A 46,105-nucleotide genomic window follows, 5' to 3' on the forward strand; every position below is an offset into this window, starting at 1 on the left:
CTATTGCGCACGCTAGTTGATAGTGATTGGAAACGGGTTGGACTGAGCCTCCCTGCGCGTCAATTTACAGACACTGTTACCGGCTCTCATTTCGAACAGAGTGCAGACGATATATTTGAAAACCTCGATCGTCTCGCAGGCTATGAAAAAGCCAGTCTTCTATTTGACTTAATGTGGCACGCACACACCAAAGAATGGTCGGAGTTGCAGCGGAGATTGGAACTTATGGATGGAGGCTCCGCCGTGGTAGAGCCAGCCATTGCCGCCATAGCAATGTCGGCCATAGATAACAGTGAGTCATTTGTCACGTTCGACGATCGAGACCTGTTGAGCGAATTTCTCGCGAAAAATACACTGGCAGATTGGATGCTCTTCCTTCATCCTGAGCAAAAATCCGTCTCAGAGAGAGATTTCCGTGGGTCGGCGCGCCTCAGAGGGGTTTCTGGAAGCGGGAAAACTTGTGTTCTTATCCATCGCGCGCGAAATCTCGCCAAGAAATACAAAGAGCCTGTACTTTTAGTCACGCTAACTGAGAGTATGCGTAGGCTGCTGGACCGATTGGCCGATGATCTTTGCGGCGTAGAGCGGTCTCTTATTGAGACAAAAACCATGAGCATGCTTGCCAAAGATACCATAAACGACCTAAATGGACGCAAGACACCGATTCATTCAATTTCCGCCGAACGCTATGATGAATTCATCAACTCAACTGCTGCGTACGTTCAGGAGCATCCTGAAGTCGAACGCACATCCTTTCGATTAATGCATCATGCGGAATTGGTCGCTTTCTTGCGAGATGAAATCTCCTACGTGCGCGGTCGCCTCGCCGAAGATTCTTTAAATAGTTACATTGACGCCTTAATTTTTCAGCGCACGGGACGTGGCGCGCCCTTGAGCCAAGCCGAAAGACGTGTGATCTTAGAGGCAATCAAGATCTATATTCAAAAATTGMAAGAAGCTAGACTGCAAGATCACGAAGGCCTAGTCTCATCAGCCATCAAGAGACTGGAGGAAATGAAGGAAAGCAAAGGACATTACAGATGCATTCTTTGCGATGAAGTTCAAGATCTTTCGGAGCTTGACATTTCATTAATTGGCCGACTAAAGACTTCATCGGGCGAGTTAATTTCCAAAATAGAAAACGGCCTATTTTTGGCGGGAGACGGCGCACAGAGCATCTATAAGAGAGGGTTTTCTCTTCGACGCATTGGAATCGACATCATTGGCCGAAGCTTCAGTCTTAAAAAGAACTACCGCAACACGAACGAGATACTCAAAGCCGCATTTGGCCTTGTTTCTCAATATGAGTTTGCAGATGTCGACGAGGAAAACATCGCTCGTCCTTCGACACCAGATTTTGCCCAGCGACATGGTACGAAACCTTTGCTACTTCGCTGCAACAATCTGGGAGACGAAGCTGCAGCGGTCGCAAGCACGGTTCGATCATTGATTACAATGGGCCAGACACCAGGACAAATTTGCATCATCGGTCCTAGTGTTAGGACGCGTGAGGAGGTAATGCAGGCGTTAGATGCAGTTGGCATTCAATCGATTGAACTACGTCAAGACGTCGACTATGAGAGTGAAAGAGTGAAAATCAGCACCATCGAGTCTGCCAAAGGACATGAGTTCGGTTCGGTATTCATCATGGGATTGATCGAAGGCGTTCTACCTTATCCCGGTGTGAATGCGGAAGGTTTGCCTCGCGAGGCAGCAAGACTTTATGTGGCGATGACGCGGGCCAGAGAGAATCTAACAATTACCTACAGCCCGCGGGCCGGGCATCCTGCGTCTCGGTTTCTAACAGCAATCCAGCAAGATTGCGACGAGGCGCACATGCGCAATGGCGAAATTCGACGGCTTGTAGCTAATTGACTGCTAGCTCTGACAAGCACTTCGCTTTGACTTCAGTTCAACGCGCTGCGCACTGACTGAGTCGCATCCCGACAACCTCGATGCGTCGTTCCGCATCCGCCTTGATGACAGGCTCAACGATTTCAACTCCCCAGGTTCGATGTCGAGGATGAGGAGAAAGAAAACTCTGGCGCAGGCAAGGCAAGACTTTGGCAGTCATGCGGAGCCGCCCTCACGCGCGACTCCACCCACCTCACGACCGATCGCCCCCCTCACCCAATGCAGGCATTCGTACGCCCGGTACGAATCAGCCAGATTGAAGAATGCATCCTCGACCTCCGAGAAATGCGCGAGTGCCGACTCATTCGGCCCTGAAGGCTCTGGCGCCGTTGGCGCCGCTTTCTTGGCGATTGGCACGCGACGCCGCTTCGCAGCGACCGTTGCGGGCTTGCCGGACTTCGAGACTTTTGAGGAATGCGCGAGCGCGCGAGCAGACTTAGCCATTTTTTCGGCCTCCCAGTGAATGCAACTTGCCTCACCCGCCGCATCCGCGATGAAGCGGAGGCGGGGCTCGAACGGGTTGGACGACTTGATGCGGCCGAGGCGGCCGCAAGAAGCCCCCAAGCCCTCACCACACGTCAGTGCATCACCTTCCGTGCCGCGTGAATCGCCTTTTCCAACGTCTGGATGCGCCGTCCCATCTCGGTATTGATCAACTCCATCAAGGCCGTCAGCTCCCGGGGCTCGCCAAGATACTCCTCGACGTTCAGCATGTTGAGTGGCTTCAGGAAGTTATGTACGCAGCCGTAGGCGCGTTGCGCCCAGCGCAAGTTGTTGAACTCGTCCTCGACGAGCAACGCCGCCGAGCTGACGGCCTTCTTCCTTGCCTGTTTCTTGGTTTCGGCGCTTTTCGTCGGGTCTTCACCAGCGGCCTTGCGCTTGGTGGTTTTTGACTTGGCGGATGTCGTCTCCGCCGGGCGAACGGTCTTAGCCATTTTTTGGTCTCCCTACTTGCGGTTGATGCAACCGCCGCCCGCTCGAAGGAGGGGCGGCGGCTCGAACGGGTTGGAAGACCGGGGAAGTTCTCACGAAAAAACCGGCAGGACTCGCGCCCTCCCGCCCGAGCCGCCAAAAACTGGGGCACGAGCGGCGAGAAGCCGCAGGCCCAAAAGGCAACTGCGGCTTCCGCCGTGATAACTTCATTTGCGGGCTTCCAAACCCGATCGCGCCCTTTGTCGACGCGACTTGCGCAGTATGCCAGCGCTATTTCATCTGGCGCACGCTATAGAGCGCTTCCTCGTTCCGATCCATCGCCCGGAATCTTCAGCGCCCGCTCATCAAGCCAGCTTGAAAGGCAACTCCCGCACCGGCTTTCCAGCAATCGCCGCCACCGCATTCGCAAACGCCGGAAGGTGCGCCTGACCAGCGCCGCCGTCTGGTGAGGATGTGGGCTTAGATAGACAACTTTCGTTAACAATTTCACGAAATCCGAAGTCGTGACGCCGGCTCCCCCAAGCGCCTGTATCGGAATGTAATCAGAATGGTCTACATGAAAACCGATCGAGACGACTTCCACGATTGGCAAATGAGCGAACGTGCCAGCATCAGCAGCACGCTCACTCCTCTTGAACGCCAGCGCACCCGCACGCCACCGCTACCACCCCAGATGCCCTGGGGGCGGATCGCGTTGATCGCCGTGGTCGGCCTCGTCTTCCTCCTCCTCGCCCTGAGACTGCATTTCCGCTGATTGACGCTGCGTCCTGTGGTCGCTTGGCGATACAGCCGAGCAGGCCCTCACGCCTTCCGCACGAACTCCGACTTCAGCTTCATCGCCCCGATCCCAGGCGGGTCAGCTCGTCCAGCGCGGCGGCGTTCCAGCCCGCGGCGGCGACGGGCTCGGCGCGGGCCGGCTCGGCGCGTGGCGCGCCGGCCGGCGTGGCGATGGCGCACAGCATGACCAGTGCCACCGCCGAATGGGTGGCCAGGGATCTGCGCACCGGCCCGTGCGTCAAGCCAGCTTGAAAGGCAACTCCCGCACCGGCTTCCCCGTGATCGCCGCCACCGCATTCGCAAACGCAGGCGCCAGCGGCGGCAGCCCCGGCTCGCCCATGCCGGTCGGCGCATCCGCGCTAGGCACCGTGAACACCGCAATCTGCGGCATGTCCGTAATGCGCGGCACCACGAAGTCCCCAAAGTTGCTCTGCTGCACCACCCCGTCCTTCAGCGTGATCGCGGCACCCGGCAGGCACATCGACAACCCCATCACCGCCGCCCCCTGCACCTGCGCCTCCACGCTTTGCGGGTTGACCACCAGGTTGCAGTGCACGCCCGCGGTCACTTGGTGCAATGTGGGCGTGCCATCCTTCACCGAGGCTTCCACCACATAGGCCACCACCGAGTCGAAGGATTCGTGCACCGCCACGCCCCAGGCGCGGCCCGCTTCGAGCTTCTTCTTGCCGTAGCCGGACTTGTCCACAGCGAGCTGCAGCGCCGCCTTGTGGCGCGGGTGCTGGTCGCCGATGAGCTTCATGCGGTAGGCGACCGGGTCTTGCTTCGTCGTGCGGGCGATTTCGTCGAGCAGCGTCTCCATGACGAAGGCGGTGTGGGTCGAGCCCACGCTGCGCCACCAGAGCACCGGCACGTTGAGCTTGGGGTGATGCACCGTGAGCCGCATCGGGATGTCGTACGGCTCCTTCATGCCCTCGACGGCGGTGGCGTCGATGCCGTCCTTGACCATCATCTGCTCGAACAGGGTGCCCATCAGCAGCGACTGGCCGACGATGACGTGGTCCCAGGCCGTGATCTTGCCCTGCGCGTCGAAGCCGATCTTCGCGGTGTGCAGGTGCATCGGGCGGTAGTAGCCGCCCTTGATGTCGTCCTCGCGGCTCCACAGCGTGCGGATCGGCGCCTTGATGCCCGCCGCCTGCGCGACCTTGACGACGCTGCAGGCCTCGGCCACGAAGTCGCTGGTCAGCAGGCCGCGACGGCCGAAGCCGCCGCCCGCCATCTGCACGTTGACCTTGACGTTCTGCGGCGGCACGCCCAGCACCTTGGCGGCGGCCATGCCGTCGATGCCGGGCATCTGCGTGCCTGTCCACACTTCCGCCTTGTTGCCGACCAGGTGGACGGTGCAGTTGAGCGGCTCCATCGGCGCGTGCGCCAGGTAGGGGAAGACGAATTCGGCGTTGATCTTGTGCGGCGCGCTGGCCAGCTTCGACACATCGTCGTTGTACTTGCGCGGGCCCGGCAGGGTCGCGAGCTCGCGGTACTGCGCCAGCTGCTTCTCGCTGTCGACCTTGTCGACGCCGCTGGTGTCCCAATCGATCTTGAGCGCATCGCGGCCCTGCTTGGCGGCCCAGTAGCCATCGGCGACCACGGCCACGCCTTCGGCGCCACGGTCGAGCGGCACGCGCAGCACGGCCTTGACGCCCTTGACCGCCTTCGCGGCGCTGTCGTCCACCGACCTGACCTTGGCAGCGAACACCGGCGGATGCACCACCACGGCGGTCAGCATGCCGGGCAGCTTCATGTCGATGCCGTAATTCTGGTGACCGCTGGACTTGGCCTGGGCGTCGAGCCGGCCGGTGGGCTTGCCGATGAGGTGGAAGTCCTTCGGGTCCTTGAGCTTGACCGTGTCGGGTACGCGCAGCTTCATCGCCGCTTCGGCCAGCTCGCCGTAGCCCAACTTCTTGCCACCGGGGCCGATGACGACGCCGTCGCGCGTCTGCAGCGTGGAGGCACTCACCTTCCACTGTGCCGCCGCCGCGCCGACCAGCATGGCGCGGGTGCGGGCGCCGAGCTCGCGGTACTGCGTGTACGAGTTCTTGATCGAGCCCGAGCCGCCCGTGATGTGCATGCCGAACATGGGATCGATGTACGCCGGGTCGTTGGTGCCGTGAACGCTCTTGACCTTCGACCAGTCGGCGTCGAGTTCTTCGGCCAGGATCATCGGCAGCCCGGTCTGCACGCCCTGCCCGAAGTCGAGCCGGTTGATGGTGATGGTGGTGGTGCCGTCGCGGTCGATGCGCACGAAGGCCGAGGGCTGCTGCAATGGCTTCAGGCCTGGCGGCCGGCCTGATCCCGTGGGGTCCGCTTCCTGTGCAAGTACACCCGCGGGGAAGACGCCGAGCGCGAAGCCGCTCACTGCCGTGAGCTTCAGGAAGCTGCGCCGCGGGAGGCCTTGGGGTTCGTCGGTGCTGTTTTCGTTGCGCGTCATCAGCGCGCGAAGGTTGGCGGGCAGCTCGAAGGTGGTGGGGTCGAAGTTCATGGTGCTCTCCTTCTTCTTCAAGCCAGGGTCTTGGCGGCGTCGGCGACCGCGGCGCGGATGCGCGCGTAGGTGCCGCAGCGGCAGATGTTGCCGGCCATGGCCGAATCGATCTCGGCCTCGCTGGGCAGCTTGCCGGGCTGAAGCGTCTTCAGGAAGGCGGTGGCCGACATGATCTGCCCGCTCTGGCAGTAGCCGCACTGCGCCACGTCATGCTTGACCCAGGCCGCGCTCACGGCCTTGCCGACCTTGTCGCTGCCGTCGGTGACGGCTTCGATGGTGGTGATCTTCTGGCCCGCCGCGGCGGAGATCGGCGTCACGCAGGAGCGGATCGGCTGGCCGTTGAGATGCACCGTGCAGGCGCCGCACAGCGCCGCGCCGCAGCCGAACTTGGTGCCGGTCATGCCGAGCGTGTCGCGCAGGGCCCAGAGGATCGGGGTGGACGGATCGGCATCGACCTGCCGATCCTTGCCGTTGATGTGGAGGGTGGTGGTCATGGTGGGGCTCTCTCTTCGATGAATAACGGTTCGGGCAAACAATAGACCTGTGCACGGCCGAGGTCAAGCGGCTCAGGCTTTGATGCCGTCCCAGCAGAGGCCGAAGGCCATCGCCAGGTTGGCGTCGGTGCGGGCCAGGGCGCCGGAGCGCAGCAGGTTGGCGGTCTCGCGCACCGAACCGGCGAAGCTGTTGATCAGCAGCACGGTGGGCACGTCCTTCAGGATCTGCTGCGCCTTGGCGGCCTCGATCAGGTCGATCCAGCCCTTGATGAGCCGGGCGGAGAGATTGCGGCTCTCTTCGCTGAACCAGGGCGAGTTGTAGTACTGCTCCAGGAACACGACCTGCGCATAGTGCGTGAGGCGGTGGTCGAGCCAGTTCATCCACATGTGGCGGAAGCGGCTGCGAAACGGCGCCTTCGGGTCGTCGCCGTGCAGGAGGCTGGCGGTGGTGTTCGTCTTGGCCTGCTCGTAGAGCGCGACCATCAACTCTTCCTTGGACTTGAAGTAGACGTAGAGCGTGCCCGTGGCCAGGCCCGCCTCGCGCGCGATGGCCGCCATGGTCAGGCCGCTCAGGCCGGTCTGCTCGACCAGCGTGAACGTGGCTTCGGCGATGGCGCGGAGTTTGTCTTCGTCCTTGGGTTTCACGGGGCGATCTTAGTGCTTTTCGGGCTTTTGGTGAACAATTATTCGCTCAAGAGTGCGCGCCAGGGGCAAGGGGTGGGGCATGCCATGGTCACCGATGCCATCGAGCGGCTCAAGGCCGACGGTGTCAGGCGCATCGAGCTGTTCGCCGAGAGCGACAACACGCAAGCCCTGCGCTTCTACGAGAAGCTGGGTTTCGTGCACGAAGGCACGCTGCGAGAGTTCTACAAGCGGGCCGACGAGCCGCACTACGTCGACGAGTACGTGCTGGGCCTGCTCCTCGCCTGATTCAGGAGACAGGCCCTTGGGTTCGGGCCCCGATCGGCACCGGCCCTACCAGCGCACCTTCACGCCGACGCTGGCGTTGAGCCCGCTGCTGGCGCGCGCGTCGCCGCCCGAGGCCCAGAGTTTGCCGAGTTCGCCATAAAGGCTGGTGGCGGCCGACAGCGCCAGCGTCGCGCCCGCGGCCAGCTCCGTGCTGGTGCCGCCGGTGCGGGTGGCGATGTCGGCGTAGCCGCCCGGGCCGATGAAACGCGAGACGTCGGTGCCCTGGCTGCTGCTGTAGACGTTCAGCCGGCCATAGGGCTGCAGCACGCCGGCGGCGGTCGTCACATCACCCTTCAGGCGCAGCCCCACGCGCGCGATCCAGCCGTTGTGGCTGTCCTGCTGGACGGTGGCGCCGGCGATGGCGACGTTGTCGAGATCGACGCGCTGGTGCATCAGCTGCAGCTGCGGCTCCAGCGACCAGCCGGGAGCGACCTGGAAGCCCTGCCCCACCTCGATCGAGGCCAGCAGGCTGTCGCCGTTACCGTGCGTCGCCAGCGCGAGCTGCGGCGAGACGTCGTAGCGGTGGCGCCCGCCCTGCAGCACCGCGTCGGCATAGAAGCCGCCCCCGTTGCGCCAGGTGGCGTAGATGCCGAGGTAGCGGCTGCGCAGGTCGTTGCTGCCCACCGCCAGGTTGGCGATGCCGCGCGCGAAGCCCGTGACGCGCATGTCGCCTTCGAGCTGGCCGACGTAGACGCCCGTGCGCCAGTTCGGGTCAGCCCACAGGTCGGTGCCGGCCTGGAAGCCGTTCAGGCGGCCTTCGCTGTCGGGGCTCGCCGCGCCGGTCTGGCTCACCGTGCGGTCGGTGCTGATGATGCGTCCCCAGGCCTGGCGCGGCGCACCGGCGCCCGACTCGTCGCCGACGCGCTGGTGCAGGTTGCTCAGCATCACGAAGTTGCCCTGGCGCAGCTGCTCGGGCAGCGCGGCGAACTGCGGGACTTCGAGGCGGTAGGTGGGCTGCCCGCCCACCACCGGGAGGCCCGGCGCCGCAGGAGGCGTCGCGGTGGTCGCCGAACGCAGGTACCAGTTCTCGCCGGTGCCGTCGACGTCGGCGGCGTACAGCCGGTACTCGAAGGCGCCGGCATCGATGTGGCCGCCCGCGAGGCTGAAGGCGTCGCGCGTCGTCTGGGCGGTGGTGGTCGCCCCATTGAGCGCGCTGACGACCTCGATGCCGTTGCCAGTGGTCATCGCGCCCAGCAGCCCCTGGTTGCCGACCTGCACCGTGGTGCGGCCGCTCGCCTTGGCCGTGGCGCCGTTGAGCACCAGCCGGTCCGAGACGATGCCGCCGCTGGCCGACGCGAGGGCCACATTCAGCGTCCCGCCTTGTCCGATCCAGGGACCGTTCATGGTCAGGGTGGTGCGGGCCGTGCCGCCCGGCAGCGACACGGTGCCGGCGTTGGTCATCGCCGCGATGGTCTGGTTGTGGCCGGCGAGGTCGAGCACCGCGCCTGCGGCCACCGTGTGCGCCGAGCCGGCGCTGAAGGTGCCGGCGGCCCCCGCGCGCACGGTGCCGGCCGCCACGTTCGTGGCGCCGGTGTAGGTGCTGGCAGCGCTGAGGGTCAGCGTGCCGCTGCCCTCCTTGGTCAGGAAGCCGGTGCCGCTGATGACGCCGGAGAGCGTTTCGTTGAACGCGCCGGTGTCGATCACCGGGTCCTGCGTGCCGGTGAGCCGGATGTTGTTGGCAATGGTCAGGCCATCGGCGACGAAGCCGAGCGTGGTGCCGTCGTCCATGGCCAGCTCGCCGGTGCCCAGGGCCTGGTTGTGGCCGAGGTTCAGGCGACCGCTCTTGAGTTGGGTGCCGCCGCTGTAGCTGCTCGCGCTGCGCAGCGTCAGCGTTCCGGTGCCTTTTTTGGTCAACACGCCGGTGCCGCTGAGGACCCCGGAGAGGGTTTCGCTGAAGGCGCCGGTGTCGATCACCGGCCCCTGCGTGCCCGTGAGCCGGATGTTGTTGGCGACGTTCAGGCCATCGGCGACGAAGCCCAGCGTGGTGCCGTCGTCCATGGCCAGCTCGCCGGTGCCCAGCGCGCTGTTGTGCCCGAGGTTCAGGCGCCCGCTCTTGAGCTGCGTGCCGCCGCTGTAGCTGCTCGCGCCACGCAGCGTGGCCTCGCCGCCTTCGACGACAAGCGCACCGGTGCCGCTGACGGTGCCGGCAAAGTCGCTCTGCCCGGCCCGGAGGTGCAGGTTGCGCGCCCCCAGCACGATCTGACCGGCGCCGGTCAGGTTGCGCAGGCTGCTGCCGCCGGGCGTGCCCGTGGTGTCGTAGAGCCCATTGGCCGTGCCCGAGATGTCGAGCGTGCCGTTGACGTTCACGCGGCTGGAGTTCACCAGGCTGGAGATGCCGGTGAGGGCAAAGGTGCCCTCGCGGATGTCCGTGTAGCCGGTGTATTGCAACCGCGAGGTGTCATAGCCGGCGTTGCCAGGTGCGCCGTTCCAGGTGAGCGTCCCCGCGCCGGTCTTGATGACGTTCCCGGTGCCGAAGATGCCGACGCCTTCGCGTGACTCCATGACATTGGCCGCGTGGACCGGATCAAGGGTCAGTGTGTGGTTCCCGAGCTGGATGCCATAGTTCGAATAACCGCTCTGGCCCGCGAAAGTGAAGCCTCCTCCCGCGGCATTGGTCGTCCGGAGGGCAATATCGCCTAGCAGATTGATGTGGGTGGGAAGAGAGATCTGTTTGGCGGAGTCCGACTGAATGCCGACGCCGTCGATACCGGCAAGCGAGAGCGACGACATGGCCTGGTTGAAGCGGATCACCGCCGCGCCGCTGGTGATCCAAAGGACACCGAGCGAGATGCCACCCGGGCTGATCGATAGCGCCGTGCCGGACACCACGCCGCGGTCGCCCAGCCCGGGGCGCACGCCCCCTACCCAGTTCGACGCGACGTTCATCGGCTGAATCACATTCAAGCCTTTGAAGACCATGTCGGCCGCATTCGCGGTTCCGCACATGAGGGCCGCGGCCGCCACAGCCGCCGCAACCAGCCCGCGCTGGCTGCTTTTCCCGCCTGTGCGCGCCACCTCCGACACCGCCACCCAGGCGCCCAGCGCGCCATTCCACATCGACCGATAAGACCTGTTCACTGCAATCGACTCCACCTGTTTTGAAACGCTCTCGGACGCATCAAGAAACACAAGTGACATCTGGATGCAGGAGCAGCGACTTTCAGCACTCAGGCGGATGGCGTCAACCTCAGTTCCTTTCAGAAAGTGTCAATAACTTTCAGCGATGGCGCTTTCGCGGCGCCAAGCCGATCGCCCGCTCGTTCGGTTTTTCCGAAAGCCAGCATCGAGGTTGGACGTCTAGTGCAAACGGTCCCTGGTCTCCACACTGAGTGCATCTCATCGCTTCACTCAGCAACCCAAGGAACCACCGTGAACCGTCTCCAAGGAAAAGTCGCCCTCATCACCGGCGCCAGCGCCGGCATCGGCCATGCAACCGCCAAACTCTTCGCGGCGGAAGGCGCCAGGCTGGTCGTCGGCGCGCGCCGGGCGGCCGAACTCGACCAGCTCGTCGCCGAGGTCCGCGCCGCCGGTGGCGAAGCCGTCGCACTCGCCGGCGATGTGCGCTCGGAAGACTATGCGCGCGCCCTCGTCGCGCTGGCCGTGTCGACCTACGGCCGCCTCGACGTCGCCTTCAACAACGCAGGCACCCTGGGCGAAGGCGGGGCCAGCACGGGCGTCACCGAAGCCGGCTGGGCCGACACGCTGGCGATCAACCTGACCGGCGCCTTCCTCGGCGCCAAGCACCAGATCGCGCAGATGCTCGAGAACGGCGGCGGCTCGGTGATCTTCACCTCCACCTTCGTCGGCCACACCTTCGCGTTTCCGGGCGTGGCCGCCTATGCGGCGAGCAAGTCGGGCCTGATCGGCCTGACTCAGGCGCTGGCCGCCGAATACGGCCCGCAAGGGGTGCGCGTCAACGCAATCTTGCCGGGCGCCGTCGACACCGACATGTACCGCGGCATGAACAACACCAAGGAGTCGCAGGCCTTCGTCACGAATCTCCATGCGCTCAAGCGCGTGGCGCGGCCGGAGGAGCTGGCTCGCTCCGTGCTCTACCTGGCCTCGGACGACTCGTCTTTCGTCACCGGTACCGCATCGCTGGTCGATGGCGGTGCATCCATCACCCGCACCTGATCGGAAAGCCCCCATGAAACCGTCCAGCCTCCTCGGCGCTCTGGCGCTCACCCTTGCGGCTCTTGCGATGCCGGCGCACGCGCAGGTCAAGCCCTATCCGGCCGGCTTCCGCACGCAGACCATCGACGCCGCGGAAGGCGCCCAACTGCACGTGCGCATCGGCGGCACTGGGCCGGCCGTGCTGCTGCTGCACGGCTTCGGAGACACCGGCGACATGTGGTCGCCGATGGCCGCCGCCCTGGCGCGCGACCACACGGTGGTGGTGCCCGACCTTCGCGGCATGGGCCTGTCGTCCAGGCCGCCAGGCGGCTACGACAAGCGCACGCAGGCGGCCGACATGCGGGCGGTGCTCGACACGCTGGGCATCGACAAGGCGGATGTGGTGGGCCACGACATCGGCACCATGGTGGCCTACGCCTACGCCGCCCGCTATCCGGACAAGACCACGCGCCTGGTCGTGATGGATGCACCCGTGCCCGGCATCGCGCCATGGGACGAGATCGTTCGCTCGCCCCCGCTGTGGCATTTCGACTTCGGCGGCGCCGACATGCTGCGGCTGGTGAAGGGGCGCGAGCGCATCTACCTCGACCGCTTCTGGAACGAGTTCGCCGGCGACCCGCGCAAGATCGACGAAGCCACGCGCGTGCACTACGCCAAGCTCTATGCACGCCCCGGGGCGATGCAGTCGGCCTTTGCGCAGTTCCTCTCGATCCGGCAGGACGCGAAGGACAACGCCGAGTCCGGAAAGACCAAGCTGGCGATGCCGGTGCTCGCCATCGGCGGCCAGAAGTCCTTCGGCGCGACGGAGGCGGTGGTGATGCGCAACGCCGCCACCGACGTGACCGAGCTGGTCGTCCCCGGCTCGGGCCACTGGCTGATGGAGGAAGCGCCTGAGAAGACCGTCAGCGCGGTGCAGGCCTTCCTCGCGCACTGAATCCGCATGCCCGTCCTTGACGCCCGGCAAACAAGACTAAAGTGCTTGCCGTGCGTGACAACAAGGACTCAGTGCATGTTGAAGCTGGATGGCATGGCCACCTTCGTGGCGGTCGCGGAGTCGGGCTCCCTCAGCGAGGCATCGCGACGACTGAATCTCTCCAAGTCGGTCGTCAGCGAGCGCCTCGCCGATCTTGAAAAGGAACTCGGCGTTCGGCTGCTGCACCGCTCGACGCGCAAGCTCACGCTCACCGAGGACGGCACCGCCTTCCTGGCGCGCGCCTCGGCCATCATGCGGGATGTCGAGGAGGCCGCCGCCGAGATGGCGCAGCGGCGCGGCACGCTGGTCGGGCCGCTGCGGATTTCCGCGCCGGTCACCTTCGGCCGCATGCACCTGGGTCCGGCGCTGTATCCGTTCATCGCGGCCCATCCCGGCGTCGAGCTGACGCTCGAGCTTGACGATCGGCGCGTCGATGCCGCATCGGACGGCTACGACGGCGTGGTTCGGCACGGGCCTCTCGTCGATTCGCGCCTGGTGGCGTGGACGCTGGCCCGCAGCCGTCGGGCGCTGGTCGCCTCGCCGGACTACATCGAGCAGCAAGGCCGGCCCTCCAGCGCCGAGGAGCTGCAGCGCCACCGAGGCGTCTTCTATACGAACCGTGGCGTGGCCGACTGGCAGTTCCGCCGCGATGGCGAGCTCGTGTCGGTGCGCGCGTCGCGCGCCCTGCGCGTGAACAACGGCGACATGATGCGCGACGCCTGCGAGGCGGGCCTGGGCATCGCGCTGCTGCCGACTTTCATCGTCGGAGAGTCCCTGCGTGCCGGCAGGCTGCTCGCGATCGACATCGGTCTTCCCTCGGAGGAAGAGTTCCTGTACGTGGCGCATCCGGAAGGCCGTTCGCCCTCGGCGAAGCTGCGGGCCATGACCGATGCGCTCAAGACCGCGTTCGGCGACCCGCCCTATTGGGATTCGGAGCGCTGAGGCATTGCAAGGCGGCGCCCTGCCCCTGCGACGCATCAGGGATGTCATGGGCAGGTCACCCACGGCGTCTAAACTAGGTCGTTTTCGGCGAAAGTCGAAAAGCGATTCGAAGTTAGAAACTGTTACCGAGTGAAGCGTATCAAGGGCGAAGTTGCCATCCCGTTCGTGCATCCGATCTATGTCCGATGCATCCTGGACTGCCTCAACAATCGGGGCGTGCGGCCCTCCGAGGTTCTTGCAAGTGCAGGCCTGGCCTGGCAGGACCTCTGCGACGGCAAGCCGTTGCTGGATTTCTCCGTGTTCCGGCGCTTCGTCGCGCACGCCATCAAGTGCAGCGGCGAGCCTGCGCTGGGCCTGATCGCAGGCTCCATGCTCCAGCCGTATCACAGCCCGGTGGGCATCGCGGCCGTGACGAGCGAAACGCTGGGGCAAAGCCTTCAGTTCGTGAGCGAAAACGCCAAGCTGATCTTCCGCAGCATGGACTTCCACATGGACAACGGACCTCGATGGAGCACCATCACGGTCAGCCCGTTGCGCCCATTGTGCGAGACGCATGTCTTCGTGATGCAGTCCATCGTCGGGGCGCACTGCCGGATGGTCGAGGCGATCCTGGGGCGCCCGGTCGACGAGCTCACGGTGGGGTTGCCGTACGCCCGTCCGGCGGGCACCGATGTGCCCTGTTTGCGCTTCGTCCGAAAGGTGGCGTTCGATCAGAAGTGCCTGACGCTTCAGCTGCCGACCCGGCTGCTTGCCGAGCGTTCGACCTCGGCCGACGAGAAGGCATTCCAGGCCGCGGCGCAGGACTGCCGAACCATGGAATCCGAACTCGGACACGTCGAGTTCATTCAGCGCGTCAAGCAGGCGCTGCTCGAACGCCTCACGACCAACCCCGAGCTGAGCGATCTGGCGCCGGACCTGGGTGTGTCCTCGCGGACCTTGGTGCGAAGGCTCGCGGATGCGGACCTCACCTACTCCGACATCAAGGATGGCCTGCGAAAGCAGCATGCCGCCTGGTATCTGGAACACACCGAGCTGTCGATCGAAGCCATCGCGTCGCAGCTGGGCTACAACGACCACACCAATTTCAGTCGCAAGTTCAAGGACTGGTATCGCGTCCCGCCGAGCAAGATGCGGCAGACCCTTCGAGGCAGCCAGCACTGAGAATCCGGACGCCCGAATCCGCCGTGTGCGGAGGACGGCAACTGGCTTGACCAGTCGCCGATGTCCTTGAAGCGCGGCCTATGTCGTCGCGCCGAAGCGGCCGACGACCTGTGGCCGGCCGCCGTGACCGGCGCCCAGCCGGACCTGGATGCGGCCCATCGAGAGAAGCGGCTTGCGCTCCGCGGCTCCCATGCTCTTCGGACCGGCCAGCGCGCCGGACCCGGCTCTGACCGAGAGGCTCCGGGGTGCGGTGTCGTCGTCGATGCCGCCCACGTACCCGATCGTTTCGTTGACGCGTGCGAGCATCTCGACGCAACTTTGTTTCAGATCGATGCCGCGCCGGGTCAGCAGGACCTTGCGGGTCGTGCGCTCGAGCAAAGGCTCTTCCAGCATGGCTTCGAGCCGCGCAATGCTCCTGCTCACGCTCGACTTGTGGATCTGCAATGCATCGGCAGCCGAGGAGAAGCTGCCGAGCGACGCGACATACGCAAAGATTCGGAGATCGTTGAGGTCGATCATCTTGTCTGCCATATGCCTGAATGGGGTACTGTTCTGCACTTGAGACTCTCCCTTGCCGATTCCTGAACCCGCCGCAGCGAGCCGATGAATGAAAGCAGGCTGCCCGACGTCTGTCGGGCAGCCTTCAGGGATCACCTGGTGATTCTGACTTGTGCGCTTGTCAGATCAGAACGAGTGACGGATGCCGAGGTCGTAGCCCGTCGAGCTCTTCGGGGTCAGCGTGCCGGTGAGGGTGTTGGTCGTCGTGTAGAACGACGGGCCGCCCACGGTCAGGTCGGCGCCGTTCTTGTTGTTGATGCGCGCCACCGTGGCGTACAGGGCCGTACGCTTCGAGAGGTTGTGCACATAGCCCAGGGCGAACTTGTCAGCCTTCGGGTCCGGACGGAAGCCGAACAGTTGGTTGATGTACGTGCCGGTGTCCTTGTAGTCCACTGCCGAGTACGAAACGCGGATCACGCCAGGACCGACGGGAACGGTTGCACCGAGCAGCCAGCCGTCAGCGCCGGGTTCACGGAAGCCGAACGGGTTGGTCGCGCCGGCAACGAAGTTGCTCGACGTGTCTTGCTTCTGCTTGGCGCTCGAATATTCACCGAACAGCTTGACCACGCCGAAGTCGTACGAAGCACCGAGGTTCCAGGTGTCGAGGTTGTTCGTGGTGCCGGCGTAGTAGTTCGACGCGAGGGTGCTTTGACCGTACGCGAGAGCCACGTCCAGGGGACCGTTGGCGTAACCGATGCGGCCGCCCCAGTAGCGACCAGCGCGCTCGTTGCCGGCCGTGTTCAGCAATGCCGGATTGTTCACGACGGCGGCGGCGCCCGGAGGGGTCAGGCCGGCCGGATCGTAGCTGGTCTTCTCGTTGAAGGCGTACATCACCTGGCCGTAGAAACCACCCAGGTTCGGCGGCAGGAAGAAGCCGACCGAGTTGCTGGCACGGGTGTAGGTCGTGTTCTGGGTGAAACCACCTTGCGAGATCACGCTGCCCGGATTGTTGTAGCCGTTGGCGGTCACGATCAGGTTGGTGCCCACGCCGTTGGCGCCGAACGGATCGAACACGGTGTCGTTCCAGTACGTCGGGGTGTAGTCACGACCGAGGCGAACTTCACCGAAAGCACCCGAGAGGCTCACGGTCGAACGACGCTGGAAGTTCAGGCCGCCGCCGCTTGCAGAACCGGTGCCGTCGTCATTGTTGATCGCGCCTTCGAGCCAGAAGCCGGCCGACAAGCCACCACCGAGGTCTTCCGTGCCACGGAAGCCCAGACGGCTGGAGTTGTAGCCAGAGTTGCGCAGAACCGTTTGGCTCTTCGTGACGTCCTGGCCCAGAGCGCCTTCAGACTTGTTCGAGAAGCCGCTGATGGTCGCGTCAACCACACCGAACAGCGTGACCGACGACTGAGCCGAGGCAATGCCGGCAACAGCCAGGGCAGCCAGGGCGACTAGAGATTTTTTCATTTCAAGTTTTCCAAGGATAAACATGGGGCTCCGGTGCGAAGGACTCACCGTGACTGGCACTTGTGTGCCCACCAGACCCCGGGCCAACCTCCTTTTGGGAAGTTGCCCCTATTGCATCCGAGCCGGTTCGCCGGGGCGGCCGGAGGTATGCAAAGTCAATCCAAAACTATGCAATGCCGACGCAGGAGTTCCCTGCGCCGTTGTGTGATTGCGACAAGGGGCTACTGCAGCTGCCGCACGATATCGAGCGCCTCTTCGATCCGCTCCACCGCATGGATCGTCAGCCCTTCGATCTCTTTCGCGCCCTTGCGTGGCGCATTCGCCTTGGGCACCACCGCCACGCTGAAGCCGAGCTTGGCCGCTTCGCGCAGGCGCTCCTGCCCGCGCGGCGCGGGCCGCACCTCGCCGGCCAGCCCCACTTCGCCGAAGGCGATGAAGCCCTTGGGCAGCGGCTTGCCGCGCAGGCTCGACGTGATCGCGAGCATCACCGCGAGGTCGGCCGCGGGCTCGCTGATGCGCACCCCGCCCACCGCGTTGACGAACACGTCCTGGTCCATGCAGGCCACGCCCGCATGCCGGTGCAGCACCGCCAGCAGCATCGCGAGGCGGTCGCGGTCCAGGCCCACCGACAGCCGGCGCGGGCTGGGCCCGCCGTCGTCGACCAGGGCCTGGATCTCGACCAGCATCGGCCGCGTGCCTTCCAGCGTGACCAGCACCACGCTGCCGGGCACCGGCTCGGCATGCTGGCTCAGGAAGATCGCGCTCGGGTTCGCCACGCCCTTCAGGCCGCGCTCGGTCATCGCGAAGACGCCGATCTCGTTGACCGCGCCGAAGCGGTTCTTGATGGCCCGCACCAGGCGGAAGCTCGAATGCGTGTCGCCCTCGAAGTACAGCACCGTGTCGACCATGTGCTCCAGCACGCGCGGGCCGGCCAGCGCGCCTTCCTTGGTGACGTGGCCCACCAGCACGATCGCGGTGCCGCTGGCCTTGGCAAAGCGCGTGAGGTGCGCGGCGCACTCGCGCACCTGGGCCACCGACCCCGGGGCCGAGGTGAGCTGGTCGGAGTACACGGTCTGGATCGAGTCGATGACCGCGATCGCCGGGCGGTGCGCGTCCAGCGTGGCGATGATCTTCTCCAGCTGGATCTCGGCCAGCACCTGCACCTGCGAATGCTCCAGGCCCAGCCGGCGCGAGCGCAAGGCCACCTGGGCGCCGCTCTCCTCGCCCGTGACGTAGAGCGCGTTGCGCCCGGCGTGCTGCAGCGCATCGACCGCCTGCAGCAGCAGGGTGGACTTGCCGATGCCCGGGTCGCCGCCGATCAGCGTCACGCCGCCGTCGACGATGCCGCCGCCCAGCACGCGGTCGAGTTCGTCGATGCCGGTGGGCGCGCGCGCGATGTCGGTGGCCTCGATTTCAGACAGGGTCGCGAGTTCGGCCGAGCCGGCCAGCGACGAGAACTGGGTGCCGAAGCGGTTGTTGGCAGTGCCGCCCGCGGGGCCGGCAACCTGCTCGATCAATGTGTTCCAGGCGCCGCAGCTCGGGCATTTGCCGAGCCACTTGGGGCTGGTGCCGCCGCATTCGCTGCAGACGTAGAGGGTTTTTTCCTTGGCCATGGGGGGTGAGTGTAGGAGGGGCGGTGTGGCGCCCGTCGCAGCCCACTCGACAAAGGAATCGGGAGAGACGGCTGAGGCACAGGCCGCATTCCATCGAGAAATCCTGTCATCCCAAAGCCGACAACGCCTGCGTTCCCATAAGACATGCCTGAACTTTTTCATTCGAGGCCAAAGCTGCGCTTCAGAAGCAGATCATCTGCGCCGACGGACTGTTCGGGCAGGTCGACTGCCATCGACGCATTAAAGCAAGGAGACAAAAAAAAATGATGAGAAAGATGATCGTGGTCGGCGACCCACCGGCGCCGGGCGGCGCCGTGCTGCCCTACAGCAGCCGCGAGTACACCCTTCATGGCCATCAGGTCGCCTTGATCGGGGGGCGAGCCTATTGCGAGGGCTGCAACAGCGTGGGCATCATCGCGAAGGCAGGCGGTCCCCGCCGCATCGAGTTCATTTCCGAAGTGGCCCTGGAGGGCGATGTGGTGCTCTGCCATTGCCCCATTCCCCCGCCGCTCATCGCGACGCTTGTGCACACCTCGTGGGTCGACGACATGGGTGGTGGTACTGGCGATCTGGAGCCACACATGCTTGTGCCGGGATGGCTGAGGGCGGACAGGTCCACATTGGCCGCAAGCAAGAAGTTGGTTGACTCGGAGGTGACGCATCCACCCGAGGCTGAGCAGACGGAGAACATCTGTCCCAATATGACCAACAGGGAGTTTTGCACTCTGGTTATGGAATTGCGCGACAAGGCCGTCCAGATGATTGAAGTGCGGCTGAAAGACTTGGAGAAATGGACCAAGCCCGAGCAGCAACGCGTTATCCAGTGGTTTGAATCGAACGACGAACAAATCCGACAGCATCTTCAAACAGGCTTAGCGGCATGCGCCCGTGTCTTGAAGGGCCTCACCTGCGACAACTTTGTACGCTATTCGGAACAACTCATGCGCAACGTTGGATGTACGCCGTCAGGAAATTCACATGGCCTTGTCGCGGAAGTCTGCAAACCAGACATCAAAACGCACACCATCGGCATTGCTGTCGAGTTCTGCACCATTCCCCACATCGCCTATACGACCGACTCCCAAGTGGGAACGCTCATTCACGAGGTGACGCGCTTCGACGACACCTTTTCCTCGAACGACACGGTCTATCGCATGCGCGAGAGTCTCGCCTTGGCCTCGCAACCTATCGAAGCACGCAACAATGCGGACAGCATCACAGGGTACGTTCTCTATGCGCACTAGGACGATTGCACTTGCGCTCGCACTGGTATTGGCCGGCAACCACGCTCAAGCGTGCAAACGCGTGATTCAGATCACCCTCGATTTCCCGAAGAACTCCTCACAGCTCGAAAGGGCGCAGATTGTGCGGCTAGCGAACTGGCTCGGCGAGGCTCGGGGCTGGTTCGAGTATGGAGATGCAGACGTTGAAGGCGCCGCCAACAGCGAGATTCAGGGCAGCAAGGAACTGGCAAGGCGCAGGGCCGAAGTGGCGACCCACGCATTGAGCAGTCTTTACGAGGGTTTGCCGATCCACTCCAGCTCGCACGTCTATTCGACGGTGGATCTTCGCTCAAATGGGGACTACGCCGTCGTCCAATTGAATCCGTCAAATGCGCCGGACTGCAACCCTGTGCCGATCCCTGGTTTCAACCGCTGAGCGCGGCGCTTGCTCACATCGAACTGGGGAGATGAGAACCAGGGCTGACCGGTTCTGCCAGGGCATGGGCCCGAATAGGAAGGTTGAAGCGTTCAGGGCACTACGCCACACGCACGCGCGCCCGCCTCATCTCTCCCGCCGTCGCCCGCCGCGATCTCCGTGTCGCGGAATCCAGTACCCCAGCGTTCCCGCCGCCGCCAGGGCGATCAGCCCGGTGACGGCGATGCCCGAGGCCAGGGACAGGCTGGCCGCCAGGAAAGAAAGCAGTGCCGGGCCACAGGAGGAGCCGATGTCGGACATCAGGCGCCACACGCCGAGGAAGTGCGCGCGCCCGTGGCGCGGCGAATGGTCGGCGCCGATGGTCATGATGATCCCCGAGCCGATGCCGTTGCCGAAGCCGATGGCCAGTGCCGCGAGCAACAGCGTGAAGGTCCCGGTCGTCAGGGGCATCAGCAGCATCGCCAGCCCCATGATCAGCATCGACGGCACCGCCACCCAGGCCCGGCCCTTCAGGTCCATCACCTTGCCGGCCGGGTAGAAGACCAGCATGTCGATACCGCCGGCCAAGCCGTAGATCAGGGAGGCCACCGAGGGCGCCAGCGCGAGGTGGTCGGCCCACAGCGGAATCACGGCCTGGCGCGAGGCCCGCACCGCGCTGATCAGCACCACGCCGATGCCCAGCGTCAGGAACACGTGCTTGTGGTCGCGCAGCGTCGAGATGATGGTCGGCGCGGCGGGCGCGACATGCCCGGGCGGCAGCGGCGGCGCCTCCAGGTCGGGAATGCGCGCGCCCACGATCGCCGCCCCCATGGCACCGACGAAGCCGACCACGTAGGCCGCGGACAGGCCGAAGGAATGCACCGCAGCGGCCGCGAGAAAGGGGCCCAGGAACATGCCGATGCGCATCACGCCACCCAGCGTCGACAGCGCGCGCGCACGGTAGGCGATGGGCACCGCCTCGGTCATGTAGCTCTGGCGTGCCAGGTTGTAGACGGCCTGCGACATGCCGACCATGAAGCAGCCCGCGGCGAACAGGCCCAGGTGCGACGTCCACACGCACAGCGCCATGCCGAGCGCGCTCCACACGCCCGCCGCGACGATGGCCCAGCGCTCGCCCCAGCGCATCGTGATGAACGACGCCGGGATGTTGTTGAGCAGCGATCCGATGCCGATCAGCGCGACCATCAGCGCCGCCATCGGCACCGAGGCCCCCAGATCGCGTGCCGTGAGCGGCACGATCGGCAGGATGGCGCCTTCGCCGATGCCGAACAGCAGCGAGGGGCCGAAGACCGGCACGGCGATGCGCCGCAGGGAAAACGACGAGGAGGACGTGGAGGTCGGGGTCGGAACGGCAGGCGGGGATGACATGCGCGGAAGGATTCGGGTGGGTCGCCCCGGGCCGGCCGGCGGACAAAGGCACGGCATTGTCTCGCCGATGCGGGATGTCTGCAGGACTGCGGGCGCGTGCCCCCGCCGCACGGTCTACGCCAGCACCCGCCTGTCGAGTGGGGGTTGGTGTAGGGAGGCTGGGCGCGCCGGCCGGCAGGCGATAGGTACAAACCCAGGCGAGACGCCAACGCCCAGGACGCCTATCGTTCTCCCACGCCGAATCTGCCAGGGGCAAGAGGATGACCGCTGTATCACAGCGACCGAACGCGGCTGGGTCAGCGCTGCCGCGACCGGTTCATTCCCGCTGACGCCACTCGTTTCGAGGAGCATCGTCATGAACGGTTTCATGCTGATCAGGCACAAGGTCAAGGACTTCACCGTCTGGAAGGCGGGCTATGACGCCCACGCGCCCAAGCGCGACGAGGCAGGGCTCACCGAGCAATACCTGCTGCGCGGCGTCGATGACGCCAACGAGGTCGTGATGCTGTTCGAGGCGCAGGACATCGCCCGAGCCAAGGCGTTCGCCGAATCCGCGGATCTGCGCGAGGCGATGCAGGCCGTCGGGGTGGTCGGCAAGCCGGACATCTGCTTCCTCAACCGCTGAGCCGATACGCCCGGAGCCACAAGGACCTCGACATGACCAGCACCCTCACGCTCGTGATCTACATGGCCATCCTGACCTGGCTCACCGTGCTCCTCGCGAGCCTCATCCGGGTCAAGGGCTGGACGCCGTCCGGCACCCTGATGGCGCTGGGCAACCGCGACAAGCTGCCCGAGGCCACGCCCTTCGCAGGGCGCGCCGAGCGCGCAGCCCGCAACACGCTCGAGAACTTCGTGCTGTTCGCCGCGATCGCGCTGGTGGCGCATGCAGCGGGCGCGACCAGCCCGAGGATCGCCACGGGCGCGCAGATCTTCTTCTGGGCCCGGGTGCTGTACGTCCCCGTCTACTGCGCCGGCATCACCTATCTGCGCACGGCGATCTGGGTGGTCAGCATCGTGGGGCTGGGGATGATGATTTCCGGCATCTTGTAGCTGGGATCCGCCACGCATCGTTGAAGCGATGCGCCCATCCGTGCGAAGGGGACCGCGATGAACACCACGTCTTCGACCTTCGTCGCCAGCGACGGCGATGCCTACGAAAAGCTGATGGGCCGCTGGAGCCGCCAGCTCGCCCTGCCCTTCCTGGACTTCGTCGGCACCGCGGATGGCGACCGGGTGCTCGATGTCGGCTGCGGCACGGGCCACCTGGCCTTTGCCGTGACCCGCCGCACCGGCGCCGGCGAAGTGCGCGGCGTGGACCTCGCCGAGCCCTACATCGCGCATGCCAGGCGCCACAACCAGGATCCGCGCATCGTCTTCGAGGTGGCCGACGCCTGCGCGCTGCCCTTCCCCGACCGCAGCTTCGACCGCGTGCTCTCGCTGCTGCTGCTGCACTTCGTGCCCGACGCGGACAAGGCGATTGCCGAGATGCGGCGGGTCGCCAAGCCCGGGAGCGTGGTCGGCGCGACCGTGTGGGACGTGCGTGGCGGCTTCGTTTCCAACCGCATGTTCTTCGACACCGCCGCCGCGCTCGACCCGGCAGCGCGGGAGCGGCGCGCCCGCAACTTCACGCGGCCGATGACGCGGCCCGGCGAACTGGCCCGGGCGTGGCGCGCCGCCGGCTTCAAGGGCGTCGACGAGACGACGCTCAGCATCCGGATGGAGTTCGCTTCATTCGCGGACTACTGGGCGCCCTTCGAGGGCAAGGACGGCCCCGGTGCGGAATACATCGCCACGCTGGGCGAGGAAGCGCACGCCCGGCTGCGCGAAGCCGTCGAGTCCGCCTATCTCGACGGCGACGCGGACGGCCCGCGCTCCTATGCGGCGCTGGCCTGGGCCGTCAAGGGCAAGGCGCCTGCCTAGGCTCTCATCGCTGAAAGGGTTTACCCGCAGGCTTGCCCACTTGACCCAATCATTTAATATATTAAATAATTCGGGCCGACATGAGCACTTCCTTCTCCCACCGCAATTTGCCGCGCCTGCTGCTGCAGGCCCGCGAGGCCGTCATGGGCCACACGCGGCCCAGCCTGCGCGAGCATTCGCTGTCCGACCAGCAATGGCGCGTGCTGCGCGTGCTCGGCGAACACGGCGCGGTCGAAACCGGCCGCGTGGCGCGCGAGGCCTTCATCCTCGGGCCGAGCCTGACCGGCGTGCTGGCGCGCATGGAGCGCGACGAGCTCATCACGCGCAGCCGCGACCCCGAGGACCAGCGTCGCACCGTGGTCGAGGCCACGGCGCACGGGCGCCGGCTGGTGAAGAAGCTCTCGACCAGCATCGAAGCCCACTACGCGTGGATGGAAGAGGCGATGGGCAAACAGAAGCTCGCCCAGATCTATGCCTTGCTCGACGAACTCATCGCACTGGAGCAACCACAACCATGAGCTACACCCCCACAGGCACCGTCTACGGCGTGCTGCTGAACTTCCGCGCGGAGTTCGACGCCCTGGCGCCGCAGATGAGCCAGCCGCCGTACCAGGCACCGCCGAAGGCGCCGGTGCTCTACGTCAAGACTGCCAACACCTGGAGCCCGCATGGCAGCACGATCACCGTGCCGGCGCAGGTGGCCGAGGTGGAGGTCGGCGCCACCATCGCGATGGTGATCGGCGTCGACAACGACGTCGAGGGCTTCGTGCTGATGAACGACCTGTCGATCCCGCATGCGAGCTTCTTCCGCCCGCCGGTCAAGTTCAAGTGCGTCGACGGCTTCCTGGGCATCGGCCCGGCGATGCGCGACGCGCAGGAGGTGGCCGACCCGGCGCAGTTCAAGCTCGAAGTGCGCATCAACGGCGAGCTGCGCCAGTCGGTCGACTTCTCGCAGACGGTGCGCAGCGCCGCGCAGCTGCTGGCCGAGGTCGGCGACTTCATGACGCTGGCGCACGGCGAGGTGCTGATGCTCGGCTGCGACGCCGGCCGCCCGCTGGCGCGTCCCGGCGACCGCATCGAGATCAGTGCGCCGGGCTTCGAGACCCTGGTCAACACGCTGGTGAAGGAGCAAGCATGAAGCGCGCACGCATCCTGTTCGAAGGCGCGGTGCACGAGGCCGTCGAGGCCGATGGCCAGCTGCGCCTGGCCGATGGGCGGCTGCTGCAGGCCGATGCCGTGTCGTGGCTGCCGCCGCTGGCGCCGGTGCCGCGCCCGCGCACCATCCTCGCGCTGGGCCTCAACTACGCCGACCATGCCAAGGAGCTGGCGTTCAAGGCCCCCGAGGAGCCGCTGGTGTTCGTCAAGGGCGAGAGCACGCTGACCGGCCATCGCCACCTGACCTACCGCCCGGCCGACGTGCAGTTCATGCACTACGAATGCGAGCTCGCGATCGTGATCGGCAAGACCGCGAAGAAGGTCAGGCGCGACGATGCCTACGACTTCATCGGCGGCTACACGGTGGCCAACGACTACGCGATCCGCGACTACCTCGAGAACTGGTACCGCCCCAACCTGCGCGTGAAGAACCGCGACACCTGCACGCCGATCGGCCCCTGGCTGGTCGACGCCAGGGATGTGGCCGATCCGATGGCGCTGGCGCTGCAGACCACGGTCAACGGCAAGCTCACGCAGTCGGGCAACACGAAGGACATGATCTTCGACGCACCCTTCCTGATCGAGTACTTCAGCAGCTTCATGACCTTGTCGCCCGGCGACCTGATCCTCACGGGCACGCCCGACGGCGTGGTCGACTGCCGCCCCGGCGACGTGGTCGTGACCGAGATCGCGCAGATCGGCGCGCTCATCAACACCATTGCCGCGGGCTGAGCGGCGAAGCAAACGGAGACCCTATGAAGAAGATGATCAAGCTCGCGGCCGCCATGGCCGCGCTGGCCGCGTCGGTGGTGGCGTTCGATGCGCCGGCACAGTCCTTCCCGACCAAGCCCGTGCGCTGGGTGGTCGGCTATCCGGCCGGCGGCGGCACCGACTTTCTCGCCCGCACGGCGGGGGCCCAGCTGTCGCAGCAGATCGGCCAGCCGGTGCTGGTCGACAACCGCCCCGGGGCCAGCGCCATCATCGCCTCCGAGAACGTGGCGCGTTCGCCGGGCGACGGCTACACGGTGTTCTCGGCCGACAACGGCGTGCTGGTCTACAACCCGGTGCTCTACAAGAAGCTGCCCTACGACGCCGAGAAGGATTTCGTCGCGCTCGGCATGATGGGCCGCTCGCCGCTGATCCTCACGGCCGCGCCGGGCGCGGGCTTCGCCGATGCCAAGGCGCTGATCGCCGCGCTCAAGGCGGCGCCGGGCAAGTACAGCGTGGCGACGCCGGGCGCCGGCAGCCCGCACCACCTGGCACTGGAGCTGTTCCAGCGCGAGGCCGGCGTGCAGCTGCTACACGTGCCCTACAAGGGCGGCGCCCCGGCGCTGCAGGACCTGATGGGCGGCCAGGTGCCGCTGATGATGCTCGACCTGCCCAGCGGCATCAGCGCCGTCAAGGCCGGCAAGGTGGTGCCGCTGCTCGCGATGTCCGGCGAGCGCGTGCCGCAACTGCCCCAGGTGCCGACGGCCAAGGAACTCGGCCTTGCCGGGGTCGAGGCCTACACCTGGCAAGGCCTGGTGGCGCCCGCCGCCACGCCGAAGGACATCCAGCAGAAGCTCGGCACCGACCTGCTGAAGGCCATGAACGACCCTGGCGTGCGCCAGAAGCTCTTCGACGCCGGCTGGGAAACGCGCCCCACCGACGCCGCCGAGATGAACCGCTATGTGCAGTCGGAGCGCAAGAAATGGCAGGCGCTGATCGCCTCGCGCGAGATCCGGCTCGACTGACCCCCGAAGGACACCCCATGCAGATCGACCACCTCATCAACGGCAAATCCGTCGCCGGCCGCGACTACTTCCAGACCGTCAACCCCGCCACCCAGGAAGTGCTGGCCGAGGTCGCCTCGGGCGGCGAGGCCGAGGTGAATGCGGCCGTGGCCGCTGCCAAGGAAGCCTTTCCGAAGTGGGCCGGCCTGCCCGCGCCCGAACGCGCCAGGCTGATCCGCAAGCTCGGCGACCTGATCGCCGCGCACGTGCCCGAGATCGCGCAGACCGAGACCAACGACTGCGGCCAGGTCATCGCGCAGACCGGCAAGCAGCTGGTGCCGCGCGCGGCCGACAACTTCTACTACTTCGCCGAGATGTGCACGCGCGTCGACGGCCACACCTACCCGACGCCCACGCACCTGAACTACACGCTGTTCCATCCGGTGGGCGTGTGCGCGCTGATCTCGCCGTGGAACGTGCCCTTCATGACCGCCACCTGGAAGGTCGCGCCCTGCCTGGCCTTCGGCAACACGGCGGTGCTCAAGATGAGCGAGCTGTCGCCGCTGACGGCCGCGCGCCTGGGCGAGCTGGCGCTCGAGGCCGGCATTCCGGCGGGCGTGCTGAACCTGGTGCACGGCTACGGCAAGGAAGCCGGCGAGCCGCTGGTGGCGCACCCGGATGTGCGCGCCATCTCGTTCACCGGATCGACCGCCACGGGCAACCGCATCGTGAAGAGCGCGGGCCTCAAGAAGTTCAGCATGGAGCTCGGCGGCAAGAGCCCGTTCGTGATCTTCGACGACGCCGACCTCGACCGCGCGCTCGATGCGGCGATCTTCATGATCTTCAGCAACAACGGCGAGCGCTGCACGGCGGGCTCGCGCATCCTGGTGCAGCAGTCGATCTATGCCGACTTCGCCGCGAAGTTCGCCGAGCGCGCGAAGCGCATCACGGTCGGCGATCCGCTCGACGAGAAGACCATCGTCGGGCCGATGATCTCGCAGGCCCACCTGGCCAAGGTGCGCAGCTACATCGAGCTGGGGCCGAAGGAAGGCGCCACGCTGCTGTGCGGCGGCCTCGGCGCGCCCGAGCTGCCGGAGCGCGTCCGGCGCGGCAACTACGTGCTGCCCACCGTGTTCGCCGACGTCGACAACCGCATGAAGATCGCGCAGGACGAGATCTTCGGCCCGGTCGCTTGCCTGATTCCGTTCAAGGACGAGGCCGATGCGATCCGCCTCGCCAACGACATCGCCTACGGACTGTCGAGCTACGTGTGGACCGAGAACATCGGCCGTGCGCACCGCGTCGCCGCGGCGGTGGAAGCCGGCATGTGCTTCGTCAACAGCCAGAACGTGCGCGACCTGCGCCAGCCCTTCGGCGGCACCAAGGCCTCGGGCACGGGGCGCGAAGGCGGCACCTGGAGCTACGAGGTCTTCTGCGAACCGAAGAACGTGGCGGTGTCGCTCGGCTCGCATCACATTCCGCATTGGGGGGTCTGACCATGGGAACGCTCGCCCTCGCCGCCAAGATCACGCACGTGCCCTCGCTCTACCTGAGCGAGCTGGACGGCCCGCGCAAGGGCAGCCGGCAGGCCGCCATCGACGGTCTCAAGGAGATCGGCCGCCGCTGCCGCGCACTGGGCGTCGACACCATCGTGGTCTTCGACACCCACTGGCTGGTGAACGCGAGCTACCACCTCAATTGCGCGCCGCATTTCAAGGGCGTCTACACCAGCAACGAGCTGCCGCACTTCATCAGCAACATGCCCTACGAGATGCCCGGCAATCCGGAACTCGGCAAGCTGCTCGCGAAGACATGCAACGAATGGGGCGTGGAGACGCTGGCGCACGACGCCACCACGCTCGGTCCGGAATACGGCACGCTGGTCCCGATGCGCTACATGAACGAGGACCTGCACTTCAAGGCGATCTGCGTCTCGGCCCTGTGCACCAGCCACTACCTGAACGACAGCGCCCGCCTGGGCTGGGCCATGCGCCGTGCGGTGGAGGACCACTACGACGGCACCGTGGCCTTCCTGGCCAGCGGATCGCTGTCGCATCGCTTTGCGCAGAACGGCCTGGCGCCGCAGTTCGCCGACCGCGTCTGGAGCCCGCTGCTGGAGCGCATGGACCACGAGGTGGTGCGGATGTGGGAACACGGCGAGTGGTCCGACTTCTGCGCGATGCTGCCGGAGTACGCAGCCAAGGGCCACGGCGAGGGGTTCATGCACGACACGGCCATGGTGCTCGGCGCCCTCGGCTGGTCGGCCTACGACGGCAAAGCGGAGGTGATCACGCCCTACTTCGGATCTTCCGCCACCGGCCAGATCAATGCGCTCTTCCCGGTCACGCCGCAGGATGGCCACGCGATCCCGAACGCGCAGGCGTCGAGCGCCGAGGGATTCCAGAGCGTGACGCGCCTTTGATCCGTTGACCCTGCCGCCCCGGAGAACCGCATGCCGCACCTCGTGATCCTCTACACGCCCAACATCGAGGGCGAGACCGACATGTCGGCGCTGTGCCGCTCGCTGGCCGACTGCATGCTCGCGCAGCGCGACGACGAGGGCAGGCAGGTCTACCCGACCGGCGGCACGCGCGTGCTGGCCTACCCGGCCGCCCACTACGCGGTGGCCGACGGCCGCGCCGACTACGCCTTCGTGTACCTCAATGTACGCATGGGCTCGGGGCGCTCGGCTTCCGTGCAGAAGCGCGTCGGCGATGCGCTGCTGGCCGTGACCCAGGCGCACTTCGCGCCGATCTTCGATGCGCGCCACATCGGCATCACGCTGCAGATCGACGAGAGCCCGGGCCAGGTCTACGACAGCAAGCACAGCAACCTGCATCCTCTCTTCAACAAGGCCTGAACCATGCTCGACACCCATCTCATCCGGCAACTGGCCGCCGAACTCAACGAGAGCGAGAAGTCGCGCGTGCAGGTCGAGCACTTCTCGAAGCGCTACCCCGAAATGACGATCGAGGACGGCTATGCGATCTCGCGCGAATGGGTCAGGACCAAGATCTCCGAGGGGCGCATCGTCAAGGGCCACAAGATCGGCCTGACCTCGCGCGCGATGCAGCAGGCCAGCCAGATCGACGAGCCCGACTACGGCACCCTGCTCGACGACATGTTCTTCGACCAGGGCGGTGACATCCCGTTCACGCGCTTCATCGCGCCGCGGGTCGAGGTCGAGCTGGCCTTCGTGCTCGGCAAGCGGCTGCAGGGGCCGAAGGTGACGATCTTCGACGTGCTCGCGGCCACCGACTACGTGGTGCCGGCGATCGAGATCATCGATTCGCGCATCGAGCAGTTCGACCGCCACACCAAGCAGATGCGCCGCGTGTTCGACACCATCTCCGACAACGCGGCCAATGCCGGCATCGTGACCGGCGGCCGCCCCGTGAAGCCCGACGCGGTCGACCTGCGCTGGGTCAGCGCCCTGCTGTACAAGAACGGCGTGATCGAGGAATCGGGCGTGGCCGCCGCGGTGCTCAACCATCCGGCCACCGGCGTGGCCTGGCTCGCCAACAAGCTGGCGCCATGGGACGAATGCCTGGAGGCCGGCGAGATCGTGCTCGGCGGCTCGTTCACGCGGCCGACCGCGGCATTGCCCGGCGACACCTTCCATGCGGACTACGGCCCGCTGGGCACCATTTCCTTCCGCTTCGCCTGAAAGAAATTCAATGACCACCACCCCCCCGAATCCGTTCAAGCAGGCCCTGATCGACAAGCGCGCCCAGATCGGCCTCTGGCTCGGCCTGGCCGATGCCTACAGCGCCGAGATCTGCGCCGGCGCCGGCTTCGACTGGCTGCTGATCGACGGCGAGCATTCGCCCAACGGCCTGCAGAGCATCCTGCAGCAGGCGCAGGCGATCGCCGCCTATCCGGGCGTGAACGCGATCGCGCGCGTGCCGCTGGGCCACGGCGACGCCGGCACGGCGCTGATCAAGCAGTACCTCGACCTCGGCCTGCAGACGCTGCTGGTCCCGATGGTCGACACGCCCGCGCAGGCCCAGGCCATCGTGCGCGCGATGCGCTATCCGCCCGAAGGCATGCGCGGCATGGGCGGGGCGCGCGCCTCGCGCTGGGGCCGCTACCCGGGCTATGCCAAGGACGCCAACGACCGCGTCTGCCTGCTGGTGCAGGCCGAGTCGCGCGAGGCGCTGGCCAACCTGGACGCGATCGCGGCGATCGACGGCGTCGACGGCATCTTCATCGGGCCGGCCGACCTGTCGGCCTCGATGGGCCACGTGGGCGACTCCGACCACCCCGAGGTGCAGGCGGCGATCGAGGACGCCATCGCGCGCATCCAGCGCGCCGGCAAGGCCGCGGGCATCCTGACGCCCAACGAGGCGCTGGCACGCAAGTACCTGGCGCTGGGCGCGAGCTTCGTCGCCGTCGGCCTCGACACCAACCTGCTGGTGCGCAGCACCAGCGCGCTGGCGGCCAGCTTCAAGGGCGCCGCCAAGCCCGCGGCGGCCGGGGGCACCTACTGACCGACGGACGATCGATGCGAGAACTTCCGGATTGAAAACGTGAGGTAAACGCGGGTGTCAGGCGGCACGGGTTGCGGGAAGAATACGCCCTCAGCGCGCGGCCTGGCCACCAGGGCGCCGCGGCCCTCTCCGGCGCCGCCATCCCGGTGGCGCGACGAGTTCCCAAGCAAGCAAGCAAGCATCCATCCATCCCGAGGAGACATCGAATGACCATCACCCGCCGCCATCTGCTGCAGACCACCAGCGCCTCGGCGCTGCTCGCGAGCCTGGGCCAGCACGCCTTCGCGCAGGCGCAAGCCTTTCCGTTCGAGACCGCGCGCCTGATCACCGGTTTCGCGGCCGGCGGCACCTCCGACACGACCTGCCGTCGCGTCGCGACCCGGCTGCAGCCCGACTACGGCCGGGCCGTGGTGGTCGAGAACCGCACCGGTGCCGGCGGCCAGATCGCAGTGACCTACGTCAAGAGCCAGCCGGCCGACGGCGCCACGATCCTGCAGACGCCGACCTCGATCCTCACGATCTATCCGCACATCTACAAGAAGCTGCCGTACGACCCGCTGGTCGACCTGACGCCGGTCACGCTGGCCTGCGTGTTCGACTTCGGCTTCGCGGTCGGCCCGGCCGTGCCGCTGTCGGTCAAGACGGTGCCCGAATTCCTGGCCTGGGCCAAGACCCATCCCGAAGGCGCCAACTTCGGCTCGCCGGCGGCCGGATCGACGCCGCACTTCATCGGCGCGCTGCTCGGCAAGAGCGCGGGCGTGGACCTGAAGCACGCGGCCTACCGCGGCACCCAGCCGGCGATGCTCGACCTGCTGGGCGGCAACATCGCGGCGGTGTCGGGCCCGATCGGCGACATCACGCAGCACCTGCCCACGGGCAAGATCCGCATCCTCGGCGTGTCCGGCGCCAAGCGCAGCCGCTTCGCCCCCGACGTGCCGACCTTCGAGGAGCAGGGCATCAAGGACATGACACACAGCGAATGGTTCGCCTTCCTGCTGCCGGCCAAGGCCTCGCCCGAAGTGGTGAACCGCGCCAACGCCGCCTTCAGGACCGCGCTGGCGCAAAAGGACGTGATCGACGGCCTGGCGGGCTTCGGCCTGGAGGCGATGTCCTCGACGCCCGCCGAGCTGACGGAACTGATCAAGAAAGACACCGCCAAGTGGGCGCCGATCGTCAAGCAGGTCGGCTTCACCGCGGAAAACTGATCACTGACTCACCCCCAGGTTGGCTCACTTCGTGTAGCCGCCCACCCCCTCGCCGGGGGCAATACCAGCGGCCCGGCAAAGCCGGTTCCGCGGTATTCCTGGAAGGGGACTGGGGCGTAATGAATTACTTGAAGGAAATGCCGTGAACACACTCGCCACCCCGACGCCCTCGGCGCTGGTGCATCCCGCGATCCACCCCGACGAGCGCGCCGCAAGGCTGGAGCTCGCCGCCTGCTACCGCGTGTTCGCGATGCTGGGCTGGACCGAGATGATCTACAACCACATCACGGTGCGGCTGCCCGACAGCGTGACCGGTGGCGAGAAGCAGTTCCTGATCAATCCCTTCGGCCTGCACTACAGCGAGGTCACGGCCAGCAACCTGGTCAAGATCGACCTGCAGGGCAAGGTGCTCGACGGCTCGACCTACCCGGTCAATCCGGCCGGCTTCACGGTGCATGCCGCCATCCACGACGGATTGCCCGGCGCACATTGCGTGATGCACACCCACACCACCGCCGGCGTGGCGGTGGCCTGCGTGCAGGGCGGCCTGCAGCAGACCAATTTCTATACCGCGCAGTTGCACGGCATGGTGGCCTACCATGAGTTCGAGGGCATCACCATTCACGCCGACGAGGGTCCGCGCCTGCTCAGGAGCATGGGCGACCGGCAGGCGGTGATCCTTCGCAACCACGGCCTGCTGGCCTGGGGCCAGACGCTGCCGCAGACCTTCGCGATCCTCTGGACGCTGCAGCGCGCCTGCGAGATCCAGCTGGCGACTCTCTCGATGGGGCCGGCGATCCCGGTCGCCGAAGAGATCGCGCAGCGCTGCACGCGCGATGCGCTGCAATTCAATCCGGCGCACGGCGCCGGCAAGGATGTGTTCGACGCCCTGGTGCGCCAGGTCGACCGCATCGACTCCACGTACACGCAATAACCCCCAGGTTGGCCCACTTCGTGTGGCCGCCCACCCCCTTGCAGGGGGCAATACCAGCGGCCCGGCAAAGCCGGTTCCGCGGTATTCCTGGAATGGGGCAAGGTGTGCCCCGACCGAAGATCAAAGGAGCATCCCTCAATGAAAGTGTGCATCTACGGCGCCGGCGCGATCGGCGGCTGGATCGGCTCGAAGCTCGCGCAGGCGGGCTCGACCATCGACGTGGTGGCGCGCGGCGCCACGCTGGAAGCCCTGAAGCGCGACGGGCTGGTGCTGGCGAGCGGCGACACGCGCGTGGCGGTGCCGGTCAACGCCAGCGAAGACCCGAAGACGCTCGGCGTGCAGGACCTCGTGATCGTGGCCGTGAAGGCGCCGGCGCTGCCCGCGGTGGCGCAGCAGATCGCGCCGCTGCTGGGCCCGGACACCATCGTGCTCACGGCCATGAACGGCGTGCCGTGGTGGTTCCTTCAGGGTGGCTTCGGCGGCCCGCTGGCCGGCGCGCAGCTCGAGGCCGTGGACCCGGGCGGCCGCATCGACGCCGCGATCCCCGCCAGGCACGTGATCGGCTGCGTGGTGCACGCGAGCTGCTCGCTCGACGCGCCCGGCGTGGTGCGGCATCACTTCGGCAACGGCCTGATCATCGGCGAGCCCTCGGGCGAGGCGACTCCGCGCGCGAAGGCGCTGCTCGACCTGCTGGCGGGCACGGGCATCGACACCCAGCTCTCGCCGCAGATCCAGAAGGACGTCTGGTACAAGCTCTGGGGCAACATGACGGTCAACCCGATCAGCGCGCTGACCGGCGCCACCACCGACCTCATCCTCAACGACGACCTGGTGCGCGGCTTCATCTCCACGATCATGCTGGAGGCCAAGGAGATCGGCGCGCGCATCGGCGTGCCGATCGCCGACAGCCCCGAGGACCGGCACGCCATCACCCGCAAGCTCGGCGCCTTCAAGACCTCGATGCTGCAGGACGTGGAGGCCCACCGCGCGGTCGAGCTCGACGCGCTGGTGACCGCGGTGCGCGAGCTGGGCCAGCGCGCCGGCGTGGCGACGCCGTTCACCGATGCGCTACTGGGGCTGGCGCGGCTGCGGACGCGGCAGTTGGGGTTGTACTGAGCGCCGGCCTCAGCGCCCCATCAGCGCCCGCACCGCCGCCGGCAGCGAATTCACCTGCGGCATGAAGCGGTCGATCGCCGCGCCGAGCAGCACCGCGCACAGCAGCGCCCCGAGCAGCGGCTTCCAGCTCAGGCGCAGCGCGACCGCCAGCCAGCCTTCGCGCGCGATGCGCACCACGGCGCGCGCCGACACGTACGAGAACGCGATCTCGATCGCCACCGCGAGCAGCGCGTCCCAGCCGAAATAGAGCAGCACCAGCGCGCCGGCGCCGCACACGATGGCGACGCCGATCAGGAAGATGGCCACGACCGGCACCACGAAGACCGCGCCCTCGTCGAGACCGCCCGCGAGGTCGAGCGCACCACCGCCCACGTCAGGCAGATCGAACTGGCCCCCTGAGCCGTGCGCCGACGGACCATCGAAGGTGCCGGGGTCCGGCAGATCGGGATCGAAGTTTGTGTTGCGCTGCACCAATCTTCCGGCCCACCAGCGCAGGAGCAGCAGGTAGACGGCGTAGCCGGCGCCCAGCGTCAGCGCGTAGCGCAGGGCCAGCGAGTCGACGCCCAGGCGCATCTGCAGGTGCGACACCAGCCACATCAGCAGCAGGATCGTGGTGCCGATCGCGAAGCCGTGCAGGCGCAGGTCGTGGCTGCGATGCAGCTCCTGCTCGAGCCGCGATTCCCAGAGCCGGACCGAGCGCCAGTCGGAAAGGATCCTCATGCATCGTTCAGGCCGGCGCCGGGCCGCCCCAAGGCGGCCTGCGGCCCCCTCGGGGGGCAGCGACCACACGCAGTGGGGAGCGTGGGGGCCATTCAGTCCGCCGTGATCGGCACGCGGGGAGCCACCGCGCACATCAGCTCGTAGCCCACGGTGCCACCGGCCTTCGCGACCTCGTCGATCGGCAGCAAGGCGCCCTTCGACGAACGGCCCCACAGCGTGACCTCGCTGCCGAATCCGGCGTCGGGCACCGGGGTCAGGTCGACCGTGATCATGTCCATGCTGACGCGCCCGACCATCCGCGTGCGCACCCCGTTCACCAGCACCGGCGTGCCGGTGCTGCAGTGGCGCGGATAGCCGTCGGCGTAGCCGACCGCGGCCACGCCGATGCGCAGCGGGCCCTCGGCGCGGAAGCTGGAGCCGTAGCCGATGGTGTCGCCGGCCTTCAGCGTCTGCACCCCGATCAGCCGCGTGGACAGCGTCATGGCCGGCTGCAGCTGCCAGTGCGCCGCGTCATGCTCGGGAAAATCGGGCGCGCTGCCGTACAGCACGATGCCCGGCCGCACCCAGTCGGCCCGGGTCTGGGTCGCGTGGCGCAGCGTGGCGGCGCTGTTGGCGACCGAGCGTTCGCCCGGCAGGTCCTGGGTGGCGTGGTCGAAGACCTCGAGCTGGTGCGTGATGCCGCGGTCGCCGTCGGCATCGCTGAAATGCGTCATCAGCGAGATCTCGTCGACCTGCGGCAGCGCATTCAGCCGCGTCCAGGCCGAGCGGAAGCGTTCGGGCGCGAAGCCCAGGCGGTTCATGCCGGAGTTCATCTTGAGGAAGACGCGCTGCGGCACCTGCGTCTTGTGGGCGGCCAGCATGTCGATCTGGGCGTCGCAGTGCACCGCGTGCCAGAGGTCGAGGCGGGAGCACAGTTCGAGGTCGCGGGTCTCGAACACGCCTTCGAGCAGCAGGATCGGGCCGCGCCAGCCCAGCGCGCGCACCCGTTCGGCCTCGGCCAGGTCGAGCAGCGCGAAGCCGTCGGCGGCCCGGAAGGCATCGAAAACCCGTTCGATGCCGTGCCCGTAGGCGTTGGCCTTGACGACCGCCCAGACCCGGGAATCGAGCGCGGCGCGGCGGACCCGGTCGAGGTTGTGGCGCAAGGCGGCGGCGTGAACGGTGGCTAGGATGGGACGTGGCACGGCAAAAACCTGGTGAAAAGCTGGAAACGCTCACACAAAAAGGCCCGGCGTGATGCGCGGAAAGCGCCATTCTGACATCGCGCACCCCATGCTATAACCGCGCACCCGCCTCTGAAGCGGGCCATTTTTCCACTATCGCCAGCGGTCCCACCCGCGGCCAGCCAGCTCATCGATGAAGCGCGGTTTCTACACCATCATGTCGGCCCAGTTCTTTTCGTCGCTGGCCGACAACGCGCTTTTCGTAGCCGCGGTGGAGCTCATGCGAACCAGCGGCGCGCCGGAGTGGCAGCGCGCCGCGCTGGTGCCGATCTTCACCGTCTTCTATGTGGCGCTGGCGCCGCTGGTGGGCGCCTTCGCCGACGCCTTGCCCAAAGGCAGGGTCATGTTCATCAGCAACGCGATCAAGGTGGTGGGATGCGTGATGATGCTGTTCGGCTCGCATCCGCTGCTGTCCTATGCCATCGTCGGGCTCGGCGCCGCGGCCTATTCGCCGGCCAAGTACGGGATCCTGACCGAGCTGCTGCCGGCCTCCCAGCTGGTCAAGGCCAACGGCTGGATCGAGGGCCTGACCATCGCGTCGATCATCCTGGGCATCGTGCTCGGCGGCCAGCTGGTGGGCCATACGCTGTCGAGCCACCTGCTGGCGCTCGACTTCCCCATCATCGACACCGGCATCAACACGGCGCCCGAGGCCGCGATCTCGGCGCTGATCCTGGTCTACATCGTGGCGGCCTGGTTCAACACGCGCATTCCGCACACCGGCGTCGAGATGCGGCCACTGCGCGCCAATCCGCACCACGGCATCGTGCGCAACGTGTTCGCCCTGCTGCCCGATTTCTGGCACTGCAATTCGCGCCTCTGGCGCGACAAGCTCGGGCAGATCTCGCTGGCCACCACCACGCTGTTCTGGGGCGCCGGCGGCAATCTCAAGTACATCGTCCTGGCCTGGGCCTCGCTGGCGCTGGGCTACAACACGGCGCAGGCCTCGTCGCTGACCGGGGTGGTGGCGATCGGCACCGCGGTGGGCGCCATCGTGGCCTCGATGCGGATGCGGCTGGACATGGCCACGCGCGTGATCCCGATGGGCATCGGCATGGGCCTGCTGGTGATCGGCATGAACTTCATCGGCAGCATCTGGATCGCCGTTCCCTTCCTGATCCTGCTCGGCGGCCTGGGCGGCTTCCTGGTGGTGCCGATGAACGCGCTGCTGCAGCACCGCGGCCACAACCTGATGGGCGCCGGCCGGTCGATCGCGGTGCAGAACTTCAACGAGCAATCCTGCATCCTCGTCCTGGGCGCGTTCTACAGCGCCTGCACCGGCATCGGCCTCTCGGCCTATTCGGCCATCACCGCCTTCGGCGTCGTGGTGGCCGGCTTCATGTGGCTCATCAGGCGCTGGCACCAGAACAACCTGAAACGCTACCCCGAAGAAGTCGAGCACCTGCTCGCCATCGCGCGCAGCGACAAGCACCACTGATCTCTTGCCTGCTCTCGCGCTGATCTTCAACGCCTTCGTCTGGGGCGTCTCCTGGTTTCCCTTCCGGCAGATCGAAGGCCATGGCCTGCACCCGGTGTGGGCCACCTGCCTGGTCTATGCCGCCATCGCGATCGCCATGGCGCTGCTGCGCCGCCACCTCTGGGCATTCTTCGCGCAACAGCCGGGGCTGGTGCTGCTGGGCCTGGCGGCGGGCTTCACCAATGTCGGCTTCAACTGGGCGGTGACGCAGGGGGACGTGGTGCGGGTGGTGCTGCTGTTCTACCTGATGCCGCTGTGGAGCGTGCTGCTGGCCTGGGCCTTTTTGGGCGAACGCCCGAGCCTGGCGGCACTGGCCCGCGTGGCGCTGGCGCTGACGGGCGTGATGGTGGTGCTCAAGACGCCCGAGACCGACTGGCCGGTGCCGTCCAGCCTGCCGGACTGGCTCGGGGTGGCGGCCGGCTTCGGCTTCGCGGTGACCAACATCCTGCTGCGCCGGCTGCGCAGCGCGCCCGGCGAGGCGCGCGCGCTGGCGATGTTCGGCGGCTGCGCGCTGGTGGCCGGCGTGACCGCGCTGGCCGGCACCGCGCTGGGGGCGATCGCGACGCCGCCGCTGGCGGCGCCGGCCTGGTGGGGCTGGGCCCTGGTGCTGGGCACCGGCTTCGTCTTCGCGAACGTCTGCCTGCAGTACGGGGCGGCCCGGCTCACGGCCGGCGCGATCTCGGTGATCATGCTGTCGGAGGTGCTGTTCGCGAGCACCTCGTCGGTCGCGCTCGGTGCGGCCTCGATGGAGGCGCGGATCTGGTTCGGCGGCGCGCTGATCGTGCTGGCCGCGGTGTGGTCGGCATTTGCAGGCGAGCCCACGGAAGGTGATGATCGACAACCTGTTCCCTGCAAGGACATGCCATGACCAGCATCTACGATTTCGAGGCCCGCCGCATCGACGGCCAGCCGACCCCGCTGTCGGACTACCGCGGCCGCGTGCTGCTGATCGTCAACACGGCCAGCAAGTGCGGCTTCACGCCCCAGTTCGAGGGGCTGGAGGCGCTGTACAAGACCTACGCGGCCCAGGGCCTGACGGTGCTGGGCTTCCCGTCCAACCAGTTCATGAGCCAGGACCCCGGCACCAACGAGGAAATCGGCGCCTTCTGCACCCGCAACTACGGCGTCAGCTTTCCGATGATGGAGAAGATCGACGTCAACGGCGCCGACGCCGCGCCGCTCTACAAGTGGCTGGTCAAGGAGGCTCCGGGCCTGCTGGGCAGCACCGCGATCAAGTGGAACTTCACCAAGTTCCTGGTCGGCAAGGACGGCCGGGTGCTCAAGCGCTACGCGCCGGTCGACAAGCCCGAGTCCATCGCCGGCGACATAGAAATGGCATTGGGCTCGCCCCCAGGTTGACTCACTTCGTGTAGTCGCCCACCCCCGACCGGGGGCGACACCGGCGGCCCGGCAAAGCCGGTTCCGCGGTGTCCCTGGACTGGGGCATTGGGCTCGCCCCCAGGTTGACTCACTTCGTGTAGTCGCCCACCCCCGACCGGGGGCGACACCGGCGGCCCGGCAAAGCCGGTTCCGCGGTGTCCCTGGACTGGCAATCAGAACCGGAAGTCGGCGGTCTTGGAGCCGCTGCCTAGGGTCACGGCCTGGCTCTTGGTGACGCCTTCGCTGGCGGCCTCGACCGTGTAGCGGCCGGCCGGCAGGTCGATCAGGCACACCGGCCCGCTGGCGCGCATCGCGAGCGCGGTACGGCCGTTCGCATCCTTCACCATGACGTCGACGTCGGCCAGGTATTCGCCGCCGGCGCGCGCGAACAGCAACGACAGCGGATGGTCCTTCATGGCCGCGCGCAGGGCGGTGGATTCTTCGGCACCGATGCCGCCGCAGACGTAGCGTCCCGCATCCTGGACTTTCATCGCCGGCATCGCGGTGATCTGGGCCTGGGCGACCCAGGGCGCGGCGGCACAGGCGCAGAGGGCCGCGCCGCGCAAGAGGGTTCGGAAAGAGACACGCATCAGGAATCTCCCGTTGGGAACACCCCGACATCCTCGCGCGGCGCCGGCGCGCCGGGGGTCGGACCAAACCCCTTGCGGCTGTCCGATCAGGCCGCCGCTTCGGGCGCCAGCGCGGCGTCGAGCAGCTCGACCCAGTGCCGCACGGGGGTCTCGGTGCCGCTTTGCAGGTGGGTGATGCAACCGATATTGGCCGACACGATGGCGGCAGGCCGCAACTGGTTCAGGTGGCCCAGCTTGCGGTCGCGCAAGGGGTAGGCCAGCTCGGGCTGCAGCACCGAGTAGGTGCCGGCCGAGCCGCAGCACAGGTGCGACTCGCTCTGCGCCACCCGGATGTCGAAGCCGAGCGCGCGCAGGTTCTGCTCGACGCCGCCGCGCAGCTTCTGCCCGTGCTGCAGCGTGCACGGCGGGTGGTAGGCGACGACGCCCTGGGGGGCGCGCACGCGCGCCTTCAGCAGCGGCACCAGCTCGGGCAGCAGCTCGCTCAGGTCGCGGGTCAGCGCGCTGATGCGCTCCGCCCGGGCCGCGTAGGCCGGGTCGTCCTTGAGGATGTGGCCGTACTCGCGCACCGTGACGCCGCAGCCCGAGGCGTTCATCACGATCGCCTCGACCGCGCCGCTGTCGACCTGCGGCCACCAGGCATCGATGTTGGCGCGCATCTGCGCCTTGGCGCCGTCCTGGTCGTCGAGGTGGAACTTCACGGCGCCGCAGCAGCCGGCCTTGTTCGCGATCACGGCCTCGATGCCGGCGGCGTCGAGCACGCGCGCGGTCGCGCTGTTGATGTTGGGCGCCATCGAAGGCTGCACGCAGCCGGCCAGCATCAGCACCTTGCGCGCGTGGCTGCGCCGGGGCCACGTGCCTGCGGGCTGCGGCACCGGCACCTTGGCCTGGAGCGGGGCCGGCAGCAGGCCGCGCACCGACTGGCCGAGCTTCATCGCCGGCGCGAAGAGGGGCGAGGGCAGCGCCTCCTTGAGAGTCCAGCGGACCGCCCTCTCGAGCGCCGGGCGGGGCACCTTGCGGTCGACGATCTTGCGGCCGATGTCGACCAGGTGGCCGTATTGCACGCCGCTCGGGCAGGTGCTCTCGCAGTTGCGGCAGGTCAGGCAGCGGTCCAGGTGCAGCTGGGTGCTGCGCGTCGGCTGCTTGCCTTCGAGCACCTGCTTGATCAGGTAGATGCGCCCGCGCGGGCCGTCGAGCTCGTCGCCGAGCAGCTGGTAGGTCGGACAGGTGGCGGTACAGAAGCCGCAGTGCACGCACTTGCGCAGGATCGCCTCGGCCTCGCGGCCGTCGGCGGTGCCCTGGAATTCGGGAGCGAGTTCGGTTTGCATGCGGGGCTTCAGTTCGCGGGGAGCGTGGAGGTCGAAGGGTAGAGCCGTGCGCGGTCGAAGACGGCGTGCGGGTCGAACTCGTTCATCAGCGCGCGGTGGATGCGCTCGACGGGCGCGCTCAGGGGGTCGAAGCGGTCGGCGGTCGACCCACCGTCCGCCGAGCCTCTGAACAGCGTCGCGTGGCCGCCGGCGGCACGGGCCGCCGCGCGCAAGCGCGCGCCCTGCCCGGGCGCCGCCCAGTACCAGCGCTGGCCGCCATGCCATTCGACCAGCGGCGCGCCTTCCACCGCGAGCACTGGCGCGGTCTGCGGCACCGAGAGCCGCCACAGTTCGCCCCCGCCTGCGGCGAACCACGGATGCTGCTGGTCGCGCAGCGACTGCCAGCCGGCCGCCGAGCGCGCCTTGTCCTGCCGCTCGCCGCCCAGTTGCGCGCAGGCCGCCTCGACCGCCGCCACCGCGCCGCGCAGGCGCAGCGACAGCACGCCCGCGCCGTCGCGCTCGCGCCAGACGCTGGCGTTGAGCGGCAGCGGCCGGCCGCCCCATTCATTGAGCAGGTCCAGCGCATCGGCCTGGCTGCAGGCGAATTCGAGCGTGGCCTCGGCCGGCGCCACCGGCAGCACCTTGAGGCTGGCTTCGGCGACCAGGCCGAGCGTCCCCATGGAACCGGCCAGCACGCGCGAGACGTCGTAGCCGGCGACGTTCTTCATCACCTGGCCGCCGAAGGTCAGCACCTCGCCGCGGCCGTTGACCAGCGTGACGCCCAGCAGGTAGTCGCGCACCGCGCCGACGCTGGCGCGCGCCGGGCCGCTCAGGCCGGCGGCGATCATGCCTCCTACGGTCGCTGCGCTCCCTGCGGCGGTGCCTCCGTCCAGGACGCGCTCGCCCAAGGGCTCGGCGCGGGTCCTTCCGGGCGCGAAGCGCGGCGGCTCGAAGGGCAGGCACTGGCCCTCTTGGGCCAGCAAGGCCTCGAGCTCGGCCAGCGGCGTGCCGGCGCCCACCGTGACAACCAGCTCGCTGGGCTCGTAGCTGGTGACGCCGGCGAGCGCAGCGGTTTCCAGCGGAACGCCGCGCGCGGCCTCGCCGTAGAAGGCCTTGGTGTTGCCGCCCCGGATGCTCAACGTCGTCCGGTCGGCGGCAGCGGCGCGGATGCGCTCGGCGATCGCGTTGAGGGCTTTGAAATCCATCGTGATGTCTTCTCGTTTTCTTTTCAGTGCGCCATTGCGCTGTGTCGTTCAGAACCGCGGCAGATCGGCAAACGGCAGCGTCTGCCCGGCGCGGAACACCTGCTTGCCGTACTCGGCGCAGCGCGACAGCGTCGGGATGACCTTGCCGGGGTTCAGCAGCCCCGCCGCGTCGAAGGCGCGCTTGACGCCGAACATCTGCTCGTTCTCGGTCGCGGTGAACTGCACGCACATGCTGTTGAGCTTCTCGACGCCGACGCCGTGCTCGCCCGACACCGTGCCGCCCATCGCGACGCTGGTCTCGAGGATGTCGGCGCCGAAGAGTTCGCAGCGGTGCAGCTCGTCGGGGTCGTTGGCGTCGAACAGCACCAGCGGATGCAGGTTGCCGTCGCCCGCGTGGAACACGTTGCAGCAGCGCAGCTTGTACTTCTTCTCCATCTGCTGGATGGCCAGCAGGATGTCGGCCAGGCGCTTGCGCGGGATGGTCGAGTCGAGGCACATGTAGTCGGGGCTGATGCGGCCCGAGGCCGGGAAGGCGTTCTTGCGGCCGCTCCAGAACCTGAGCCGCTCGTCCTCGCTGGTGCTGACCGCGATCGCGGTGGCGCCGCACTGGCGCAGCACCTCGGTCATGCGGCCGATCTCCTCTTCGACCTCCTCGGGCGTGCCGTCGGATTCACACAGCAGGATGGCGGCGGCTTCGAGGTCGTAGCCGGCGTGCACGAAGTCCTCGACCGCGGCGGTCATGGGCTTGTCCATCATCTCGAGGCCGGCCGGGATGATGCCGGCCGCGATCACCGCGGCGACCGCGTCGCCGGCCCTTCGCACGTCGTCGAAGCTGGCCATGATGCAGCGCGCCAGCTGGGGCTTGGGCACCAGCTTGACCGTGACCTCCAGGGTGACGGCCAGCATGCCCTCGCTGCCGATCACCAGCGCCAGCAGGTCGAGGCCGGCGCAGTCGAGGGCCTCGCTGCCGAACTCGATCGGCTCGCCTTCGGCCGTGAAGCCGCGCACCCGCAGCACGTTGTGCAGCGTGAGCCCGTACTTGAGGCAGTGCACGCCGCCCGAGTTCTCGGCGACGTTGCCGCCGATGGTGCAGGCGATCTGGCTCGACGGGTCGGGCGCGTAGTAGAGGTTGAAGGGCGCGGCGGCCTCGCTGATCGCGAGGTTGCGCACGCCGCACTGGACGGTCGCGGTACGGCTGACCGGATCCACCTCGATGATCCGGTTGAACTTGGCCAGCGACAGCGTCACGCCCGACGCGTGGGGCATTGCGCCGCCCGAGAGCCCGGTGCCGGCGCCGCGCGCGACCACCGGCACGCCGAGGCGGTGGCAGATCTGCAGGACCGCCGCCACCTGCGCCTCGGTTTCCGGCAAGGCCACGACCATCGGCCGCTGCCGATAGGCCGTGAGGCCGTCGCATTCGTAGGGCGTGGTGTCCTCGGCGTGCCAGATCAGCGCATGCGCGGGCAGGTGCGCCTGCAGCGCCTGGACCACCTGGGCCTGGCGGTCCGGCTTGGGCAGCGATTCGTGGGGGGCAGGAGCAGGCGGCGCGTTCATGCCTGCATTTTCGGCGCAGGCAGGCGCTGCCGGATCGAGGGTTTTTCTCTCGCGACTGGAAGAAAGTTTGTCGCCGCCGGGGCGGTGCGCACGATCAGTCCTCGAAGAAGGCGACGGGAAGCCCGGGCGTGTCGACGCGCATCCGGATCACGCAGCCCGAGGCCGGCCGCTCTTCGAGCTCGTCCGGGGGCCGGCCGCGGCGGGCGGTGGTGACGAACAGCGTCTTCAGGTCGTCGCCGCCGAAGCAGGGCATGGTCGGGCACTGGACCGGGGTCGCGAGCGCCGCCACCCGTTGGCCCGAAGGCGCGAAGCGCAGCAGCTGGCCGCCTTCGAACATCGCCACCCAGTAGTTCCCTTCGGCGTCGATCGTGGCGCCGTCGGGCCGGCCCTCGTAGCGCAGCGCCGACGCCGGCGTCCATCCCGCGGGCTTGTTCTTGAACTGCTGGAACACGCGTTCGCGCGACAAGATGTTCGCGCGTGCCGCCCAGTCCCAGGCCCGCACCCGGTGGGCCGCGGTGTCGGCCCAGTAGGCGGTGGCGTCGTCGGGCGCGAAAGCCAGCCCGTTGCCCGTGATGGCCTGGTTGGCCATCGGCACCAGCGTCGGGGCGCGGCCGCCGCGGGCGTCGAGGCAGTAGAGCGCCGCATTGGCGCGGTCCTTGGCCTCGTTGATGGTGCCGGCCCAGAAGCGGCCAAGCCCATCGCACTTGCCGTCGTTGAAGCGCATGGTGCGGATGTCGTGGTCGACGCGGGCCAGCGGCTTCAGCTCACCGCCCCAGACGGGCGCGCGGTAGACGCCGTCGCGCAGCGCGATCACCAGCCCGCCGCGCCGCGCCGGCGCCATGCAGCCGGGCTCGGTCGGGAGGCTCCAGCGCTCGACGGTCGGGCTGTCGTCGATGTCGCCCCGCGTGCGCAGCACCGCACGGCCGGGAATGTCGAGCCAGTAGAGCGAGCGCTCGCCCGGATGCCAGAACGGCGATTCGCCCAACTGGCTCAAGCTGTCGTTGAGAGTGGTCCACATAAGAAAATTATGCTCGCCCCCAGGTTGGGCTCACTTCGTGTAGCCCGCCCACCCCCTACCGGGGGCGCAGCCAGCGGCCCGGCGAAGCCGGTTCCGCAGCCGCCCACGAACAGGCGCGCTGCGCGCAGCCGAAACTGGCACGCAAGAAGAACTGGACAGGGGTGGGGATGGGGGCCAGGGACTGCGCCTGGCCGGCCGGCGAAGCCAGGCCCGTTGGTGAAACACCGCGGATCCGGCTCTGCCGGTCCGCTGGTGTTGCCCCCGGTAGGGGGTGGGCGCCCCGACACGAAGTGCGGGGCAACCTGGGGGCGAGCAACAGTTCAGCGGTTGTATGCGGTTTCGCCGTGCGAGGAGATGTCGAGGCCTTCGCGCTCTTCTTCTTCGGAGACCCGCAGACCGATGGTCAGGTCGGCGATCTTGAAGGCGATGAACGCCACCACGCCCGACCAGACGATGGTCAGCGCCACGGCCTTGAGCTGGATCCAGACCTGGGCGCCGATGCCGTTGGAGATGACGCCCGCCGTCACCCAGTCGCCGACCAGGCCGGGGCCGCCGAGCGCTTGGGTGTTGAACACGCCGGTCAGCAGCGCGCCGACGATGCCGCCGACGCCGTGGACGCCGAAGACGTCGAGCGAGTCGTCCGCGCCGAGCATCTTCTTGAGGCCGTTGACGCCCCAGAGGCAGGCGAAGCCGGCGACGAAGCCGACGATGAGCGCGCCCATCAGGCCGACGTTGCCGGCGGCCGGGGTGATGGCCACCAGGCCGGCGACGGCGCCGGACGCAGCACCCAGCATCGAGGCCTTGCCGCGCATCAGCGCTTCACCGATGCACCATGCGAGCACCGCGGCGGCGGTGGCCGAGAAGGTGTTCATGAAGGCCAGCACGGCGCTGGTGCTCGATTCGAGGGCGGAGCCGGCGTTGAAGCCGAACCAGCCGACCCACAGCAGCGAGGCGCCGACCATGGTGAGCGTCAGCGAATGCGGCGTGAAGGATTCCTTGCCGTAGCCGATGCGCTTGCCGATCAGGTAGGCACCCACGAGGCCGGCGACGGCGGCGTTGATGTGCACCACGGTGCCGCCCGCGAAGTCGAGCGCGCCCCATTGCCAGATCAGGCCGGCCTTGTCGTTCATGGCGTCGACCACTTCCTTGCTCGCGTAGGCGTCCGGGCCCATCCAGAACCAGACCATGTGCGCGATCGGCGCATAGCTGAAGGTGAACCAGATCACCATGAACAGCAGCACGGCCGAGAACTTGATGCGTTCGGCGAAGGCGCCGACGATCAGGCAGCAGGTGATGCCGGCGAAGGTGGCCTGGAAGGCGGCGAACAGCAGCTCGGGGATGTAGACGCCCTTGCTGAAGGTCGCGCCCGGGGCGAACACGCCGGTGGCCGGATCGAAGATGCCCCTCATGAAGAGCCGGTCGAAGCCGCCGATGAAGGCGTTGCCCTCGGTGAAGGCCAGGCTGTAGCCGTAGATCATCCACAGCACGACGATCATCGAGAACGTGACCATCACCTGCATCAGCACCGACAGCATGTTCTTGCTGCGCACCAGGCCGCCGTAGAACAGCGCCAGGCCGGGGATGGTCATCATGATCACGAGCAGCGTCGAGACCATCATCCAGGCGGTATCGCCCTTGTTGAACGAGGGTGCCGGCGCGGCAGCGACCGCCTCGGCGGCGGGGGCTGCGGCGGCGGGGGC

45 protein-coding genes are annotated in these 46,105 nt (G+C 67.1%); 27 read left to right on the plus strand and 18 right to left on the minus strand.

What is annotated here, in order from left to right; translation table 11 throughout:
- Positions 1 to 1,875: 3'-5' exonuclease (locus tag AC1D2O_RS33605; protein ID WP_478158614.1), on the plus strand; the 1,875-nt coding region annotated here is incomplete at its 5' end.
- Positions 1,876 to 2,492: 617 nt separating this feature from the next.
- On the opposite strand, the gene AC1D2O_RS33610 is transcribed toward AC1D2O_RS33605, so the two are convergent.
- Positions 2,493 to 2,849, minus strand: coding sequence for a hypothetical protein (locus AC1D2O_RS33610; RefSeq protein ID WP_477650709.1), 357 nt, complete (start codon positions 2,847 to 2,849; stop codon positions 2,493 to 2,495).
- A gap of 554 nt (positions 2,850 to 3,403) precedes the next feature.
- Here AC1D2O_RS33610 and AC1D2O_RS33615 point away from each other — a divergent pair.
- Positions 3,404 to 3,601 (plus strand): hypothetical protein, encoded by a 198-nt coding sequence (locus tag AC1D2O_RS33615; protein ID WP_477650710.1) that lies wholly within the window; start codon positions 3,404 to 3,406, stop codon positions 3,599 to 3,601.
- Between the two features lie 79 nt (positions 3,602 to 3,680).
- On the opposite strand, the gene AC1D2O_RS33620 is transcribed toward AC1D2O_RS33615, so the two are convergent.
- The 4 genes from AC1D2O_RS33620 to AC1D2O_RS33635 form a co-directional block, all read right to left on the minus strand.
- Positions 3,681 to 3,851, minus strand: a complete 171-nt coding sequence (locus AC1D2O_RS33620; protein WP_478158615.1) for a hypothetical protein — start codon at positions 3,849 to 3,851, stop codon at positions 3,681 to 3,683.
- An 11-nt stretch (positions 3,852 to 3,862) separates the two neighbouring features.
- Positions 3,863 to 6,070: a xanthine dehydrogenase family protein molybdopterin-binding subunit gene (locus AC1D2O_RS33625; RefSeq protein WP_478158625.1), complete on the minus strand. Its 2,208-nt coding sequence runs from the start codon at positions 6,068 to 6,070 to the stop codon at positions 3,863 to 3,865.
- Positions 6,071 to 6,138: 68 nt separating this feature from the next.
- Positions 6,139 to 6,615 carry a (2Fe-2S)-binding protein gene (locus tag AC1D2O_RS33630; RefSeq protein ID WP_478158616.1) on the minus strand — a complete coding sequence of 159 codons (477 nt, stop codon included), beginning with the start codon at positions 6,613 to 6,615 and terminating at the stop codon, positions 6,139 to 6,141.
- A gap of 72 nt (positions 6,616 to 6,687) precedes the next feature.
- Positions 6,688 to 7,260 carry a TetR/AcrR family transcriptional regulator gene (locus AC1D2O_RS33635; RefSeq protein WP_478091250.1) on the minus strand — a complete coding sequence of 191 codons (573 nt, stop codon included), beginning with the start codon at positions 7,258 to 7,260 and terminating at the stop codon, positions 6,688 to 6,690.
- A gap of 30 nt (positions 7,261 to 7,290) precedes the next feature.
- On the opposite strand from AC1D2O_RS33635, the gene AC1D2O_RS33640 reads away from it, so the two are divergent.
- Positions 7,291 to 7,545 carry an N-acetyltransferase family protein gene (locus AC1D2O_RS33640; protein WP_478091251.1) on the plus strand — a complete coding sequence of 85 codons (255 nt, stop codon included), beginning with the start codon at positions 7,291 to 7,293 and terminating at the stop codon, positions 7,543 to 7,545.
- Positions 7,546 to 7,590: 45 nt separating this feature from the next.
- Here AC1D2O_RS33640 and AC1D2O_RS33645 read toward each other — a convergent pair whose 3' ends face one another.
- Positions 7,591 to 10,662, minus strand: coding sequence for an autotransporter outer membrane beta-barrel domain-containing protein (locus tag AC1D2O_RS33645; RefSeq protein ID WP_478158617.1), 3,072 nt, complete (start codon positions 10,660 to 10,662; stop codon positions 7,591 to 7,593).
- Positions 10,663 to 10,953: 291 nt separating this feature from the next.
- On the opposite strand from AC1D2O_RS33645, the gene AC1D2O_RS33650 reads away from it, so the two are divergent.
- From AC1D2O_RS33650 to AC1D2O_RS33665, 4 genes are all read left to right on the plus strand, one after another.
- Positions 10,954 to 11,718 (plus strand): SDR family oxidoreductase, encoded by a 765-nt coding sequence (locus AC1D2O_RS33650; RefSeq protein WP_478091252.1) that lies wholly within the window; start codon positions 10,954 to 10,956, stop codon positions 11,716 to 11,718.
- A gap of 13 nt (positions 11,719 to 11,731) precedes the next feature.
- Positions 11,732 to 12,652 (plus strand): alpha/beta fold hydrolase, encoded by a 921-nt coding sequence (locus AC1D2O_RS33655; protein WP_478091254.1) that lies wholly within the window; start codon positions 11,732 to 11,734, stop codon positions 12,650 to 12,652.
- A gap of 75 nt (positions 12,653 to 12,727) precedes the next feature.
- Positions 12,728 to 13,633 carry a LysR family transcriptional regulator gene (locus AC1D2O_RS33660; RefSeq protein ID WP_478093572.1) on the plus strand — a complete coding sequence of 302 codons (906 nt, stop codon included), beginning with the start codon at positions 12,728 to 12,730 and terminating at the stop codon, positions 13,631 to 13,633.
- Between the two features lie 129 nt (positions 13,634 to 13,762).
- Complete coding sequence (locus AC1D2O_RS33665; RefSeq protein WP_478093570.1) at positions 13,763 to 14,794, plus strand: AraC family transcriptional regulator; 1,032 nt, start codon at positions 13,763 to 13,765, stop codon at positions 14,792 to 14,794.
- 78 nt (positions 14,795 to 14,872) lie between these two features.
- Here the strand turns inward: AC1D2O_RS33665 and AC1D2O_RS33670 are convergent, their stop codons facing one another.
- From AC1D2O_RS33670 to radA, 3 genes are all read right to left on the minus strand, one after another.
- Positions 14,873 to 15,313 carry a LysR family transcriptional regulator gene (locus AC1D2O_RS33670; RefSeq protein WP_478093568.1) on the minus strand — a complete coding sequence of 147 codons (441 nt, stop codon included), beginning with the start codon at positions 15,311 to 15,313 and terminating at the stop codon, positions 14,873 to 14,875.
- A gap of 165 nt (positions 15,314 to 15,478) precedes the next feature.
- Positions 15,479 to 16,762, minus strand: a complete 1,284-nt coding sequence (locus tag AC1D2O_RS33675) for a porin (protein ID WP_478093573.1) — start codon at positions 16,760 to 16,762, stop codon at positions 15,479 to 15,481.
- Between the two features lie 221 nt (positions 16,763 to 16,983).
- Entirely contained in the window at positions 16,984 to 18,375 is a 1,392-nt protein-coding gene (gene radA / locus AC1D2O_RS33680) for a DNA repair protein RadA (RefSeq protein WP_478158618.1), read from the minus strand.
- A 263-nt stretch (positions 18,376 to 18,638) separates the two neighbouring features.
- On the opposite strand from radA, the gene AC1D2O_RS33685 reads away from it, so the two are divergent.
- Both AC1D2O_RS33685 and AC1D2O_RS33690 read left to right on the plus strand, forming a co-directional pair.
- Positions 18,639 to 19,619, plus strand: a complete 981-nt coding sequence (locus AC1D2O_RS33685) for a M35 family metalloendopeptidase (protein ID WP_478158619.1) — start codon at positions 18,639 to 18,641, stop codon at positions 19,617 to 19,619.
- Between the two features lie 61 nt (positions 19,620 to 19,680).
- A complete protein-coding gene (locus AC1D2O_RS33690) occupies positions 19,681 to 20,034 on the plus strand; it encodes a hypothetical protein (protein ID WP_478089726.1) in 354 nt (117 codons plus the stop codon).
- Positions 20,035 to 20,160: 126 nt separating this feature from the next.
- On the opposite strand, the gene AC1D2O_RS33695 is transcribed toward AC1D2O_RS33690, so the two are convergent.
- On the minus strand, positions 20,161 to 21,402 hold the full coding sequence (locus AC1D2O_RS33695) for an MFS transporter (RefSeq protein WP_478089727.1): 1,242 nt from the start codon (positions 21,400 to 21,402) through the stop codon (positions 20,161 to 20,163).
- A gap of 355 nt (positions 21,403 to 21,757) precedes the next feature.
- On the opposite strand from AC1D2O_RS33695, the gene AC1D2O_RS33700 reads away from it, so the two are divergent.
- The 15 genes from AC1D2O_RS33700 to AC1D2O_RS33770 all read left to right on the plus strand — a co-directional run bounded on the left by AC1D2O_RS33700 (position 21,758) and on the right by AC1D2O_RS33770 (position 33,937).
- Positions 21,758 to 22,027 carry an antibiotic biosynthesis monooxygenase gene (locus AC1D2O_RS33700; RefSeq protein WP_478158620.1) on the plus strand — a complete coding sequence of 90 codons (270 nt, stop codon included), beginning with the start codon at positions 21,758 to 21,760 and terminating at the stop codon, positions 22,025 to 22,027.
- Positions 22,028 to 22,059: 32 nt separating this feature from the next.
- A complete protein-coding gene (locus AC1D2O_RS33705) occupies positions 22,060 to 22,455 on the plus strand; it encodes an MAPEG family protein (RefSeq protein WP_478089729.1) in 396 nt (131 codons plus the stop codon).
- Positions 22,456 to 22,512: 57 nt separating this feature from the next.
- Complete coding sequence (locus AC1D2O_RS33710) at positions 22,513 to 23,325, plus strand: class I SAM-dependent methyltransferase (protein WP_478089730.1); 813 nt, start codon at positions 22,513 to 22,515, stop codon at positions 23,323 to 23,325.
- An 80-nt stretch (positions 23,326 to 23,405) separates the two neighbouring features.
- Complete coding sequence (gene hpaR / locus AC1D2O_RS33715; protein ID WP_478089731.1) at positions 23,406 to 23,843, plus strand: homoprotocatechuate degradation operon regulator HpaR; 438 nt, start codon at positions 23,406 to 23,408, stop codon at positions 23,841 to 23,843.
- A complete protein-coding gene (locus AC1D2O_RS33720; protein ID WP_478089732.1) occupies positions 23,840 to 24,463 on the plus strand; it encodes a fumarylacetoacetate hydrolase family protein in 624 nt (207 codons plus the stop codon). Before hpaR ends, AC1D2O_RS33720 begins: the two co-directional genes overlap by 4 nt.
- Entirely contained in the window at positions 24,460 to 25,212 is a 753-nt protein-coding gene (locus AC1D2O_RS33725) for a fumarylacetoacetate hydrolase family protein (protein WP_478089733.1), read from the plus strand. The genes AC1D2O_RS33720 and AC1D2O_RS33725 overlap by 4 nt, the downstream gene beginning before the upstream one ends.
- A gap of 23 nt (positions 25,213 to 25,235) precedes the next feature.
- Complete coding sequence (locus AC1D2O_RS33730) at positions 25,236 to 26,213, plus strand: Bug family tripartite tricarboxylate transporter substrate binding protein (protein WP_478089734.1); 978 nt, start codon at positions 25,236 to 25,238, stop codon at positions 26,211 to 26,213.
- Positions 26,214 to 26,230: 17 nt separating this feature from the next.
- The gene (gene hpaE / locus AC1D2O_RS33735) at positions 26,231 to 27,688 is read left to right on the plus strand and encodes a 5-carboxymethyl-2-hydroxymuconate semialdehyde dehydrogenase (RefSeq protein ID WP_478089735.1); all 1,458 of its coding nucleotides are present in this window, start codon (positions 26,231 to 26,233) and stop codon (positions 27,686 to 27,688) included.
- Positions 27,689 to 27,690: 2 nt separating this feature from the next.
- Positions 27,691 to 28,614, plus strand: coding sequence for a 3,4-dihydroxyphenylacetate 2,3-dioxygenase (hpaD, locus tag AC1D2O_RS33740; RefSeq protein ID WP_478089736.1), 924 nt, complete (start codon positions 27,691 to 27,693; stop codon positions 28,612 to 28,614).
- 30 nt (positions 28,615 to 28,644) lie between these two features.
- Positions 28,645 to 29,052, plus strand: a complete 408-nt coding sequence (locus tag AC1D2O_RS33745) for a 5-carboxymethyl-2-hydroxymuconate isomerase (protein WP_478089737.1) — start codon at positions 28,645 to 28,647, stop codon at positions 29,050 to 29,052.
- 3 nt (positions 29,053 to 29,055) lie between these two features.
- Entirely contained in the window at positions 29,056 to 29,859 is an 804-nt protein-coding gene (gene hpaH, locus AC1D2O_RS33750) for a 2-oxo-hept-4-ene-1,7-dioate hydratase (RefSeq protein ID WP_478089738.1), read from the plus strand.
- 10 nt (positions 29,860 to 29,869) lie between these two features.
- Entirely contained in the window at positions 29,870 to 30,682 is an 813-nt protein-coding gene (locus tag AC1D2O_RS33755) for an aldolase/citrate lyase family protein (protein WP_478158621.1), read from the plus strand.
- 206 nt (positions 30,683 to 30,888) lie between these two features.
- Positions 30,889 to 31,887 (plus strand): Bug family tripartite tricarboxylate transporter substrate binding protein, encoded by a 999-nt coding sequence (locus tag AC1D2O_RS33760; protein ID WP_478158622.1) that lies wholly within the window; start codon positions 30,889 to 30,891, stop codon positions 31,885 to 31,887.
- Between the two features lie 142 nt (positions 31,888 to 32,029).
- Positions 32,030 to 32,821 carry a class II aldolase/adducin family protein gene (locus AC1D2O_RS33765; RefSeq protein WP_478092173.1) on the plus strand — a complete coding sequence of 264 codons (792 nt, stop codon included), beginning with the start codon at positions 32,030 to 32,032 and terminating at the stop codon, positions 32,819 to 32,821.
- A gap of 138 nt (positions 32,822 to 32,959) precedes the next feature.
- On the plus strand, positions 32,960 to 33,937 hold the full coding sequence (locus AC1D2O_RS33770; protein WP_478092172.1) for a 2-dehydropantoate 2-reductase: 978 nt from the start codon (positions 32,960 to 32,962) through the stop codon (positions 33,935 to 33,937).
- Positions 33,938 to 33,946: 9 nt separating this feature from the next.
- On the opposite strand, the gene AC1D2O_RS33775 is transcribed toward AC1D2O_RS33770, so the two are convergent.
- Both AC1D2O_RS33775 and alr read right to left on the minus strand, forming a co-directional pair.
- Positions 33,947 to 34,657 (minus strand): hypothetical protein, encoded by a 711-nt coding sequence (locus AC1D2O_RS33775; protein WP_478092170.1) that lies wholly within the window; start codon positions 34,655 to 34,657, stop codon positions 33,947 to 33,949.
- Between the two features lie 92 nt (positions 34,658 to 34,749).
- Positions 34,750 to 35,838, minus strand: a complete 1,089-nt coding sequence (alr, locus tag AC1D2O_RS33780) for an alanine racemase (RefSeq protein ID WP_478092168.1) — start codon at positions 35,836 to 35,838, stop codon at positions 34,750 to 34,752.
- Between the two features lie 172 nt (positions 35,839 to 36,010).
- On the opposite strand from alr, the gene lplT reads away from it, so the two are divergent.
- Genes lplT through AC1D2O_RS33795 form a run of 3 tightly spaced genes read left to right on the plus strand, consistent with a single transcriptional unit; the run spans position 36,011 to position 38,713 of the window.
- The gene (gene lplT / locus AC1D2O_RS33785; protein WP_478092167.1) at positions 36,011 to 37,315 is read left to right on the plus strand and encodes a lysophospholipid transporter LplT; all 1,305 of its coding nucleotides are present in this window, start codon (positions 36,011 to 36,013) and stop codon (positions 37,313 to 37,315) included.
- A gap of 4 nt (positions 37,316 to 37,319) precedes the next feature.
- Positions 37,320 to 38,222 carry a DMT family transporter gene (locus AC1D2O_RS33790; protein ID WP_478092166.1) on the plus strand — a complete coding sequence of 301 codons (903 nt, stop codon included), beginning with the start codon at positions 37,320 to 37,322 and terminating at the stop codon, positions 38,220 to 38,222.
- Positions 38,219 to 38,713 carry a glutathione peroxidase gene (locus tag AC1D2O_RS33795; RefSeq protein ID WP_478092164.1) on the plus strand — a complete coding sequence of 165 codons (495 nt, stop codon included), beginning with the start codon at positions 38,219 to 38,221 and terminating at the stop codon, positions 38,711 to 38,713. Before AC1D2O_RS33790 ends, AC1D2O_RS33795 begins: the two co-directional genes overlap by 4 nt.
- Before the next feature lie 194 nt (positions 38,714 to 38,907).
- Here AC1D2O_RS33795 and AC1D2O_RS33800 read toward each other — a convergent pair whose 3' ends face one another.
- The 6 genes from AC1D2O_RS33800 to amt all read right to left on the minus strand — a co-directional run.
- Positions 38,908 to 39,324, minus strand: coding sequence for a carboxypeptidase regulatory-like domain-containing protein (locus AC1D2O_RS33800; protein WP_478092043.1), 417 nt, complete (start codon positions 39,322 to 39,324; stop codon positions 38,908 to 38,910).
- Between the two features lie 86 nt (positions 39,325 to 39,410).
- Positions 39,411 to 40,649, minus strand: a complete 1,239-nt coding sequence (gene glcF, locus AC1D2O_RS33805) for a glycolate oxidase subunit GlcF (protein WP_478092041.1) — start codon at positions 40,647 to 40,649, stop codon at positions 39,411 to 39,413.
- Positions 40,650 to 40,657: 8 nt separating this feature from the next.
- On the minus strand, positions 40,658 to 41,833 hold the full coding sequence (gene glcE / locus AC1D2O_RS33810) for a glycolate oxidase subunit GlcE (protein ID WP_478092040.1): 1,176 nt from the start codon (positions 41,831 to 41,833) through the stop codon (positions 40,658 to 40,660).
- Between the two features lie 48 nt (positions 41,834 to 41,881).
- Positions 41,882 to 43,387 carry an FAD-linked oxidase C-terminal domain-containing protein gene (locus tag AC1D2O_RS33815; RefSeq protein WP_478158623.1) on the minus strand — a complete coding sequence of 502 codons (1,506 nt, stop codon included), beginning with the start codon at positions 43,385 to 43,387 and terminating at the stop codon, positions 41,882 to 41,884.
- 94 nt (positions 43,388 to 43,481) lie between these two features.
- Positions 43,482 to 44,405: an SMP-30/gluconolactonase/LRE family protein gene (locus AC1D2O_RS33820; protein WP_478092037.1), complete on the minus strand. Its 924-nt coding sequence runs from the start codon at positions 44,403 to 44,405 to the stop codon at positions 43,482 to 43,484.
- A 320-nt stretch (positions 44,406 to 44,725) separates the two neighbouring features.
- On the minus strand, positions 44,726 to 46,105 hold a 1,380-nt coding region (gene amt / locus AC1D2O_RS33825; RefSeq protein ID WP_478158624.1), incomplete at its 5' end, for an ammonium transporter.

The sequence above is a fragment of the Variovorax sp. P1_G12 genome (assembly GCF_056405555.1).

Coding starts and splice junctions, on each gene's coding strand:
- hpaD (WP_478089736.1), top strand. CDS start 27,691: ATGGGAACGCTCGCCCTCGCCGCCAAGATCACGCACGTGCCCTCGCTC.
- AC1D2O_RS33725 (WP_478089733.1), top strand. CDS start 24,460: ATGAAGCGCGCACGCATCCTGTTCGAAGGCGCGGTGCACGAGGCCGTC.
- lplT (WP_478092167.1), top strand. CDS start 36,011: ATGAAGCGCGGTTTCTACACCATCATGTCGGCCCAGTTCTTTTCGTCG.
- AC1D2O_RS33670 (WP_478093568.1), bottom strand. CDS start 15,313: ATGATCGACCTCAACGATCTCCGAATCTTTGCGTATGTCGCGTCGCTC.
- AC1D2O_RS33730 (WP_478089734.1), top strand. CDS start 25,236: ATGAAGAAGATGATCAAGCTCGCGGCCGCCATGGCCGCGCTGGCCGCG.
- AC1D2O_RS33710 (WP_478089730.1), top strand. CDS start 22,513: ATGAACACCACGTCTTCGACCTTCGTCGCCAGCGACGGCGATGCCTAC.
- AC1D2O_RS33720 (WP_478089732.1), top strand. CDS start 23,840: ATGAGCTACACCCCCACAGGCACCGTCTACGGCGTGCTGCTGAACTTC.
- AC1D2O_RS33800 (WP_478092043.1), bottom strand. CDS start 39,324: ATGCGTGTCTCTTTCCGAACCCTCTTGCGCGGCGCGGCCCTCTGCGCC.
- glcF (WP_478092041.1), bottom strand. CDS start 40,649: ATGCAAACCGAACTCGCTCCCGAATTCCAGGGCACCGCCGACGGCCGC.
- AC1D2O_RS33610 (WP_477650709.1), bottom strand. CDS start 2,849: ATGGCTAAGACCGTTCGCCCGGCGGAGACGACATCCGCCAAGTCAAAA.
- glcE (WP_478092040.1), bottom strand. CDS start 41,833: ATGGATTTCAAAGCCCTCAACGCGATCGCCGAGCGCATCCGCGCCGCT.
- hpaE (WP_478089735.1), top strand. CDS start 26,231: ATGCAGATCGACCACCTCATCAACGGCAAATCCGTCGCCGGCCGCGAC.
- AC1D2O_RS33700 (WP_478158620.1), top strand. CDS start 21,758: ATGAACGGTTTCATGCTGATCAGGCACAAGGTCAAGGACTTCACCGTC.
- AC1D2O_RS33745 (WP_478089737.1), top strand. CDS start 28,645: ATGCCGCACCTCGTGATCCTCTACACGCCCAACATCGAGGGCGAGACC.
- AC1D2O_RS33760 (WP_478158622.1), top strand. CDS start 30,889: ATGACCATCACCCGCCGCCATCTGCTGCAGACCACCAGCGCCTCGGCG.
- AC1D2O_RS33630 (WP_478158616.1), bottom strand. CDS start 6,615: ATGACCACCACCCTCCACATCAACGGCAAGGATCGGCAGGTCGATGCC.
- hpaH (WP_478089738.1), top strand. CDS start 29,056: ATGCTCGACACCCATCTCATCCGGCAACTGGCCGCCGAACTCAACGAG.
- AC1D2O_RS33675 (WP_478093573.1), bottom strand. CDS start 16,762: ATGAAAAAATCTCTAGTCGCCCTGGCTGCCCTGGCTGTTGCCGGCATT.
- AC1D2O_RS33660 (WP_478093572.1), top strand. CDS start 12,728: ATGTTGAAGCTGGATGGCATGGCCACCTTCGTGGCGGTCGCGGAGTCG.
- AC1D2O_RS33795 (WP_478092164.1), top strand. CDS start 38,219: ATGACCAGCATCTACGATTTCGAGGCCCGCCGCATCGACGGCCAGCCG.
- AC1D2O_RS33705 (WP_478089729.1), top strand. CDS start 22,060: ATGACCAGCACCCTCACGCTCGTGATCTACATGGCCATCCTGACCTGG.
- AC1D2O_RS33775 (WP_478092170.1), bottom strand. CDS start 34,657: ATGAGGATCCTTTCCGACTGGCGCTCGGTCCGGCTCTGGGAATCGCGG.
- hpaR (WP_478089731.1), top strand. CDS start 23,406: ATGAGCACTTCCTTCTCCCACCGCAATTTGCCGCGCCTGCTGCTGCAG.
- AC1D2O_RS33625 (WP_478158625.1), bottom strand. CDS start 6,070: ATGACGCGCAACGAAAACAGCACCGACGAACCCCAAGGCCTCCCGCGG.
- AC1D2O_RS33815 (WP_478158623.1), bottom strand. CDS start 43,387: ATGAACGCGCCGCCTGCTCCTGCCCCCCACGAATCGCTGCCCAAGCCG.
- radA (WP_478158618.1), bottom strand. CDS start 18,375: ATGGCCAAGGAAAAAACCCTCTACGTCTGCAGCGAATGCGGCGGCACC.
- AC1D2O_RS33685 (WP_478158619.1), top strand. CDS start 18,639: ATGATGAGAAAGATGATCGTGGTCGGCGACCCACCGGCGCCGGGCGGC.
- AC1D2O_RS33770 (WP_478092172.1), top strand. CDS start 32,960: ATGAAAGTGTGCATCTACGGCGCCGGCGCGATCGGCGGCTGGATCGGC.
- AC1D2O_RS33695 (WP_478089727.1), bottom strand. CDS start 21,402: ATGTCATCCCCGCCTGCCGTTCCGACCCCGACCTCCACGTCCTCCTCG.
- AC1D2O_RS33655 (WP_478091254.1), top strand. CDS start 11,732: ATGAAACCGTCCAGCCTCCTCGGCGCTCTGGCGCTCACCCTTGCGGCT.
- AC1D2O_RS33755 (WP_478158621.1), top strand. CDS start 29,870: ATGACCACCACCCCCCCGAATCCGTTCAAGCAGGCCCTGATCGACAAG.
- AC1D2O_RS33820 (WP_478092037.1), bottom strand. CDS start 44,405: ATGTGGACCACTCTCAACGACAGCTTGAGCCAGTTGGGCGAATCGCCG.
- AC1D2O_RS33615 (WP_477650710.1), top strand. CDS start 3,404: ATGAAAACCGATCGAGACGACTTCCACGATTGGCAAATGAGCGAACGT.